General features: G+C 70.5%; 49 protein-coding genes, 1 tRNA gene and 3 pseudogenes (1 of these 53 only partly in view). 19 read left to right on the top strand and 34 right to left on the bottom strand.

All coding sequences use genetic code 11. The features are described from left to right. From QLQ12_RS39585 to QLQ12_RS39540, 10 genes are all read right to left on the bottom strand, one after another. Positions 1-3,165, bottom strand: partial view of a VWA domain-containing protein gene (locus QLQ12_RS39585; protein WP_282766122.1) — the 5' portion only. Its footprint begins 804 nt before the window's first position; 3,165 of the gene's 3,969 nt are visible here — the first part of the coding sequence; it begins with the start codon at positions 3,163-3,165; its stop codon lies beyond the left edge, outside the window. Between the two features lie 272 nt (positions 3,166-3,437). Beyond that, positions 3,438-4,634: a vWA domain-containing protein gene (locus QLQ12_RS39580; RefSeq protein ID WP_282766121.1), complete on the bottom strand. Its 1,197-nt coding sequence runs from the start codon at positions 4,632-4,634 to the stop codon at positions 3,438-3,440. Between the two features lie 256 nt (positions 4,635-4,890). Beyond that, a complete protein-coding gene (locus QLQ12_RS39575; RefSeq protein WP_282766120.1) occupies positions 4,891-6,069 on the bottom strand; it encodes an ATP-binding protein in 1,179 nt (392 codons plus the stop codon). Continuing rightward, a complete protein-coding gene (locus QLQ12_RS39570) occupies positions 6,066-7,577 on the bottom strand; it encodes an ankyrin repeat domain-containing protein (protein WP_282766119.1) in 1,512 nt (503 codons plus the stop codon). Before QLQ12_RS39570 ends, QLQ12_RS39575 begins: the two co-directional genes overlap by 4 nt. 67 nt (positions 7,578-7,644) lie before the next feature. Further along, positions 7,645-7,716: transfer RNA gene (locus QLQ12_RS39565), tRNA-OTHER, on the bottom strand. 50 nt (positions 7,717-7,766) lie between these two features. Then, the gene (locus QLQ12_RS39560) at positions 7,767-9,362 is read right to left on the bottom strand and encodes an ankyrin repeat domain-containing protein (RefSeq protein WP_282766118.1); all 1,596 of its coding nucleotides are present in this window, start codon (positions 9,360-9,362) and stop codon (positions 7,767-7,769) included. Continuing rightward, positions 9,359-10,465: a leucine-rich repeat domain-containing protein gene (locus QLQ12_RS39555; RefSeq protein ID WP_282766116.1), complete on the bottom strand. Its 1,107-nt coding sequence runs from the start codon at positions 10,463-10,465 to the stop codon at positions 9,359-9,361. Before QLQ12_RS39555 ends, QLQ12_RS39560 begins: the two co-directional genes overlap by 4 nt. Before the next feature lie 63 nt (positions 10,466-10,528). After that, positions 10,529-12,142 (bottom strand): acyl-CoA dehydrogenase family protein, encoded by a 1,614-nt coding sequence (locus QLQ12_RS39550; protein ID WP_282766115.1) that lies wholly within the window; start codon positions 12,140-12,142, stop codon positions 10,529-10,531. Further along, positions 12,139-13,569, bottom strand: a complete 1,431-nt coding sequence (locus QLQ12_RS39545) for a patatin-like phospholipase family protein (protein ID WP_282766114.1) — start codon at positions 13,567-13,569, stop codon at positions 12,139-12,141. The genes QLQ12_RS39550 and QLQ12_RS39545 overlap by 4 nt, the downstream gene beginning before the upstream one ends. Then, on the bottom strand, positions 13,566-14,246 hold the full coding sequence (locus QLQ12_RS39540) for a TetR/AcrR family transcriptional regulator (protein WP_282766113.1): 681 nt from the start codon (positions 14,244-14,246) through the stop codon (positions 13,566-13,568). The genes QLQ12_RS39545 and QLQ12_RS39540 overlap by 4 nt, the downstream gene beginning before the upstream one ends. Positions 14,247-14,386: 140 nt before the next feature. Here QLQ12_RS39540 and QLQ12_RS39535 point away from each other — a divergent pair, with 140 nt between their 5' ends. Then, on the top strand, positions 14,387-14,686 hold the full coding sequence (locus tag QLQ12_RS39535; RefSeq protein ID WP_282766112.1) for a hypothetical protein: 300 nt from the start codon (positions 14,387-14,389) through the stop codon (positions 14,684-14,686). Positions 14,687-14,760: 74 nt separating this feature from the next. Here the strand turns inward: QLQ12_RS39535 and QLQ12_RS39530 are convergent, their stop codons facing one another. The 3 genes from QLQ12_RS39530 to QLQ12_RS39520 form a co-directional block, all read right to left on the bottom strand. Further along, on the bottom strand, positions 14,761-16,134 hold the full coding sequence (locus QLQ12_RS39530; RefSeq protein ID WP_282766111.1) for a permease prefix domain 1-containing protein: 1,374 nt from the start codon (positions 16,132-16,134) through the stop codon (positions 14,761-14,763). Next, on the bottom strand, positions 16,131-16,502 hold the full coding sequence (locus QLQ12_RS39525; RefSeq protein ID WP_282766110.1) for a PadR family transcriptional regulator: 372 nt from the start codon (positions 16,500-16,502) through the stop codon (positions 16,131-16,133). The genes QLQ12_RS39530 and QLQ12_RS39525 overlap by 4 nt, the downstream gene beginning before the upstream one ends. A 151-nt stretch (positions 16,503-16,653) precedes the next feature. After that, positions 16,654-17,796 (bottom strand): PucR family transcriptional regulator, encoded by a 1,143-nt coding sequence (locus QLQ12_RS39520; protein WP_282766109.1) that lies wholly within the window; start codon positions 17,794-17,796, stop codon positions 16,654-16,656. A 143-nt stretch (positions 17,797-17,939) separates the two neighbouring features. On the opposite strand from QLQ12_RS39520, the gene QLQ12_RS39515 reads away from it, so the two are divergent. The 3 genes from QLQ12_RS39515 (at position 17,940) to QLQ12_RS39505 (ending at position 23,307) form a co-directional block, all read left to right on the top strand. Further along, positions 17,940-20,162, top strand: coding sequence for an aminotransferase class III-fold pyridoxal phosphate-dependent enzyme (locus QLQ12_RS39515; protein WP_282766108.1), 2,223 nt, complete (start codon positions 17,940-17,942; stop codon positions 20,160-20,162). 1 nt (position 20,163) lies between these two features. After that, positions 20,164-21,774, top strand: a complete 1,611-nt coding sequence (locus tag QLQ12_RS39510) for a xylulokinase (RefSeq protein WP_282766107.1) — start codon at positions 20,164-20,166, stop codon at positions 21,772-21,774. A gap of 285 nt (positions 21,775-22,059) precedes the next feature. Then, positions 22,060-23,307 carry a polyamine ABC transporter substrate-binding protein gene (locus QLQ12_RS39505; RefSeq protein WP_282766106.1) on the top strand — a complete coding sequence of 416 codons (1,248 nt, stop codon included), beginning with the start codon at positions 22,060-22,062 and terminating at the stop codon, positions 23,305-23,307. Positions 23,308-23,337: 30 nt separating this feature from the next. Here QLQ12_RS39505 and QLQ12_RS39500 read toward each other — a convergent pair whose 3' ends face one another. Beyond that, complete coding sequence (locus tag QLQ12_RS39500; protein ID WP_282766105.1) at positions 23,338-23,871, bottom strand: DUF6817 domain-containing protein; 534 nt, start codon at positions 23,869-23,871, stop codon at positions 23,338-23,340. A 162-nt stretch (positions 23,872-24,033) separates the two neighbouring features. Here QLQ12_RS39500 and QLQ12_RS39495 point away from each other — a divergent pair, with 162 nt between their 5' ends. The 3 genes from QLQ12_RS39495 to QLQ12_RS39485 all read left to right on the top strand — a co-directional run bounded on the left by QLQ12_RS39495 (position 24,034) and on the right by QLQ12_RS39485 (position 26,109). After that, positions 24,034-24,609, top strand: a complete 576-nt coding sequence (locus QLQ12_RS39495; protein ID WP_282766104.1) for a sigma-70 family RNA polymerase sigma factor — start codon at positions 24,034-24,036, stop codon at positions 24,607-24,609. Next, the gene (locus QLQ12_RS39490) at positions 24,606-25,388 is read left to right on the top strand and encodes a hypothetical protein (protein WP_282766103.1); all 783 of its coding nucleotides are present in this window, start codon (positions 24,606-24,608) and stop codon (positions 25,386-25,388) included. The genes QLQ12_RS39495 and QLQ12_RS39490 overlap by 4 nt, the downstream gene beginning before the upstream one ends. Before the next feature lie 85 nt (positions 25,389-25,473). Then, a complete protein-coding gene (locus QLQ12_RS39485; protein ID WP_282766102.1) occupies positions 25,474-26,109 on the top strand; it encodes a dihydrofolate reductase family protein in 636 nt (211 codons plus the stop codon). Positions 26,110-26,188: 79 nt separating this feature from the next. On the opposite strand, the gene QLQ12_RS39480 is transcribed toward QLQ12_RS39485, so the two are convergent. Next, complete coding sequence (locus QLQ12_RS39480; RefSeq protein WP_282766101.1) at positions 26,189-26,566, bottom strand: VOC family protein; 378 nt, start codon at positions 26,564-26,566, stop codon at positions 26,189-26,191. Between the two features lie 205 nt (positions 26,567-26,771). Here QLQ12_RS39480 and QLQ12_RS39475 point away from each other — a divergent pair, with 205 nt between their 5' ends. Further along, positions 26,772-27,245, top strand: a complete 474-nt coding sequence (locus QLQ12_RS39475) for a carboxymuconolactone decarboxylase family protein (RefSeq protein WP_282766100.1) — start codon at positions 26,772-26,774, stop codon at positions 27,243-27,245. Beyond that, entirely contained in the window at positions 27,242-28,177 is a 936-nt protein-coding gene (gene sigJ / locus QLQ12_RS39470) for an RNA polymerase sigma factor SigJ (protein ID WP_282766099.1), read from the top strand. The genes QLQ12_RS39475 and sigJ overlap by 4 nt, the downstream gene beginning before the upstream one ends. 178 nt (positions 28,178-28,355) lie before the next feature. Here the strand turns inward: sigJ and QLQ12_RS39465 are convergent, their stop codons facing one another. Continuing rightward, entirely contained in the window at positions 28,356-29,066 is a 711-nt protein-coding gene (locus tag QLQ12_RS39465; protein WP_282766098.1) for a DUF4184 family protein, read from the bottom strand. A gap of 73 nt (positions 29,067-29,139) precedes the next feature. Between QLQ12_RS39465 and QLQ12_RS39460 the strand changes: the two genes are divergently transcribed. Further along, positions 29,140-29,862, top strand: a complete 723-nt coding sequence (locus QLQ12_RS39460) for a dienelactone hydrolase family protein (protein ID WP_282766097.1) — start codon at positions 29,140-29,142, stop codon at positions 29,860-29,862. Between the two features lie 75 nt (positions 29,863-29,937). Here QLQ12_RS39460 and QLQ12_RS39455 read toward each other — a convergent pair whose 3' ends face one another. Further along, positions 29,938-30,300, bottom strand: coding sequence for a VOC family protein (locus QLQ12_RS39455; protein ID WP_282766096.1), 363 nt, complete (start codon positions 30,298-30,300; stop codon positions 29,938-29,940). A 100-nt stretch (positions 30,301-30,400) separates the two neighbouring features. Between QLQ12_RS39455 and QLQ12_RS39450 the strand changes: the two genes are divergently transcribed. Next, positions 30,401-31,372, top strand: a complete 972-nt coding sequence (locus QLQ12_RS39450) for a helix-turn-helix transcriptional regulator (RefSeq protein WP_282766095.1) — start codon at positions 30,401-30,403, stop codon at positions 31,370-31,372. On the opposite strand, the gene QLQ12_RS39445 is transcribed toward QLQ12_RS39450, so the two are convergent. Then, entirely contained in the window at positions 31,363-34,320 is a 2,958-nt protein-coding gene (locus tag QLQ12_RS39445) for an NACHT domain-containing protein (RefSeq protein ID WP_282766094.1), read from the bottom strand. The genes QLQ12_RS39450 and QLQ12_RS39445 overlap by 10 nt on opposite strands. Before the next feature lie 160 nt (positions 34,321-34,480). Beyond that, a complete protein-coding gene (locus QLQ12_RS39440; RefSeq protein ID WP_282766171.1) occupies positions 34,481-36,253 on the bottom strand; it encodes a cellulase family glycosylhydrolase in 1,773 nt (590 codons plus the stop codon). A 925-nt stretch (positions 36,254-37,178) separates the two neighbouring features. On the opposite strand from QLQ12_RS39440, the gene QLQ12_RS39435 reads away from it, so the two are divergent. Then, positions 37,179-38,276 (top strand): hypothetical protein, encoded by a 1,098-nt coding sequence (locus QLQ12_RS39435; RefSeq protein WP_282766092.1) that lies wholly within the window; start codon positions 37,179-37,181, stop codon positions 38,274-38,276. 113 nt (positions 38,277-38,389) lie between these two features. Beyond that, positions 38,390-39,019: a hypothetical protein gene (locus tag QLQ12_RS39430; RefSeq protein ID WP_282766091.1), complete on the top strand. Its 630-nt coding sequence runs from the start codon at positions 38,390-38,392 to the stop codon at positions 39,017-39,019. Positions 39,020-39,563: 544 nt separating this feature from the next. Here the strand turns inward: QLQ12_RS39430 and QLQ12_RS39425 are convergent. The 3 genes from QLQ12_RS39425 to QLQ12_RS39415 all read right to left on the bottom strand — a co-directional run bounded on the left by QLQ12_RS39425 (position 39,564) and on the right by QLQ12_RS39415 (position 45,180). Beyond that, entirely contained in the window at positions 39,564-39,755 is a 192-nt protein-coding gene (locus tag QLQ12_RS39425; RefSeq protein ID WP_282766089.1) for a hypothetical protein, read from the bottom strand. Positions 39,756-40,162: 407 nt separating this feature from the next. Then, positions 40,163-42,127: a cellulase family glycosylhydrolase gene (locus QLQ12_RS39420; RefSeq protein WP_407651686.1), complete on the bottom strand. Its 1,965-nt coding sequence runs from the start codon at positions 42,125-42,127 to the stop codon at positions 40,163-40,165. Between the two features lie 1,268 nt (positions 42,128-43,395). Beyond that, complete coding sequence (locus tag QLQ12_RS39415) at positions 43,396-45,180, bottom strand: recombinase family protein (RefSeq protein WP_282766169.1); 1,785 nt, start codon at positions 45,178-45,180, stop codon at positions 43,396-43,398. A 496-nt stretch (positions 45,181-45,676) separates the two neighbouring features. Here QLQ12_RS39415 and QLQ12_RS39410 point away from each other — a divergent pair, with 496 nt between their 5' ends. Beyond that, the gene (locus tag QLQ12_RS39410; protein ID WP_282766088.1) at positions 45,677-46,330 is read left to right on the top strand and encodes a class I SAM-dependent methyltransferase; all 654 of its coding nucleotides are present in this window, start codon (positions 45,677-45,679) and stop codon (positions 46,328-46,330) included. Here QLQ12_RS39410 and QLQ12_RS39405 read toward each other — a convergent pair. From QLQ12_RS39405 to QLQ12_RS39370, 8 genes and pseudogenes are all read right to left on the bottom strand, one after another. Then, positions 46,321-46,899 (bottom strand): hypothetical protein, encoded by a 579-nt coding sequence (locus tag QLQ12_RS39405; RefSeq protein WP_282766086.1) that lies wholly within the window; start codon positions 46,897-46,899, stop codon positions 46,321-46,323. The genes QLQ12_RS39410 and QLQ12_RS39405 overlap by 10 nt on opposite strands. Beyond that, positions 46,896-47,147 (bottom strand): hypothetical protein, encoded by a 252-nt coding sequence (locus QLQ12_RS39400; protein WP_282766085.1) that lies wholly within the window; start codon positions 47,145-47,147, stop codon positions 46,896-46,898. Before QLQ12_RS39400 ends, QLQ12_RS39405 begins: the two co-directional genes overlap by 4 nt. Positions 47,148-47,367: 220 nt before the next feature. After that, positions 47,368-48,273, bottom strand: a complete 906-nt coding sequence (locus QLQ12_RS39395) for an aminoglycoside phosphotransferase family protein (RefSeq protein ID WP_282766084.1) — start codon at positions 48,271-48,273, stop codon at positions 47,368-47,370. 127 nt (positions 48,274-48,400) lie between these two features. Beyond that, positions 48,401-48,736, bottom strand: coding sequence for a recombinase family protein (locus tag QLQ12_RS39390; protein ID WP_282766083.1), 336 nt, complete (start codon positions 48,734-48,736; stop codon positions 48,401-48,403). Between the two features lie 18 nt (positions 48,737-48,754). After that, the gene (locus QLQ12_RS39385; protein ID WP_282766082.1) at positions 48,755-48,967 is read right to left on the bottom strand and encodes a recombinase family protein; all 213 of its coding nucleotides are present in this window, start codon (positions 48,965-48,967) and stop codon (positions 48,755-48,757) included. Between the two features lie 730 nt (positions 48,968-49,697). Then, positions 49,698-50,015: pseudogene (locus tag QLQ12_RS39380) on the bottom strand (ATP-binding protein); the annotation flags it as partial. Positions 50,016-50,241: 226 nt separating this feature from the next. Further along, a complete protein-coding gene (locus tag QLQ12_RS39375) occupies positions 50,242-50,739 on the bottom strand; it encodes a transposase (RefSeq protein ID WP_282766081.1) in 498 nt (165 codons plus the stop codon). Further along, entirely contained in the window at positions 50,675-51,058 is a 384-nt protein-coding gene (locus QLQ12_RS39370; RefSeq protein WP_282766173.1) for a helix-turn-helix domain-containing protein, read from the bottom strand. The genes QLQ12_RS39375 and QLQ12_RS39370 overlap by 65 nt, the downstream gene beginning before the upstream one ends. A 355-nt stretch (positions 51,059-51,413) precedes the next feature. Here QLQ12_RS39370 and QLQ12_RS39365 point away from each other — a divergent pair, with 355 nt between their 5' ends. Further along, the gene (locus QLQ12_RS39365) at positions 51,414-52,595 is read left to right on the top strand and encodes a monooxygenase (RefSeq protein WP_282766080.1); all 1,182 of its coding nucleotides are present in this window, start codon (positions 51,414-51,416) and stop codon (positions 52,593-52,595) included. 219 nt (positions 52,596-52,814) lie between these two features. Here QLQ12_RS39365 and QLQ12_RS39360 read toward each other — a convergent pair whose 3' ends face one another. Further along, positions 52,815-53,045 carry a response regulator gene (locus tag QLQ12_RS39360; RefSeq protein ID WP_282766078.1) on the bottom strand — a complete coding sequence of 77 codons (231 nt, stop codon included), beginning with the start codon at positions 53,043-53,045 and terminating at the stop codon, positions 52,815-52,817. Between the two features lie 97 nt (positions 53,046-53,142). Further along, positions 53,143-53,526, bottom strand: a pseudogene (locus QLQ12_RS46940) (ATP-binding protein); the annotation flags it as partial. Here QLQ12_RS46940 and QLQ12_RS39355 point away from each other — a divergent pair. Further along, positions 53,504-53,761: a hypothetical protein gene (locus QLQ12_RS39355; protein WP_282766076.1), complete on the top strand. Its 258-nt coding sequence runs from the start codon at positions 53,504-53,506 to the stop codon at positions 53,759-53,761. The pseudogene QLQ12_RS46940 and the gene QLQ12_RS39355 sit on opposite strands and share 23 nt — an antisense overlap. A gap of 89 nt (positions 53,762-53,850) precedes the next feature. After that, positions 53,851-54,249, top strand: a complete 399-nt coding sequence (locus QLQ12_RS39350) for a hypothetical protein (protein WP_282766075.1) — start codon at positions 53,851-53,853, stop codon at positions 54,247-54,249. A 237-nt stretch (positions 54,250-54,486) separates the two neighbouring features. Here QLQ12_RS39350 and QLQ12_RS39345 read toward each other — a convergent pair whose 3' ends face one another. Both QLQ12_RS39345 and QLQ12_RS39340 read right to left on the bottom strand, forming a co-directional pair. After that, positions 54,487-55,062 carry a hypothetical protein gene (locus QLQ12_RS39345; protein ID WP_282766074.1) on the bottom strand — a complete coding sequence of 192 codons (576 nt, stop codon included), beginning with the start codon at positions 55,060-55,062 and terminating at the stop codon, positions 54,487-54,489. A 230-nt stretch (positions 55,063-55,292) separates the two neighbouring features. Then, on the bottom strand, positions 55,293-55,481 hold the full coding sequence (locus QLQ12_RS39340) for a hypothetical protein (protein ID WP_282766072.1): 189 nt from the start codon (positions 55,479-55,481) through the stop codon (positions 55,293-55,295). A gap of 382 nt (positions 55,482-55,863) precedes the next feature. On the opposite strand from QLQ12_RS39340, the gene QLQ12_RS39335 reads away from it, so the two are divergent. Continuing rightward, positions 55,864-56,319, top strand: a complete 456-nt coding sequence (locus QLQ12_RS39335) for a hypothetical protein (protein WP_282766070.1) — start codon at positions 55,864-55,866, stop codon at positions 56,317-56,319. 166 nt (positions 56,320-56,485) lie between these two features. Beyond that, a pseudogene (locus QLQ12_RS39330) lies at positions 56,486-57,213 on the top strand (hypothetical protein); the annotation flags it as partial.

The following is a 57,213-nucleotide window of genomic DNA, read 5'->3' as shown; positions in this document are numbered from 1 at the left end:
AAAACGGGGCCGATGCGGGCACCACATCCCCCGGTCGGCGTCCCGCACGACCGCCGCGTTCGTGATCATCACCGTGACTCCGTGCGGTGCATCGGCCTCACACAGGGCCGTGGACGGCTCCTGCGTCACGGTCGCGCCGGCCAGCACCTCGCGTACCCGGTGACGGGTATCGGGCGCCGCGAGGTCGGCTGCAGTGGGCGACCGCCCGAGGACGGCGCCGGTGATGCCGTGCAGGGCGGCCAGGCCGGCCACCGACCCGGTGGGATCCGGCACGGCCACGGTCAACGGTCCGAGACGCCCGCCGGTGTCGGCCTGCCACCGGCCGGGTTCGACGAGATGATCGACGATCTGCGGCCACCCGGCCGAACCGAGATGCGGCAGCGCGGTCTCCGGCACGGCCAGGACCAGGGAATCGTGGGTGAGACGGGGCAACCCGTCGACCGCGGACGGGTCGGCGAGAGCCGCGGGCTCACGGCGGCGCAGCAGGTCCACCGCGACCGACGAGGCGGGGATCCACACCTGGGCCTGGCGTGGATCCGGCGCTGCCAGCGGATCGCGGGCGCCGGCGACGAGCCGGACCTGGTTGCAGACGGCGCTGCGCGAGCTGTTGTAGACGGCGACCAGCCGGGCGAGCGCGTCCGCCTTCTCCGGCGAGGCGACCACGGTGATCGAGACACGGCAACTCGCCTCGGCCAGCTTCGCGCCGACCGTCCTGACCGCGTCGGGGACCACGGTCAGGCCGGTGACCGCCAGCAGGACCACCCCGGCTACCGCTGTCACGGTGGTGGTGCGGCGGCGTACCACCGAAGGATGTGATCTCGGGGTGGGTGAGGCGGCGGGCGGGTCGCCGGACAGGTGGAACCGCAGGCGTTCGTGGCGGAACTGGTATGCCGGGCCGTCCCGGCGCAGGATCTGCCGGTGATGGGCGCCCTCCAGGAAGTGGGTCAACCGCCAGGGCAGCCGGCCGCGGGCGGCCAGCCACAGCCGGGCGGCCGTGTAGGCCGTCCACGGGGCGCCGGACCCGAACGCGGCCAGCACCATCACCGGGACCGCCGCCAGTCCGGCGGCCAGGGCTGCCGCCGCGGCCGTGCTGCCGCCGCCGAGGCCGGTCACGCCGCCGCCGAAGAGGCCGACCGCGGCCGCGGTGACCACGCCCACCGCGAAGCCCGCCCCGAGCGTGGTGACCAGCAGCGTCTCGCGTTCGACACGCAGCGACGAACGGAACGTCGCGGCGGTGGCCTCGTCCGGTTCGGACCCGTCGGGGACGCTCAGCCATCGTCCGGCACCGATCGGGACACCGATCACGAGCGCGCCGCCGACAGCGGTGGCCACGGCGACGGCCAGCGCGAACGGCAGCACCTCCAGCAGGCCCCGCTCCGGTCGCCACCGCTCGATGCCGGCCAGGACGGCGATCACCACGGCCACGGCGATCGCGAACGGCGACGCGGTCAGACAGCCCTCGGCGATCCGCCGCGGTAGCGAGCCGGCGCGGCGGCCGAACCGGTGCGGGACGATCCGGCGGCCCGCGGCCAAGCCGTTGCTGATGATGCCGAACACGGTGCCGCCGACGACGCCGAGCAGCACGAGCGGCCCGAGCAGGCCGAACGGATCGGCGCCGGGCGGGCCGCTCAAGCCGGCCCATCCCCCGGCGTCGCCACCCCCCGTGCCGCCGTCCGCGTTGGTGCCGTCCGTGATGCCGCCGCCGGTCAGCAGGACGATGGTTGCTCCCGCGGCGAAGATCATGCCGCTGGCGAGGCCGTCCCGCAGGGCCGCCGTGATGACCGCGAAGGCGCCGGACGGCTCGTCGCCGCGCGAGGTGCGGGCGGCACGCAGCCCGGCGAGGACGCCGAAAGCCAGGCCGGTCACGGTCGCATAGGCGGTCGCGGCGCCGATCCGGTAACCGGTCAGCGCGGCGACGCCTGCCCCGGCCGCCGCGCCGAGGGCCGCGACGACGCCGCCGACGACCGCGATGATCACGACAGGGTGGACCATGGCGGCGATCGTCCACCAGCGCAGATGGGTGCCGCGGGCGAGCAGGCCCAGCCAGCGGCGAGGCGTCGGGCTCGGGTACGCGGCCCGCGCGAACTCCTCCAGCAGGTGCCGGTCGACCGCGTCCCCCGCCATGTCGAGCAGTCGCCGCGGCTCGGTCGCCGGTGACCGGTAGACCGAACGGGCCAGCGAGATCATCAGTGGGGTGGCGAGGGTGCCGGCCAACTCGCCCCCGGGATCCTCGCGCAGCCGGTCGGCGACCGGCTGCCAGCGCGTGCTGCCGCGGACGTCGCTGTCGGCGAGAAAGGCGAGGGCGTCGTCCGGCGGGACCGGCTCGATACGGACGACAGCGGCATTCGACAGCGGGCCCTCCCCGGCGACCGCCTTCTCGTACTCGTCGACACGACAGGTGACGACCAGCCCGGGCAGGATGGCGGCGACCCGGTTCAGCTCGTCGAACGCCGCGGCGAGGGCGGGTCCGGGCAGTTCGTCGAGGCCGTCGAGCACGGGCAGGACACGTCCGGCCGCCACCAGAGCGCCCGCCATGCCTGGGTATCCGTCGTCGATCCGGCGCGTGATCCAGTCGTCGAGTGGAACCCGAGTGTCCCAGGCCGGCAGTGCCAGCAGCACCGGCACCGGATCGCCCGGCTCGGCCAGGTCGATCGCGGCGATCGTGAACAGCGTGGCCAGACTGGACTTGCCGGAGCCCGGCGGGCCCAGCACCACCAGCTGGCCGGGGCGGGTGCGGCGGACCAGCGCGACCAGGTGCCGGGCGGCCGGGGCGCCGCCGTCGAGGCGGCCCGGTCGCGGCGGTGCGACGCCCGCGGCGGCCGGGCGGGACGGAGTCCAGCGCAGGCGCAACGCCCGCGGGTGGTGCAGGCGGCGGACGCCGATCTCGTCGAGCCACTGCCGGCGGACCTGGGCGGCCAGGCGGCGGGCCGTCTCGTCCTCGCCATCGGCGCCGGCCGCCCGCGCCGTCTGCGGTGACGTCCGGAAGCTCAGGAACGCGACCGTCACGGCGACGATCAGGCTTCCCACGCTGGCCAGCTCGTCGGCGGTGGAGAGCGCGCCCTGATGCCGGACGAGGACGTAGCCGAGACACGCGGCCGCCGCCACGCCGGTGACGGCGAGCACGAGACGGCGTCCCGGCAGCGTCGAGGTCGGCCGGGAACGCACCGGGAAACGGTAGCGGTCGGCCGGGCGGGGTGGATATCGCTCGAAAGCGGGTCCTGCGTTCCCCGCCGGGTGACGCGCTAAGTGACGCGCTGGGAGACCTGGCGCCCGCAGAGCCGGTGGACCCGGCGGTGTGGGTTCCGGCAGAACCGGTAGCGGAGCGCAGCCCGGCGGTCGCGCTGTGGCCTCGACCCGCGGCGGCCTCGCGCGGGAGGCACGGGACGGCGCCGGGTGCGGTTGTCGTGGGCGGAACCTCGTACCGGCGCGGGGTTTGATCAGTCGGGCTGGTCCAGGGGGATGCGGATGGTCTCGATCCAGGCGGGTGGGGAGACGGTGCCGGAACCGACCAGGCCGGCGACGACGCGGACGCCACCGGGCCGCGTCTGCGGCCACGGGGTGTAGCCGTCGGTGAGGACGATGATGATGTGTGGCCGTTCCGGGCCGCGGAGGGCATGGTCGATGCCCACCCGCATGTCGGTGCCGCCGCCACCGGAGAGCACGATGTCACCGACCGTGGCGGTGCGACGGACCGCGTGCACGTCGGCGTCACAGGCCAGGACGGTGACGCGGTTGCGGCCGATGCCGACGACCCGGAGCACACCGGCGACCTCGCCGAGGACGGCGCGCAACTCGTCGTCGCCCATCGAGCCGGACGTGTCGACGACGACCGCGACCCGGGGCATCGGGCGGCGCAGGCTGGGGAAGACCACGCGCGGTACGGCGGCGCCGCGCCGCGACGGGCGCTGATAGGTGTAGTCGACCGCGCCGGAAGCCCAGGAGGCTGCTTCCCGGACCGCCCCGGCGAGTGCCCGCCGCCAGTCGACGACAGGCTCCAGGATCTCGTCGGCCCAGCGCCGCCAGCCGTCCGGCAACCGGCCCCGGGCCTTGGCGTGGGCGCGCAGCTCCTGAGCGGTCTGGCGGCGGATCGCGGCGGCCTCGACCGGGCTGACCCGGGCGGCGTCGGAGTTCTCCCACGGCATCGCCCGGCCGTGCGCGCCCGACCCGCACTCCGGGTGATGCGGGGTGGGCGGGATGGCGGGCAGGTACTGCTCGAACATCTGGCCGTCGGGCAGGCCGAACATCGCCGGTCTCAGCGCGTCGGACGGCAGCGCCGACAGGTCGTCGTTGATCTCGCAATCCTGGGCGATGTTGACGCGGTGGTGGTCGTGCCGCAGCTCGGGCGCGACCAGAGCGGCCCGGCCGTGGTGGTCGCGCAGCAGGTGGGCGGCCTCGTGCACCCAGACGGCGGCCAGCTCATGGACCGGCGTCGCGTCGACGAACGCGGGATTCACGTAGCAGCGCCAGTGCCGGTCCACGCCCATGGTCGGCACGCCGTGGGTGGGCACGACGGTGAGGCTGTAGAGAGCCGATGCCAGGTAGGGCTGGGCGCCGGCCGCCTTCAGGCGCGCGGCCAGCAGTTTCGTGCGGTCCAGGACCCGGGCGGCGTCCTCCGGCGCGTGACCGGTTCCCACCTCGCCGCTGGTTCCCGGTGGCAGTGGCTCAGCGGCGGCACCGCCGGCGGGCTCACCCGGCGGCTCACCGGTGACGCCGTCGGCGGGCGCAGGCCGCGACTCGCCGGCAGGCGCAGGCCGCGGGTCACCGCCGGGCGCAGGCCGCGGGTCACCGCCGGGCGCAGGCCGCGGCTCACCGCCGGGCGCAGGCCGCGGCTCACCGGCGGGGCCGCCCTGCACGGGGACGGCCGGGCGGGCGGTGGCGCCGGGGGCGAGGTCAGGAGCCACCGGTCAGCAATCCGGACGCGGTGAGCACGCCCAGGAAGGCGTCGATCGAGGCCGGCACCGGCCAGTCCGGGTCGCGCATGCGGGCCAGGTCGAACGCGGCCCGGGCGGCCACGTCGGGCACCCCGGCGTCGACCGCCTTGGCGAGGACCGTCCAGCCGGCCTCCCACCGCTCGCGGGTCACCGACGCCTCGATCGCGGCGACCACCGCGGTGAGGAAGGCGAGCTGGCGGTCACCGCGCTCGGGCAGCGTGAACGCGGCCGGGTTGGCCAGCACCCGCTCGGGATCGGGCAGGTCGAGCTCGTCGAGGTAGGTGGTGAGTTCCAGCCCGGCGCCGTCACCGACCGCGCCGATCACCGCCGTGGCCAGGGCCTCGCGGCTGGTCCCGGAGCAGAAGTGGAAGACCAGCAGGCGCAGCACCATGTCCCAGGTGCGGGGCGAGGGCCACGCGCCGCCGCGGGCCTCGGCGTCGGCCGGCAGGTGGTGGGTCAGGCCGGGCCGGGCGGTGAGGAAGCCGGCGATCACACCGCGGGCCCGGGCCAGGGCGCCGGCGGCCCGCTCGGGCACCACAGCGGGGACGCCGATCTGCGGCCAGACGCCGGCGAGCCCCCGGGCGACGACCCGGGGATCGTGTGTCCAGTGCAAATGGACGAACCGGTTGGCCAGCGGCGGGCTCAGGTGCCAGCCGTCGGCGGCACTGGCCGGCGGGTTCGCGGCGGCGACGATGCGCACCTCGGGCGGGAGGGTGAGGCTGCCGACCCGCCGCTCCAGCACGACCCGCAGCAGGGCGGCCTGCACGGCGGGCGGAGCCGACGACAACTCGTCGAAGAAGAGCAGGCCACGGCCACGGCGAGCGAGCCGGACCGCCCAGTCGGGTGGCGCCATCGGCACACCCTGCACGGCCGGGTCGTCGCCGACGATCGGCAGGCCGGCGAAGTCGGACGGCTCGTGGACGCTCGCGATCACCGTCTCCAGCGGCACCTCAAGACCGTCGGCGAGCTGGGCGAGGGTCGCCGACTTGCCGATGCCCGGTTCGCCCCAGAGCAGCACCGGCAGGTTCGCGGCGACACAGAGCGCGAGCGCGGCGGCACGATGGTCGGTGACCGGTTCGGTGCGGGTCGCCCCGATCCGGCGCAGCAGCGCGTCGGCGGCGTCGAGTCCGGAGGTCATGCCTTCTCCCTGACATAGGCGATGGCGGCGGCCCACTCGGGCGCCAGGTCGTCGCGACTCTCCATGACGCCGCACTGGTCGAGCACGGACATGCGGTTCCGGTTGACGATGTGCGGGCTGGCGCCCGCGTCGACCAGGGCGGTGACCATGGGAGTGGGCCAGCGCCGGGACACCGCGAGGAACAGCGGGGTGTTGCCGTCCCGGTCGCGGGCGTTGACGAGGAGACCCTCGGCCAGCAGGCGGGGCAGCACGCTCACGTCGAACCGGCCCAGCTCGTGCAGCAGGGTGCGCCCGGCGCCGTCTCGAACGTGTGGGTCGAGACCCGCGTCGAGCAGGGCGAGCAGCACGCGGGTGCCGCCGTGGCGCAGCCGCAGCCAGAGGTCGCGCCGGTGGGCGCGCAGCCGTTTCGGCAGAGAGCCGCCGTGACGCCAGTGCTCGGCGACGGCGAAACAGCCGGTCACGGCCCCACCGAGAGCCCGCAGAGACAGCTCACGCTGCCGCTCCTCCCGGCTGTGCTCGTGCAACTCGAGGCGGGCCGCGCGCACGCCGACCCAGTGCCAGACGCCACCGCAGCGGACCCGGACCAGGTCCTCCTCGTCGAAACCGGCGGTGACCGGCGAGCTCACGGGGCCGCCCGGATCGTCCGGGGTCAGGGCCTCGCGGACCAGCGGGTGCAGGCCCTCGGGGCTGATCAGGCCCAAGTGCAGGAGGTTGAGGTCGATCGGGGCGCACAACAGGCCGAGATGCAGGCAGGGCACCGCCCGGAACGGGTTCGGCTGCAGCCTGCCCAGGGACAGCTCGACCACGCGCACCCCGTCGCCGTCGACCTCCAGGCGCACGTCGCTGCGGCGGTAGGCGTCGGACCAGAGCGCCCAGGACGTGCGGCCGAACTGGGCGGCGACCCGGCGCACCTCGCGGCCGGCGAATGTCGGATCGACGCGCCGCAGCAGGTGGAAGTCGCCCGGCGACCTGACGCCGAATCGCCACTCCGACGTGGCCCAGGCCTCCGTCCAGTCGGCGGAGGGGGGCAGGCGGACCGCCCGCGCCACCTCGCGCAGCTCGCCGGCCCGGCGCGCGTCCCACAGGTGGGGCGGGAGGGGAAAGACCACGTCGCCCTCGACGTCACCGGCACGGACCGCGTCGAGGGTGAGCCGCTGGGCGTGCTCCGCCGACGGTGGCGTCCGCACGACGAGCACCACGGTGTCCGCGTGGACCGGGCCGTCCGGGGCCAGGACGAACGCGCGGTCGGGGTCGAGCATCGTCGTCCCGCCGAGCGCGCGCGGCAGGTGCCAGCGGAGCAGATCGGGGGCGAACCCGGCGAGCATCTCGGCGGCCGGGCCCGGCGAGGCGAAGGTGACGTCGACCGCCGCGGCCGCGCAGGCCGCCCGCCAGTCACCGCGCTCGCGGGCCTCGGTGCACTCCGCGATCATCCAGCCGGGGACGGCGTAGCGGCGCACTCGCTGCCACTCGCGCGGGGTGATGGCGTCCCAACCGCTCCACCCGCTCACCGGCGCACCCCGTGCCGCCGCGGCCCCCACGCGATCATGCCGCCTCCCCCGTGCTGATGCCGTGCGGCGAAGCCGGCCGGATTCGAACCGGCGTCCTCCTGGTTGATGCCAGGCGCGACGACCTCTGCGCTACGACCTCGCCGCGCCGGAGCATACGTGAGCCCACCGACATTTCCCGGTGGCGACCGGTCAGGCGCGCTTACGCAGGTACGCCACCGCGTCCTCGAAGTCGGGCTCCAGGTCGTCCCGGTACTTGATCAGGTCGTCGACGTGGTCGATCACCGTGTCGTGGTGCTGGTTGGGCAGGTAGGGGTCGGCGCCGGCGTCGACCAGGGCGATGATCAGGGCGCCGGGGCCCCGGTGCACGACCGTCACGTACAACGGGGTGCCGCCCTCCTTGTCCCGGGCGTCGACGTCGAGACCCTCGGCCAGCAGGCGGGGCAGCAGCCGCCGGTGGTCGAAGGACCGGAGCCGGTGCATCAGGGTGCCCCCGCCGCTGTCGCGCACCTGGGGGTCCATGCCGGCGTCGAGCAGGTCCAGAACCGTACGGGTACCGCCGTGGATCATGCGCTGCCACAGGTCCTCGCGGTGGGCGCGCAACCGCCGTGGCAGGCGGCCGGGAGCCCCGTACCAGGCATGCTCGACCGCGAAGCAGCCGGAAACCTCGCCGCCGAAGGCGCGCATCGCCCGCTCCCGTTGCTGTTCGGCCGGGGTGTGCGAGCGCAGGTCGAGCCGGCCGAGCCGGACGTCGATCTCGTGCCAGTCGCCGCGGCAGCGGACCCGGACCAGTTCTGTGCCGGTGGGCGGATACGGCTCGGCGACCACCGGCGGCACACCGGGGAAGAGCGCCTCCCGGACCAGGGGGTGCAGCGCGCCCGGCGCGAGGTGGCCCCGCCTGATCAGTTCCAGGTCGGCGTCGAACCGGGTCAGGTCGGCGTGCAGGCGGGGCACTTCCGGCGCGGGGTCCCGCGGGTGGCCCGAGCTCCAGCCGGCGCGGACCGCGTCACCGTCCACGGTGATCTTCAAGTACCGGTAGGGGCCGGCCCAGAGCAACCAGGTCGCATGCCGGAACCGGGCCGCGAGCCACCGGGCGTCGTGGGAAAGTCGCAGCGGATCGATCGCGGCCAGAACCCGGTTCCGATCGGCCTTGGACCACTCGTCGTCCTGCCCGGCGGCGATCTCGACGCCCGCCTCGCTGAAGGCCGCTGCCGCCGAGAACGCTCCGCGCACTCGCTCGGCTCGGGCGGGCAGGTCGTCACCCGCGCCCAGCGACTCCGCCGGCAGGCCGCCGGCCGCCGGGGTGAGCAGGGGAAGGCGTTCCGCCGAGCCACCGAGCGCGGCCCGCAGGCCGCCCGCGTGCCGGGCGTCCCAGAGGTACGCCGGAACGGCGACCGAACTCACGCGGCCCACGCGCGCCGCGGTGAGGGTGAGCCGCTGCGATCCGAGCACGGACACCGGCGCCCACACGGTGAGCAGAACGCCGTCCGCCGCGACCGGTTCATCCGGCACCAGGAGGTACCGCTCGTCGTTGGACAGGGTGGTGAACCCGCCGAGCGCCCGCGGGAGATGCCATCGCAGCAGGTCAGGAGCGAGATGCGCGGCGAGTTTCTCGGCCTCGGCCGCGACTTGCGGGGCGAAGGCGACGTCGATCCGCCCGGCCTCGCAGGCGGCCCGCCAGTCCCCGCGCTCCCGGGCCTCGGCGCACTCGGCGATCATCCGCGCCGGGACCGCGTAGCGGCGGATCCGCAGGCGGTCGGGCAACGACAGGCGATCGCCGATCGTCACCGGTACACGCTCACGATCGCGGTGATGTCCTCGTGGGGCGGGGTCGCCGACCGCGGGGCCAGCCGGCGCATCCGCCGCGGCACGCCGCCGTTGATGCCCAGGTGGCCGAGCCCGCCGCCGGCCGCGAGCAGCAGCCGGGCGCCGCGGCCGGTGATGCCGGTGAACCGCAGGTCGAGCCGTTTCAGGGCGCTGCCCGGCAAAGCTTGCGCGAACAGGGCGGCGCCGGTGTCGCCGACCACGTTGGGGAGCCCGCCGAGCGCGCGCTCGGACGGCGGCCTGGCCAGGTCGAGGGCGACCCAGGAGCGCAGGTTCGCCGTCAGCGGGGCGACGTCGGTGATGCCGTTGCCACCCAGGCCGAGCGTCATCGCGTACCCCGCGAGGTTGTCCGCCAGCGCGGCGGCGCCGTCGTCGCCGAGGTGGTTGACGGCGAGGAACAACTCGCGGACGCCGCCGTCGCGGACGAGCCTGGTCAGCACCGGTACGGCGTCGCGGCGCAGCCCGTTGCCGCCGAGGAAGAGGCGCTCCAGCACCGGTGGCCGGCCGGCCAGCGCGTCGGCCAGCGACTCCAGACCGGTGACGGTGAGCCCGGTATTGACCAGGTCGAGCGTCCGCAAGCTGGTGTTGTGCGGCAGCGCGGCCGCGAGTCGCGCCACTCCCGCGTCGCCGATCGGGTTGCGCTTGAGCCACAGCGCGCGGATGCCGTCGTCGGTGGCGAGCCGGTCGGCGATCGCCCCGGCCCCGTCCGCGTCGATGTGGTTGCAGCCCAGATAGACGGTGCTGATGCGGTGCCCGGCGGTGAGTGCCCCGGCGACCGCACGGGCGCCGTCGGTGCCGAGCCCGTTGGTGCCGAGCAGCAGGTGGGTGGCGTGCGGCGAGCCGGCCGCGACCTCGGTGACGCGGCCCGCGAGCGCCGGTCCGAGGCCCTGTTTGCACAGGTCGACGCGGCCGTCCGGGCGCAGCAGGCCGCGGGCGAACTCCTCCGGCCGGGTGACCGGGGCGGGCGCGGCGAGGCGGCCGAGGATGCCGTCGAAGTCGCCCGGGTCGGCCGGCCCGCGGTCGGGGTCGGTGATGGCCGGGCATCGCACGACGATCTCCTCAGCCACCGCTGTCTCCCCCCGCTCGTCAGGGCCGGAGCATACGGGACCCCTGGTGGGGGCACACCCGCGTCAGGCGCGGGCGGCGACGGTGGCGAGCGGCAGCCCCGGGTCGAGGGCGCCGTACTCCAGGCTCCGGTCCGGGCCGAGGCGGGCGGCGACGAAGGCGTCCGCGACCACGTTCGGTGCCTGGCGGATCAGGACGGCGCCCTGCAGGGCGAGGGCCAGGGCCTCGACCACGCGGCGGGCCGTTCCGGCCGCCGCCGACGGGTCCGCCGCGACGCCGGCGATCAGCTTGCGGGTGAGAGCGACATGAGCGTCGTACGCCGGATGCACCCCGAGCGCGGACGCGAGTTCGGTGTCGACGGCCCGCACGGAGTCGGGCTCGCGGGCCATGGCCCGCAGCACGTCGAGGGCGATCACGTTCCCGGAGCCTTCCCAGACCGCCATGACCGGTTGTTCCCGATAGCGGCGGGCCAGCGGGAACGACTCGGTGTACCCGTTGCCGCCGAGGCATTCGAGGGCCTCGTACGCGTGGTTCGGCCCGCGCTTGCAGACCCAGTATTTGCCGACCGCGGTGGCCAGCCGCCGGAAGGCCACCGACTCGTCGTCGTCATGGTCGTAGGCGGACGCGAGCCGCATCGCCGTCCAGGTGGCGGCCTCGGCCTCCAGTTGCAGGTCGGCGATCACCGCGGTCATCGCCGGCTGATCGATCAGCAGCGCGCCGAAGGCGCTGCGGTGCCGGGCGTGCCACGCGGCCTCGGAAACGGCCTGGCGCATGCCGGCGGCGCTGCCGAGCACGCAGTCGAGCCGGGTCTGCGCGACCATCTCGATGATCGTGCGGACACCGCGTCCCTGCTCACCGAGCAGCCATCCGGTCGTACCGTCGAGCTCGATCTCCGATGAGGCGTTGGACTTGTTGCCGAGTTTGTCCTTGAGCCGCTGGATCCGGAAGACGTTGCGGTCGCCGCCGGGCAGCACACGCGGCACGAGAAAGCAGGACAGGCCGCCGGGCGTCTGGGCGAGCACCAGGAACGCGTCGGACTGCGGGGCCGAGCAGAACCACTTGTGCCCGGTCAGACGCCACGTGCCGTCGCCGGCGTCGACGGCGCGGGTGCTGTTGGACCGTACATCCGATCCGCCCTGTTTCTCGGTCATGGCCATGCCGAAGATCGCCGACGCCTTGGCGTCGCGCAGCCGCGGGTCGTAGGCGCGCGAGTAGACCCTGGGGAGCCACTCGCCGGCCAGCGCGGGAGTGAACCGCAGCGACGGGACCACCGCGTGGGTCATGCTCACCGGGCAGGCGTGCCCCGGTTCGATCTGCGCGAACAGCATGAACGTCGCGGCCCGCGCCACGTGCGCGCCCGGCCGCGGCTCGGCCCAGCAGCTGGTGTGCGCGCCGTGCTCGATCGCCGCGCCCATGATCCGATGGTAGGCGGGGTGGAACTCCACCGCGTCGACCCGGTTGCCCCATCGGTCGTGGCTGCTGAAGACCGGCGGGTTCGTGTCGGCCAGCGCGGCGTCGCGCTGGAAGTCGGCTCGCCCGACCAGTGCGCCGACCTCGGTCAGGTGCGCGGTCGCCCACTTCGCGTCGTAACGCTCGACCGCCTCGGCGAGGGCCCGGTTGATCGCGTACTCGTTGAGATCGACCCGCGGCGGCGCCTGGTTGACGACGTCGTGGGTCATCGGAGTTCCCCGAGGAATACCCGCGCGACATCGCCGGCCGCCGCGCGCGCGGCCCGCAGGGCGGCCTGGTCGCGTTCCAGGCGCGCCGGCAGCGGGTCGTTGAGCCGCGGCGTCAGCGCGACCGTGCTCAGACCGTGCGACCAGCCGTCGCGGACCTGCTGCAGCGTCTCCCGGTACCGGTGCGGGCGGCCGCGGTAGGCGGCGGCGAGTTCCGGGTTGAGCCGGCGCAGGTACCGCTCGACCACGACGTCGGCCGCGCCGTAGGCGGGCTGTGTGCCGGCCGGCCGGGTGGCGAGCACGATGGCGTGGGTGGCGCCGCGGGCGGCCGCCGTGACGACCGGCACCGCCTCGACGATACCGCCGTCCAGCCAGCGGCGGTCCCGCCACACGACCGGGTCGCCGGCGAGCAGTGGCAGCAGACCGGACGCGTGCAGGCAGTGAATCAGGTCGTCGCGGTCGGTGAAGTCGGTGAGCGCCTCGGCCCGGCCGGTGTCGACGTCGGTGGCGACCATCGCCAGCCGGCCGGCCCAGTCGGTGCCGACCGCGGAGCCGATGTCGAGCAGGTGGTCGACGTGGCTGACGATCCGGGAGCCGTCGATCACCGGCTGGCCGCGGACGATGCGGCGGACGTCGATGAACTCGGGTGAGGCGAACACCTCGGCGTACGACTCGGCCATCGCCCCGGCGGCCCCGACGGCGAGGGCGGCGGCGTTCACCGCGCCGGCCGACGTGCCGACGATCATGTCGACGGACTCGAGGACGCCTTCCTGTTCCAGGACGGCGGCCATCGCGGCGGAGACGATGCCGCGCATGCCGCCACCCTCGATGACCAGGGCGACGGTGGCGCCGTCGTCGTTGTCGCGGGTCCGGCGGCGCTCGGCGAGGACCTGGTGGATGGTGGGGGTGCCGATCCGGCCCAGCCGCCTGGTGGCCTTCCTGGTGGCGGTGGCGGCCTTCTCCGCCTGCGCCACCGTCCCCTCCCGATGCGCCTCGGAGGTCTCCTCCGGCGCCACGATCGTTCCCTGGGCCACCGCCACCAGGGTCTCGGCGCCGTCTTCGGCGATGGCGACCAGTTCGCAGCGGCAGGCCGCCCGGCGCCCGGCGGCACGCATCACCATGCCGTGCGCCCGCAGTGTGCTGCCCCGGGCCGGGGCGAGGTAGTCGATGGTCAGCCCGGAGGTGACCACGTCCGGGCCGAGGGCCGCGCCGCCGGCGAACGCCAGCGCGGTGTCGGCGGCGTAGGCGAGGATCCCACCGTGCACGGCGCCGTGATGGTTGGTGATCTCCGGCCGGATGTCGAGTTCGATGACGGCGCTGCCGTCCCCCTCCTCGGTTCCAAACGACACCAGGCGGGTCCCGAACATCCGGGTGACCGACTGGTCGGCCAGAACTCGCTGTGCGGTGGCCAGGGCGGGCGACAGACTCACGGCATTCCTCCGGCCAGGGAATTCGACAGATGTCGTACGGGCTTGCGCTGCGCGGGCACGTCGGTCACGCCGAGCGCGCGGAAGCAGAACGACCGGATCCCGTCGGTCACGCCCGCCTGCTCGTCGGGCGACGGCTCCGGGCTGTCCGGCCGGATCCACCCGACCAGTGCCTCGGAGACCGCGCCCATGACGGCGGACGCGGCCAGCCGGGCGTCCTGCGAGACGAACTCCCGGCAGGCGAGTCCATCGCGGATGATCTGCTCGCCCAGGTCGGTGTAGGAGCGGCGGTAGACCAGCCGTTCCGCCTCGACCACCGGGCTGACCGGCTCGAACAGCAGCGCCCATGCCATCCGCCGGCTCTGCAGGGCCCGCCCGCTGAAGATCCGGATCAGCTCGGCGAGCCGGTCCGAGGCCTGCTGTCCGGCGTCGCACACGGCGTCGCGCACCAGGTCGATCTCATGGCCGGCCGCGCTGCGGAACACCTCCGCGAGCAGCCGGTCCCGGCTGTCGAAGTACGAATACACCGATCCGACGCTGGCCTGGCAGCGGGCCGCGATCGCCGCGACCGTCGCCGCCTTGAATCCGTCGGCGGCCACCAGCGCGCGGGCCGCGCGCAGGAACCCGTCCCGCTTGTCTTCCGCGTTTTTTCTGGTCAACGCGGTCTGCCGATAGGGCATGCGAGGCCCTCCAAGGTCTGAATCCGGATTCAACCGAAGGTAAGGAGTGAATCACGGTTCAAAACAAGCCCGCAAGCAGAGGTGTCGGGGATCGCTGCCCGGCCGGTTGATCCCCCGCCGAGCCGGGCATGAACTGAGGCATGACTCTGGCGAAGAAGCGCTCCCGCCTGATCACCGTCGACGGCGTCGTCTACCGCTGGCGGGTCCGCCGCCGCCCGGCCCAGCAGGGCCCGCTCTCGTTCGCGATCGAACGGGCCGACCGCCGCGGCACCGTCCTGATCGCCACCGCGGGGACCCGCCCCGCCGAGTGGGTCGGCACCGCGTCCCCACCGGCCGTGCCCTCGATCGTCGCCGGGCTGATCCGCCGCGCCCGCGACGAGGGCTGGCAGCCGGAGCAGCCCGGATCCGCCTTCCCGCTGACCGTCGGTCCCGAGGCCTGAGCCGCCGCGGTCACCACTGCCTGACGGATCACGGAAGGGATCGCGCCGGAAAGTGGTGACCGCGGGGTTCCGCGTCAGCGGTAGTTGAAGAGCGGGGGCAGAACCAGGACCACGGCCCACGTCCACACGGCGAACACCGGCAGGTAGGCGGTCTGCCAGCGCTCGACGGCCGCGAAGGTGCCCCGCTTGCGGACGAAACCCGTCAGCAGCCACGCCGACCAGGCGAGGTTGGCCAGCAGCACGATGTTCTCCCCGAGCGCCGCCACGTTGTTCGGAGTGGTGCCGTACTCGGCGATGCGGCCGGTCATCGTGAACAGCACCAGCGCGTCGATGACCAGGGCGCTGCCCACGAGGACGAGTTGCAGCACGTCGAACGTGCCGGGCGGCGCCTGCGGGTCACGGGCCGAGATCGAGTACAGCAGCAGGCCCAGCACCACCACGAGCAGCAGGTCGAACATCACCAGCGTGTCCCGGTTGACGTCGACGCCCCGGCCGTTCCAGCCGACGGTGACGAGGAAGGCCAGCAGCACCACGGCGAACAGCGGGGTGAACAGCCGGGTGAGCACGGGCGCGATGTTCTCGATGACGCCCTGCTTGGCCTCGACGAGCCACCCGGCGACGACCGTCGCGGCCACCAGACCACAGGGGGTCAGCGTGGTCCAGATGAACTCGCCGGCCTCCACGCCGATGGCGTCGAACGTTCCGCCCAGGAAGGCGATCAGCACTCCACCACCGAGGGCGATGAGCACGATGTAGACGAACCATTCACCGCTGAACCGGATGAAGTCCATGCGCCGCCGTGACGATCGCAGGTCGTCGCCGACGTAGGCGAGACCGACCACCATCCACAGGGCCAGGGGCAGGTGGGCGGAGGTGAGGCCGACCGACTGCGAGTCGTCGGCGACGGGGTAGATGTTGGCCCCCACGGCGCCGAGCGTGAACATCGCCACCAGGACCGCGCACAGCCCGGCCCCGGCTCGCCGCCGCCACGCCAGGAAGCCCGCCAGCCAGGGAAGCGCGAAGAGGGCGAAGTTGACGGAATAGAAGGTGCCGTCATCGTCGTAGTGCTTCCCGAACAACTCGGGAACCTTGATCGAGACGGCGGCGCCGGCCGCACAGACCAGCATGGCGATCAGGTCGCTGCGTGACCGGCTCTTCCGCACGCCGTCGCCGTCGTCGCCGGTGAACATCAGCTGCTTCCACAGCCGTTCGGAGTGCTCCCGGGCGAACTCGCGGGACAGGTCGTCCAGGCCGCCCATGCGCTTGACCGCGATGAGGAACGCCTCGTCGGAGCGCAGGCCCAGCGCGACGAGCTCGTCGACGGAGTCGCGGAGGTGGTCCTCGAGCTCGTCGGCGTCGGACGACACCAGCTCCGGGCGGCGGCGGACGTACTCGCGCCACCGCGTGAACTGGTCCTCCAGCTCGTCCTGACCGTTCGTCACCGTCACGCGTTGCCCTCCAAGCGAATAGTCAGCGGCCGGATGTCGCCGACGCTGGGCCAGACCTGTTTGAGCGCGTCGAGGACCGTCTCCCACTGACGGTGTTGCTCGGACAGCTCGGCCAGGCCCTGCTGGGTGATGCGGTAGTACTTGCGCCGGCGTTCGCCGGCGGCCGTCTGCCAGCTCGATTCGACATGGCCGAGGCGCTCGAGCCGGTGCAGCAGGGGATAGAGGAAGCCCTCCGTCCAGTCCAGCTCACCGCCCGACAGATCGCTGATGCGCCGCAGGATGGCATAGCCGTAACACTCGCCCTCGGCGAGAATGCCGAGCACGATGGGCGTGGCCGAGGCGGCCACGAGATCCTTGGTCACCCGCATGGGCGCCCTCCGTCCAATACCTAGAAGAACAATGCATAGTAGATCTAGGCAACCGGCGCCGCAACGGCCCCCGGAGGCTCTTCTGTCATGCCGCCCGGGCACGTCGGTGCGGCGCGGGCCGGCCGCCCGGCCCGCGTGCCGCTGAGCGCGGTCAGCTGCGGTAAGCGAGAACGAGCTGCAGCTCGAACCGGCGCTGCGGGTCCTCCAGGTCGTCGCCGAGCAGCTCCCGCAGCCGGTTGATGCGGTAGCTGACCGTCTGCGGATGCACGAACAGCTCGGCGGCCACGGCCGAACGTGATCCCCAATGCCGCAACCAGCTGCCGAGGGTGATCAGGAAGGCTTCGCGCTGGCTCTCACGCAGCCCCGCCAGGGGCGCGAGCCGGCGGGCGGTCAGGACGGCCAGCGCACCGGGCTCGCCGCGCAACGCCAGCGCCGCGAAGTGGTCGTCGACGAAGACCGGCTCGGGACCGCGGGTGACGAATTCGGCGGTGCGTTCCGCGAGCCGGACCGCCTGCGGCACCTCGGTCCAGGTCAGCACCGGCCCGACGACAGCGCCGCGGCCGTCCAGTGCCTCGGCGAGGACGGCACGCTCGGAGCGCGGCCCGGCACGCAGCAGCAGCACCGCGTCGCGCCCGCGTTCGGCGACGACCCCGTCCGCGCCGAACCGGAAGCGGGCGTCGCGCGCCTGGTCGGGTGGCAGCAGAACCGGCACGATCATGTCCAGGATCGGCCAGCCGATGCCGGTGGCGGTCTCCCGCACCACGTCCGGCGAGCTGCCGCCGCTGAGCAGCAGGTCGGCCACCTGACGGCGGCGCCGGTCGCCTTCGCCGGCCTGTTCCCGCAACTGGCGGGCGAGGCCGTCGGTGAAGGCGGTGGCGAGTTCGTCGATGAACGCGCTGGCGGCGTCGGACAGGTCGATGACCTCGGCGACGCTGACCGGGCGCTGCTCGGCGAGCGCCTGCGTGGCGGTGCGCAGCAGCAGCCGCGACGCGACCCGCAACAACGCGAGCAGGGTCTCCGGGCTGCGGTTCTCGCGGGCCTCGGCCGCGCCGAGCGCCACGAAGACCTCGCGGATGCGCGGCGGCAGGGCGGGTTCCCCGGTCCCGGCCAGATCGAGGAACCGGTCAAGAGCGACCCGCACGGCGGTACGCACGTCGCGCTCGAACTTCTCCCCCGCTCCCGCCCCTGGGCTTTCCCGGACAGCGGCCGCGATCTCCTGAACGGCCGCCGGGAGACGGGGCCGCATGGCGAGGGCGAGGTCGGCGGGCAGGTGCCGCCAGGGCGTCGTAGTCATCGGCTCTGATTTTGTCACGCGGTGATAAGTGAGCCACGGATTCTTGCTGGTTCGCCGATGATGCTTCGTCCCCGAGTCGGGACGACGATGGTTCAGGTAGGACCCCCACTCTCGTCGCTCGGCCACCGATCTGAGGACCGCCCGTGAAATACCGCCTCTCCCGCCAGCACGTCGTCGACATGTGCCAGACCATGCTCGAACGCGGCTATCTGAAGGCGACCGAGGGCAACGTCTCGGTCCGCATCCCGGGTCACCAGCTCTACGCCGTGACGCCCAGCAACTACGACTACGACAAGATGCGCGTCGAGGACATCTGCATCGTCGACTTCAACGGCAAGCACGTCCCCGACCCGGGCGGCGCCGGCGGTCTGATCCCGTCGATCGAGTGCGGCATGCACGCCAACGTCTATCGCGAGCGCCCCGACGTCAACGCGATCGTGCACACCCACCAGCCCTACGCCTCGGCGCTGGCGTTCCTGCGCAAGCCGATCCCGGCGCTCACCGACGAGCAGGTCCGCTTCCTCGGCAAAGAGGTCGCGATCATCGACTACGCCCCGTCCGGCACCGGCTTCCTCGCGAAGAACGTGCAGAAGAAGGTGGCGAGCGGCGACAACGCGTTCATCATCGCCAACCACGGCGTGGTGGCGCTCGGCACCGACCCCGGCCGGGCGGTGTTCAACATGGCGCTGCTGGAGAAGGTGTCGATCGCCTACCTGATGGCGCTGACCAGCGAGGCCGGCAAGGTCTACACCATTCCCGACACGATCCGTGAGATCGCGTTCAGCAAGCTCCGCAAGGACGAGAAACGGATCGCGGCGCAGATCACCGAGGCGGTCGAGCCGATCCGGGTGGCCGACGACGAGGAGCCGCCCACCAGCAGCGCCGTCGAGACGCCGGAGGAGTTCGCCACTTCCGCCGAGCTCGGCTATTCGATCAGCGAATATCTCGACGTGGACGACACCCTGCGCCGGCTCAAGGCCCTGGTCGCCCAGCCGCTGCGCGGGTTGCGCCATGACGCGCTGCTCGACGTGCTCAACTACTTCGACACCAAGTGCACGGCGTCCAAGGAGATCACCGAGCGGGCGAAGAAGCTCATCCCCGGCGGGGTCCAGCACAACCTGGCGTTCAACTACCCGTTCCCGCTGGCCGTCGACAAGGCCGAGGGCGCCTACCTCACCGACCGCGACGGCAACGTCTACATCGACTTCCTCCAGGCCGGTGGCCCGACGATCCTGGGCAGCAACTACGGCCCGGTCAACGAGCGCGTCGCCGAGGTGATCAAGGAGTCCGGCCCGGTGACGGGCCTCTTCCACGAGTACGAGCTGAAACTCGCCGAGATCATCAACCGTTACATGCCGCACATCGAGATGTACCGGTCACTGGGCTCGGGCACCGAGGCGGTCATGGCGGCGGTGCGCGCCGCCCGTGCCCACACCGGCAAGAAGATGGTGATCAAGGTCGGCGGCGCCTATCACGGCTGGTCCGACACCATGGTCTATGGGCTTCGCGTGCCCGGCAGCTACCGGATGAACGCCAAGGGCATCCCGTTCGGCGCGACCGGCCGCACCCGCGAGGCGTTCCCGCACGACCTGGGCGCGCTCAAGCGCAAGCTGATGGAGAACCGGCTGCGCGGCGGCACCGCCGCCGTGGTGGTCGAGCCGCTCGGCCCGGAGTCCGGCACCCGCCCGGTGCCGAAAGACTTCAACGCCAGCGTCCGCAAGCTGTGCGACGAGTTCGGCGCGCTGCTGATCTTCGACGAGGTGGTGACCGGTTTCCGCACCGGCCTGGGCGGCGCGGCCGGCTACTTCGGCGTCACCCCCGACCTGACGGTGTTCGGCAAGGCCGTCTCCGGCGGTTACCCGATGGCCGGTGGGGTCGGCGGCCGCGCCGACGTCATGGCGGTGTTCGGCTCCGGCCTCGACGGCAAGCACGGCGCGCACATCCAGGTCGGCGGCACCCTCTCGGCCAACCCGCTGTCCTGCGCGGCCGGCTATTTCGCCATCCAGGAGATGGCCCGCACCAACGCGCCGGTCATCGCCGGCAAGGCCGGTGACCGGCTCACCCGCGGCCTGCAGAAGCTGATCGACAAGTACGGCCTGCCCTACGTCGCCTACAACCAGGGCTCGATCGTCCACCTGGAGTCCAGCGGCGTGCTGATGCTCGACATGCGCAACCCGGTCAAGCTCTTCAAGGAGAACAAGGGCCGCAAGAAGCTGATGGAGCAGATGGGCGCCGCCTATGCCGCCCACGGCATCATCACCCTCGCCGGCTCGCGGATGTATACCTCGATGGCCGACACCGACGACGTCATCGACGACGCCCTCGCCCGGTTCGACCAGGTCTTCGCGCAGGTCGAGGGGGTCTGAGTTGGCCCCGGTCCCAGGGCAGGCCGTGCCGCCGCAGGTGCTCGCGATCGACCTCGGCACCTCGGGGATGAAGGCCGCGCTCGTCGCGGCCGACGGCACGGTGACCGGCTGGGCCGAGCGGCCGGTCCCGCTGGTCGTGCTGCCCGGCGGCGGCGCCGAACAGGATCCGGTGGCCTGGTGGGACGCCCTGGCGGAGGTCGTCGCCGACCTCGGCCGGGCCTTCCCCGATCACCTGCGCGCGGTGACGACGATCTGCTCGTCGACACAGGGCGAGGGCACCATCGCCGTCGACGCCGACGGCAGCCCGCTGACCAGGTGCATCAGCTGGCTGGACATGCGCGGGGCGCCTCATCTGCGCAGGCAGTTCGGCGGCTTCCCGGCGAAGGACGGCATCTCGATCCTGAAGATCGCCCGCTGGCTGCGCCTCACCGGCGGGATGCCGTCGGTGACCGGCAAGGACCCCGCGGCCCACATGCTGCTGATCCGGGACGACATGCCGGGCGTCTACAGAAAGACCAAAACCTTTCTGAACGTCCTCGACTGGATCAATCTGAAGCTCACCGGCCGCACGGTGGCGACCGTCGATTCGATCCTCACCTCGTGGGTCACCGACAACCGGAAGGCTCCCGCCATCCGGTACTCCCCCGCACTCGTCGCGGCCAGCGGGATCGACGCGGACAAGTTTCCGCCGATCGTCGCCTGTACCGAGGTGATCGGCACGCTGGCCCCCCACGCTGCCGATCACCTCGGTCTCCCCCGCTCGGTGCGGGTGGTGGCCGGCGCGATCGACAACACCGCCGCCGCGATCGGCGCCGGCACCATCGCCGACAACGAGCCCCACCTCTATCTGGGCACGTCGTCGTGGATCGCCGCGCACGTGCCGCGCAAGAAGACCGACATCACGACGGGCATCGCCTCGATCCCGTGCGCCATCCCCGACCGATACCTGATGACGGCCCTGCAAGCGACCGCCGGCGCCAACCTGACCTGGCTCCGCGACAAGATCGTGGAGTTCGACGACCCGCTCGTCAGCGCCGGCCACGTCAGCCGCGACGAGGGCACCATCTTCGACGCCTTCGACAAGATCATCCCGATGGTCCCGGCGGGGGCGAACGGCGTCCTCTACACGCCGTGGCTCTACGGCGAGCGTGCTCCTGTCGACGACCGCAGTCTGCGGGCCGCGTTCCTGAACATCTCCCTCGAGACCACCCGCTCCGACCTGCTGCGGGCCGTCTTCGAGGGTGTCGCCCTCAACACCCGCTGGCTGGCCCAGGCGGTCGACAAGTTCCTCGGCGAACCGGTCTCGTCGATGGTCATCACCGGCGGCGCCGCCCGCTCGGACTCCTGGTGCCAGATCTTCGCCGACGTCCTGGGTGTCGAGATCCGCCGCGACGCCAACCCGGTGACCGTCAACGCCCGGGGCGCCGGCTGGATCGGCGCGGTCGGCGCCGGCATGATCTCGTTCGCCGACATCCCGGCCATGACCCACAACGATCATGTCTTCACGCCGGGCCCCGACCACGCCCGCTACGTGGAGTCCTACGCCATCTACCAAGACCTGCACAAGCGCCTGGCCCCGGTCTACCGCCGCCTCAACCGGCCCGACTCCTGACCGGCCGCCGCCGGCCCTTCGACCGGCCTGGAGCGGTCGGCCGCCACCGATCGCTCCAGGCCGCACCACTCCGATGACCGACGCCCTCCGGCCGACCGGTTCTTCTCGATCGGCCGATCGGGCCGCCACGATCAACCTGGAGCCGCGGCCGCGCCTCACCCGGCCGGCGACAGCCACCCTTGTTACCGATCGGTAAGAAGCGCCGCACTCCCTACCGTGATGATCGGGATCCCGTCTGCCCCGCGGCCGCCACCGGCGCGGGGTGGTCTACCTGATCGGAGTCTGATGATCCACCGCACCGCGACTGATCCGACCCTGCGCCGTGGCATCACCCAGCGGCGGCTGGGCCGCCGGGACGCGCTGCGGATCGGCGGGCTGTCCGCGCTCGGCGCGGCGCTGGCCGCCTGCGGTGTCGAGGGCAGGGGCCGGGTGGAGGACACCGCGACCTCCGAGCTGGCGACCTTCTGGCAGGGCCGGACCCAGAACGGCAAGGTCGACTTCGCGAACTGGCCGCTCTACATGGACCCGTCGAAGCCGGAGCTGGCCGAGTTCACCAGGAAGACCGGGATCCAGGTGAACTACCAGGAGGTCATCCAGGAGATGGGGCCCTGGTTCGCCAAGGTGCAGCCGCAACTGTCGGCGAAGGAGCCGATCGGCTTCGACCTCATGGTGATCACCAACGGGATCCAGTTCGGCCAGTTCCGCGCGGCCGGATTCCTCGCCCCGCTCGACCACGCCAAGCTGCCGAACTTCACCACGAACGCGGCGAAGAAGTACACCGAGGAGTCGTTCGACCCGGCGAACGTGTTCAGCGTGCCGTGGGCGTCGGGCATCACCGGCATCGCCTACGACCCGGCGAAGGTGAAACGGCCGATCACCAAGCTGGCCGACCTGTGGGACCCGGAGTTCAAGGGCAAGGTCGGCATGATGTCCGATCCTTCCGAGCTGGCGAACTTCGGCCTGCTCGCCTCGGGCATCAAGCCCGCCGACTCGGGAGAGCAACAGTGGCGCAAGGCCGCCGCGAAACTGCAGCGGCAGAAGGACGCCGGCATCGTCCGCAACTACTACGAGCAGGACTACCTCGACGCCCTCGGCAAAGGCGAGATCTGGATCTCCCAGGCGTGGTCGGGCGACATCTTCCAGAAGAACCTCTCCGACGGCACGAACCTCAAGTTCGTGATCCCGGAGGAGGGCGGCACGATCTGGACGGACAACTTCGCCATCCCGGTCACCGCGGCGAACCCGGTCGACGCGCTCGCTCTGATCGACTTCTTCTACGAGGTCGACAACGCCGCCGCTCTGGCCGCTTACATCAACTACGTCTGCCCGGTTCCGGCCGCCCAGGACCGGATCCGCAAGAACGCCGCGACGCTGTCCGGCGACGACCGCGAAGCGATGGAGCGGGTCGCCGACAGCGCGCTCGTCTTCCCGAGCGACGCCGACTACGAACGCCTGCACTACTACGTCGGCTTCGACACCGCCGAGGAGCAGAAGGACTTCACCAGGATCTTCGAGCCGATCGTCCTGAGCTGACGCGAGCCGGCCGGCAGCGCCGCCCGGCCGTCACGAGTTCAGCAGCCGCACGGCCTCGGTGGCGACGGCCGGGGAGGTGATCGGCTCCCAGGCGGTGAACAGGCCGGTGAAATAGGCGCGGTGGGCGGCGAGCAGCGACGGATCCTGTTCGAGGACGTCCAGTTCGTTGACGATCGACAGATCCACGAACGGCGTCAGCTGCCAGTCGGTGAGCCGGACGACGGCCCCGGTGAAGCGATCGGTGATCTGGTGGGTGGCGGCCAGGGTAGGCCAGCTCCGGTCGCGGTCGCAGGCGCCGTACAGATAGACCAGCTCTTCGGCGCCCGCGCCGATCAGGCCGCGGAGGGTGTCGCGCTCCTGCCAGAACAGCAGGGCCAGGTCGAACCCGTCGGTGCCGTAGGCGGCGTGCGCCAGCGCGGCGACCTGGACGTCGCTGTCATGGCCGAGATCGGCCAGGCGCTGCTGGACGCGGCACAGATGGGCGTAGAGGGTGCCGCCCGGATGCTTCACGGTCTCGGTGCCGCGGTCCCGCAACCATGCCCGCACTTGCGCATCGACGCTCATGAACCGAATGTACGAGCAAGATCACCGATCCGCCGCCCCGGAGAGTGCCCGCGCCGCCACCATCCCTGCTCTCCGCTGGCCGGAAAGCCCGGCCCCTACCGTGGGCAGGACACATGGCGCCGGGCTTGAAACACTGGGGAGAGTGACGGACAGGTATCTGGTGTGAGGACATTGAAGCCTGATCCGGAGACCCGCTTCCGGGCGCTCTACGCCGGCGCCTACGCCGACGTGCTGCGCTTCGCGCAACGCCGCGTCCATCCGAGCCATGCCGAGGACGTCGTCGCCGACGCGTTCCTGGTGGCCTGGCGCCGCCTGGACAGCGCACCCGCAGACAGTGACGACGCCCGGGCGTGGCTCTTCGGGATCACCCGCAACTGCCTGCTCAACACCCGGCGCGGCATCGGCCGGCAGGACGCGCTCGCGGTGCGGCTCGCCGACGTCACCCCGGTCGCACCGGTCGCGGCCGCCGAGGACGAGGCCGTCGCCTGGCGTCTCGACCTGGCCGCCGCCTGGCGGGCGCTGACTCCGGCCGAACAGGAGACGATCGCGCTGACCGTCTTCGACGGCCTGAACTCGGGGCAGGCCGCACGCGTTCTGGGCGTCACCGCCACGTCGTACCGGCTGCGGCTGCTGCGTGCCCGCCGCGCTCTGCGACGCCACCTCGGCCCGGGCTCGCCCGCGGGCACCCTGACCGATCTCGGATTCGACCCCGCCACCCGGATGGAGGCCCGGCCGTGAACACCGACACCCACGTCGACGCGGCGCTGCGTTCCCTGGACGCCGCCGGACACATGACCCCTGAGCAGCACGATCGCGCCGCGGCCACGCTGGAGACTATCTTGTCCACGCCGCCGGCGACGGTGATCCGCCCACGGCGGCGGACGGCGATCATCGTCGCGACGGCGGCGGTGGCCGCGGCGGCCGGCGCCGTCACCGTTCTCCCGGACGGGCCGGCGGGCGGGCGGGCGTACGCGTCGTGGACGCCCGTTCCGGAGCCGCTCACCGAGTCGGAGATCGCCCTGATCGGCCCCGAGTGCCGGGACCGCATCGCCGGTGAGCATCTGGACCGCGACCGGGCACGGCTGGTGCTGGCCGAACGGCGGGGTGAGTACGCCATGCTGCTCTACCGGACCGAGAACCCGGACATGTCCGGGTCCTGCCTGGCGCACAACATTGCGGGAGACGACGACGTCGATGATGTGTCCAGCGGCGCGGCCGGCGGTTCGGGGCCGGCACAGACCGTCGCCGGGCGGGAATTCACGCAGGGGGCCATCCTCGACTTCGACGACGCGTCGGTCACCGACGGCGCGGTCGGACCGGAGGTCGCCGGGGTGACGGTCCGCGCGGGCGGCCTGACCGTGCGGGGCTCGGTCGCCAACGGACGGTACGTCGCCTGGTGGCCGGGCCCGGCGATGACCCGCGACCCGTCCGGCGAACCACGCCTGATCATCAGCTACGACCTCACGCTCCGCGACGGAACCGTCGTCGTCGACGCCCAGCCCACCCGCCCGCGCTGAGGAATCCTCCGGGGAGAGCGATGAGTTCGTGCCCGCGAGCCGGTCTGATCGGTGTCAGCACACCGGAACACCGGGAGGACCGATCATGGGCACGATCCACATCGACCTTTTCGCCACGCTCGACCTGGTGGCCCAGGCCCCGGGAGGACCCGAGGAGGACCCCGACGGCTTCGCGTTCGGAGGCTGGCAGGCCCCCCTGTTCGACGATGTGGTCGGCGAGCGGGTGCGGGCCGGCATGCGGGGCCTGGACGCGCTGCTGCTGGGCCGCCGGACCTACGACATCTTCGCCGGGTACTGGCCGCGTCAGGAACAGGGCCCGGACGGCGGGATCGCCACCCTGTTCAACAGCGTTCCGAAGTACGTCGCCTCGCGCGGCGAACCGGAGCTGACGTGGGCGGGTTCGGCGCTGCTCGAGGCCGACCTGGCCGGCGCGGTGCGGGAACTGCGGGACAGGCACGAGCACATCCACGTGATCGGAAGCCTCAACCTGGTGCGGACCCTTCTGCGCGAGCGCCTCTTCGACCGGCTCAACCTGTGGGTCTACCCCATCGTGCTGGGCGTCGGTAAGAAGGTCTTCGACGGTGGCGCGACGCCGGCCAACCTGAAGCTCCTGGAACCTGCGGTCACCTCCCCCACGGGCGCTGTGCTCCTGCGTTACGGCCTCATGCCGGGCACCCCGGCGGTCGGCGACATGGCGAGCGGCGACCGCGACGCCGCGTAGCCGCCGAGGCCCCCCGCCCGGCCGTCGCGCCACGACCCGGGCGGCGGCCGGTTCCGGCGTCACGCCGCCGCCGGCGTCGTCACGGTGCCGAGGGCGCTTGGCGGGACGCGATGATCACGCGATTGCCGTCGGGGTCGAGGACCGTGGCCATGCGCTCTCCCCACGGCTGGTCGACCGGCTCCTGGATCACCTCGGCGCCGCCGCCGCGTAACCGATCGAGCCCGGCGTCGCAGTCCTCGGCATAGACCCACAGCGTGATGCGCTCGTTGGCGAGGACGCCCGGCTCGTCCTGTTGACCGATGCCGAGTTGCGAGCGCCCGAGCCGCAGGGCGACGTAGGCCGGCTCGCCGTCCGCCGGGAACCGGTAGGTCACCTCGCCGCCCAGCAGGTCGCGGTAGAAGCCGAGGCACCGCGCCAGGTCCGGAGTCGTCAAGATCGGAAAAAGCTCGTCGAACACGCCCGACTCCACATCGCTTCGCAAACCCGTGCCATGCCGGCCTTCAGCTCCGCCACCAGACCATATTCGCCGTCGAGGCCCTCGGGTGGCCGTACCCCTCGCCGGTCGTTGGAAGATTTTCGATGATTTCCCGGGGGCGGTGTCACAGAATCGGCGCGTGTTCTGTCTGAGAGGGCGAGCAACGACAACGGAAAGGGAGTCGGCCATGGAAGCTCGTCTGGACCTTCTCAGCAACCCGGTCTCGGGGAAGATCGCGAAGCACTTCGCCGCTGCCGGCGCGGCGGTGAAGGACTCCGGCCTGCCCGCCTCGACACGGGAGCTGGTGCTGCTGCGGGCCAGCCAGATCAACGGCTGCGCGTTCTGCGTCGACATGCACACGAAGGAGGCGGCGCACGCGGGCGAGACCGCGCAGCGACTGCACCTGGTCGCGGCGTGGCGGGAGGCGACGGTGTTCAGCGACGCCGAACGGGCCGCGCTGGAGCTGACCGAGGAGGGCACGCGGATCGCGGACGGCGCCGGCGGCGTCTCCGACGACGTCTGGGCGAACGCGGCCAAGCACTACGACGAGAACCAGCTCGCCGGTCTGGTGGCGACGATCGCGATGATCAACGCGTTCAACCGGTTCAATGTGATCGTGCAGCAACCGGCCGGCTGGTACCAGGTGGGTCAGCACCTGTGACGACGTTATCCGACGAGACGGCGGCGGCCGGCTACCGGCCGCTGCTGTTCTCCATCGCGTACGGGATGACCGGTTCCGTCGGCGACGCCGAGGACATCGTGCAGGACGCCATGCTCGGTCTGGTCAAGGCACGTAAGGCCGGGACCGCGGTGGAGAACGTGAAGGCGTACCTGACGACGGCCGTGACCCGGCTCGGCATCAACCACCTGGGTTCGGCCCGGGTGCGGCGGGAGACCTACGTCGGCGCCTGGCTGCCCGAGCCGATCGTGGTGCCGGCCGGCGATCCCGGCCCGGCCGAGCACGCCGAACTCGCCGATTCGCTGTCGATGGCGTTCCTGGTGCTGTTGGAGGCGCTGTCGCCGGTCGAGCGGGCGGTGTTCATGCTGCGGGAGGTGTTCGGGTACGCCTATCCCGACGTGGCGCGGACCGTCGGCAAGTCGGAGGCGAACTGCCGGCAGATCTTCGCCCGGGCCCGGCAGCGCATCGCCGCGGACTCCCCCGCGCTCGACGGCCCGGCCGCCCGCCGAGCCGAGACCGCCGCGCTCGCCGACCGCTTCTTCGACGCCGCGGCCGGCGGCGACATCGACGCCCTGATGGCCATGCTCGCGCCCGACGTGGTGATGGTCGGCGACGGTGGCGGCAAGGCGGCGGCGCTCGCGACCCCACCGGTCGGGCGGCTCCAGGTGGCCAGGCTGTTCGCCGGGCTGTTCCGCCGCATGCAGCGGATGGGCGTCACCGTGCGGCAGGCGTGGGTGAACGGTCAGCCGGGCGCGGTGCTGCACGACCCCGAGCAGCGGGTGATCGGCGTGATGTCGCTGGAGGTCACCGACGGCGTCGTGCTCGCGGTCCGCTCGGTGGTCAACCCCGACAAGCTCGGCCATCTCGGCCCGGTCTCCGACCTCGGTCTCCGCCCGGCGCACGGTCAAAACTGAGACCCTCCGCCGGTACGGCTGACCGCACTCCAGTCCACAGTGCGGTCAGCCGTAGCCCAGCCATCCCAGCACGGCCGGACAACACGCCCCCGCTACGGCCCGGTCGCGGTCGCCACACCCCGGCCGTAGCGCAGACATCTCACGGCGGTGGGATAGGGCGGCGCGGCTACGGCTACGGCTACGGCTGGGGATGTGATGGGGACGGGGTCGTGGCTTCGTGCGGGCGGCCGGCGCTGCCCGCCGCCGCGGCGAGCAGCAGGGCCACGGCGAGCGCGGACAGCACCCGTACCCCCGTGGTGTGCGCCAGCCCCGCCGCCGGAAGGAACGGGATGACCGCGAGCGCGGGCAGAGCGGCCGCCACCACGACGGACCAGAACCGGAGGGGACGCCGTTCGCGGCGCGGCGGCTCGCCGTGCCAGCGGCGGATCAGGCGACGGCGCCCGATCGCCACCGCCAGCGCCGTCATGGCGACCGCTCCGACCGCGTGCGCCGGGTGTTCGATGACGGGCACCGCGTGTTCCAGCCCGTCGAGGAGCAGGTGGCTGGCGGCGCCGAGAAGGGCCGACGTCACGGTCACCCACCAGGAGTGACCGGAAGTGTGCAGCGCCCCGTAGTCGCGGAGAGCGAACGGCCCGCCGCCGGGCAGGTGCGCGGCGACGACCGGGGCGGCCCGGCGCATCAGGAAGCAGCCGAGCAGGGTGACCGGCAGGCACCAGAGCACCAGTCCGTGCACCTGGTGAGAGAGCGGCCAGACGGGGAGCCCGCTGCCGTCGAAGGCGTACGCCACATCGGGCGCCGCCGAGCCCAGAACCAGGGCGACCCCGTCGAACCAGCGGGGCCGCCAGAGTTTGAGGGGCAGGACCGCGGCGGGATGCGTCGGAAAGGTCATCGGCACCGCCCGCATGCTATCCAACCGTGCCTAGCGCGCCGTTTGCCCGATTCCCGCCGGTAAGGTGCTGATCATGAAGTTGCGTGAGGAAGAGGTCCGGGTCGGCGACATCCGGACACTGGTGCTGCGCCCGGTCGATGACCGAAAGTGGCCAGGCCTGCTGCTGTACACGGACATCTTTCAGCTGACCGAGTCGACGCTGCGGACGGCCCGGCGGCTGGCGAGCGCCGGGTTCGTGGTGGCGGTGCCGGAGATCTATCCGCACGGTCCGCTGGCCGGGGTCGCGCTGGAGTTCGACGACGCCGGGAAACAGCGTGGACTCGACGGGGCGGCGGCGACCACGACGGCCTCGTTCGACGCCGACCGGACCGCGGTGCTCGACTACCTGCACCAGCGCGACGACGTGTCGAGACTGTTCGTGACGGGCTTCTGCATCGGCGGGCATCTGGCGTTCCGGGCGGCGTTCGATCCGCGTGTGGCGGCCACCGTGTGTTTCTATCCGACGGGGCTGCACAACGGCGCTCTCGGTGCCGACGCGGACGCGGGGTCGATCCGGCGGGCGGCGGAGATCCAGGGGCGGCTGCTGATCGTTTTCGGTAGTCGGGATCCGCACGTGCCCGCCGACGCGCGACTGTTCATCCTGAACGAGCTCTACGCCGCCGGCCTGACCGACCTGGAGGCGCACGTCTACACCGGCGGGGAGCACGCGTTCATGCGGGACGTGGGCCCGCGGCACGATCCGGCGCTGACGGATCGGGCGCTCGCCGAAGCGGTCGCCTTCTTCCACGAATCCTGACTGTCCCTACGGCCGGGCGGGCCGGCCTTGTGGCCCTGCCGGCGGCGCCGTGGACGGCGCCGCCGGCCACTCGCGTCAGATCGACGCGGAGATGCAGAACGGGTGGCCGGCGGGGTCGAGCAGCACCCGCCAGCGGTCCGGCTGCGGCTGGAAGTCGGGCTTGGTGGCGCCGATGGCGAGCACCGCGGCCTCGCCGGCCTCCAGGTCGTCGACGCTGAGCTCGAGGTGTGACTGCTTCGGCACGCCGGCGTCGGGCCAGGTCGGCGGCACATACTTCTCGACCTTGACGAAGCCGATGCCGTTGCCGGGGCCGCCCAGATAGACGAACTCGTCGCTGGTGTAGCTGACCTCCATGCCGAGCAGTTCGGTGTAGAAGCCGGCCAGGGCGACCGGGTCATCGCAGTCGAGCGAGAAGCCTACGTACCGGGCGAGGGCCATGGTGGTGTTCCTTTTCTCGTCGTTCTTCGCTTCGTTCGGGGTCGACTCTGCCAGGCATGACTGACACCTTCTGTCGGTCTTGTGTGGCAGTCTTCCGGGCATGCGTGCGAGCCGTCTGTTGTCCGTGGTCCTGCTGCTTCAGGACCGTGGGCGGCTGACCGCGCAGCAGCTCGCCGAGTCACTCGGCGTCTCGGTGCGGACCGTCTACCGCGACATCGAAGCACTGGCGGCGGCGGGCGTGCCGGTCTACGCCGAACTGGGGGCGGGCGGCGGATATCAGCTGGTCGACGGGTACCGGACCAGGCTGACCGGGCTCACCCCGCAGGAGGCCGGGACGATCTTCCTGGCCGGGATGCCGGAGGCCGCGGCCGAACTCGGGCTGGGTGCGGTCCTGACCACGGCCGAGTTGAAGCTGCGGGCGGCGCTGCCGGCCCGGTTGAGCCGGCACGTCGACGAGATCCGCGACCGGTTCCACCTCGATCCGGCGGGATGGTTCCGGGAGACCGAGTCGCATCCGCATCTGGCGGCCCTCGCCGGGGCGGTGTGGAACCGGCGGCGGGCCCGCATGCGTTACCTGCGGTGGCGGCAGCCGCGCGAGGTGGAGCGGGAGATCTCGCCGCTCGGCATCGTGCTCAAGGCCGGAGTCTGGTATTTCGTGGCGCAGGTCGAGGCCGACATCCGGACCTATCGGGTGGCCACGATCCTGGATCTGACGGTGCTGGACGAGACCTTCGAGCGACCGGAGGGCTTCGATCTGGCGGCGAGCTGGGCGCGGTGGGCGGCCGACTTCGAACGACGCCTGCACCGCGACGAGGCCACGGTGCGGCTCTCGCCCGCCGGGATCGAGCGGATCCCGTACCTGATGACGCGGGCTATGGCCCGCAACGTCCGCGACGGTCTCGGCGAACCCGGCCCGGACGGCTGGACCACGGTGACCCTGCCGGTCGAGTCGGTGAAACACGCCCACGCCGACTTCCTGCGCCTCGGCGCCGACGTCGAGGTCCTCGAACCAGCCGAACTACGCGAGATGATGCGGTCCAGCGTGGCCGCGATGGCCCGCTTCTACTCCTGATCGGTGCGTTGCAGCTCGGCCAGCACCTCGGCGGCCTTTTCGTCGCCGTCCTCGGCCCGCGGACGCAGGATCGCGATCGCCTCGTCGATCTCACCCTGTCTGGCCAGCAACTCCGCCAGCAGGAGGGCCACCCCGGAGTCCCGCACGTCGGTCAAGGCGTGCAGCAACGCGATCGCCGTGCCGGTCTCTCCCCGGTCGGCGAGGACGCGGGCCGCCCCCCGGGCGGCCGCGCCGTCACCCGCGATCGCCAGGGGCATCAACTCGGTCACGTCGCCGGCCAGGACAAGCAGGTCCGCCCGCCGAGCCGACGCGGAAGCGACCCCCTTCGCCGCGAGCGTGCGCAGCCCGTCCAGGTTCTTCCGCTCGAAAAGGTGTCGGGACAGACGGTCGCCGGCATAAGGGTCGCCGGTCGTCGCCGCGGTCCAGAGTTCACTGATCCGGTCCTGGCGCACGTAAAGGTCGGCCAACTGTGCCGAGGCGAGTCCGTCGCCGCCGTGTGCCAGGCCGCGCAGGATCGCGACCGCGCCGTCGATGTCGCCGGCCTCCCGCCGGAGATCGGCCAGGCGGCGTCCCACGGCCCAGTCCCCGTCCATGCCTTCCAGGAGGGCTATCGCGTCGTCCCGGCGACCGGCGGCGACATGGAGATCGGCCAGGTGCAGAGCCGCGGACGGATCGCCGTCGGCCACCGCTGCCAGCAGGCCGTCGGCGTCCCCGTGCTCGGCCATCAGGGCGAGCACACGCGCGTGGGCGGCAGGGTCGCCGGCCGCGGCCCGCTCGCGCAACTCGCCGAGATCTCCCCGGGCCACGAGCCGGTCGGCCAGTGCCCGGGAGGCGGAGACGTCCCCACGGTCGGCCCGGTCGCGGAGCTGGTCGAGCCGGCCGAGCTCGACCAGCAGACCGGCGAGGCGGTCGGCCGACCGGACGTCCGCGCGACCGGCCCGGGCCAGGACCTCGACAGCCAGGGCGGTCTCGCCCCGCTCGACGAGGTCCTCCGCCAGCGTCCGGACAGCCGGGATATTGCCCGCCCCGGCCCGGATCTCCAGGTCGTCCCGGCGGACCGAGCCGGCGAGGCGGTCCTGGAGCAGGACGTGCCGGAACTGGTAGACGGCGCCCGGCCGGCGGAGCACCCCTCGCCGATGGGCGTCGGCCAGAAAGGACGTCAAGCGCCACGGCAGCCGGCCCCGCACGGCGAGCCGCACGTGGGTCAGGCGGTATCGCACCCGGGACCAGCCGCCACCGCAGAGCGCCGCGGTCGAACCGTAGAGCGCGGCGGCGGTGCCGCCGACCAGCGCGGGCGGGCTGCCCACCGCCGTCGCGACGGCCGCGAACACGGCGCCGGAGACGATCGTGTGCGCGATGGGCCGGGGATGCACGGTGTCCTTTCGCCACGCGAACCAGGCTGCGAGCAGCGCCCCGCAGATCAACCCGCCGATCAGGGCCGCCGTCCAGCGCGTCGTGATGAAGCCGGTCAGGACGCCGCTCAGGAAACCGGTCCGGAACGGGTGAGGGTGGCCGTCGCCGACCGGGCTGAACTCGGTCGGCGGATGGTCCGCCGGCCACAGGCGTCGCAGCCGGCCCGAAGCCGCGACCGCCACGATGAGGGCGGCCGTGACCGCGGCCCAGTGCACGACCAGGCCGGCGACGGCAGCGAGCGTCCCGGCGAGCAGGGCGGCGATGAGCGCGGCGACGATCACGACACTGCGCCGGGCGCGGTCCGGCCGGGCCGTCAGCATCCCCGGGTCGAACTGCCACCACCGCAGGTCCCGGGTACCCGCCGTGTACAGGTGATAGGCCAGGCAACTCAGCCAGCGTCGTTGCTTCGCGCCGGGATAGGCGGCGGTGAGGAAGGCGTCCATCAACCGCCCGGCGATCACCGGCCGGCTCTGGAGGGTCAGCAGTTCCGCGGGGCTCGTCCCGGGGGACTGATATGCGGTCCGGGCCAGGGACACCATCAACGGCGTCGACAGGGTACGGACCAGCGGATCCGCCCGGTCGGCGCGGCGCAGGCGGGCGAAGACCGGCTCCCAGCGGTCGCGGGCCGACTCCGGATAGGACAGGTACGCGACGGCGGCGTCCGCGGTGACCGGCGCCAGTTCGACGACCGCCGCGGTCGTCAGGATGTGCCCGGCCTTCTCGTACTCCCGGACGCGGCAGGTCACCACCAGCGGCCGTCCGGCCGACGCGTACTCGTCGAGTGCCCGCAGCGCCGAGCCGATCGCCGGGGTGGGCAACTCGTCCAGTCCGTCCAGCAGCGGCAGCACCCGGTTCTGCTCGACCAGGCGTCGGGCCACCGCGAGCGGATCACCGTGCCGGGCGAGGGCGGCCCGCTGGTCCTCGGCGAGCCGGCGGGCCAGGAAGTCCTCGATCGGGTCGGCCGGATGCCAGCCGTTGACCGAGATCAGCACCGGCAGCGGCTCGCCGTCGGCCCGAGTGCGGATCAGGCCGAGGGTGAGCAGCAGGGCGAATACGCTCTTGCCCGCGCCGGGCTCGCCGAGCACGACCAACTGGCGGCGTGGCAGTCCGCGGAACGCGGCGACGATCTCGGTGTTGAGGGTGTCGGTCGCGCCGCTGAGGGGGAAGTCCTGCCAGCCACCGGCCGACGGGTCGCCGAGCACGGCCGGCCGGCCGGCGGCGAGCCGGCCGGTGGACGACCAGTGGACCAGGACGGGCGCGGGCCGGGTCACCTCCCGGCGGACCGCCTCCCGGGCCCAGACCCTCTCGATCGGGGCGAGCAGGTCGGTGACCACGTCGTCGGGTTTCGTGGCGACGGTGGCCCGGCGGCGGGCCACCTCGATCCACAGTGACCCGCCGACCAGCAGGGCGACGGCCGTCCACACCGCCCACGGCCACCACGTCCAGGAGTCGGGCGGGTCGATCGCGTTGGTGGCCATGTTGCCGGTGAGCGCGACGGCGACGCCGGCCAGGAATGTCGTGGTCGGCGACGGCACGCGGCTTGCCCGACGGAATGCGATGACCCAAATTAACTCCCCGCCCGGTCCCGCGTTCGGTGTCGTACCCGGCTGTCAGATTTCTGCCATGCCGACCGGCAGCGATCGCCGCGGTCGTGCGGTGACCGGCGGCCACCGGTCACCGCACGAGTTCCACCGGTCAGGAGAGGGTGCAGGTGATCGGAGACGGCGTGGTGGCGGCGCCGTTGCCGACCAAGCCGAACGTCGTGGACGCGCCCGGGGCGAGGGCGCCGTTGTGCGCGGCGTTGCGGACGGTCACCGCCGGAGCGGCCTGCACACCGTTCCAGAGCGAGCCGACAGTGGTACCGGCCGGATAGGTCCAGTTCACCGTCCATGCCGTACCCGCGGTGGCGCCGGTGTTCTTGACCGTCACCTCGGCCTGGAATCCGCCGGCCCAGGGGGTGAGGGTGCGGTAGGTGGCGGTGCATCCCTGGTCGCCGCCTCCCCCACCGGCGGTGGTCGTCACGCTGCGGCCGGCCGAGGGGGCGGAGACGTTGCCGGCCGCGTCGCGGGCGCGGACGCTGAAGGTGTACGCCGTGGACGCCGCCAGCCCGGTGGCGGTGTAGGTGGTCGCCGACACGGTGGCCACGACGGTCCCGTTGCGGAGCACGTCATACCCGGTGACGCCCACATTGTCGGTGGACGCCGTCCAGGTCAGGGTGGCGCTGTTGGCGGTGACGCCGCTCGCGGCGGGCTGGCCGGGAACGGTCGGCGCCTTGGTGTCGCCGTCGCCGCCGCCGGAGTCGTACCGCTGGCCGAGGCTGATGCCGGTGGTGCTGCCGACACCGCCGAGCGGCACCTGGTGGTCGAGCCCGACGAAACGGCCGTCGTGCTGCCACAGCGCCGGCTTGAGCAGGGCGTACTTCTGCTCGTCCCAGGTCTTCCAGTCGTCGAGCAGCAGCCCGCCGGTGTCGCCGGAGTTGGGATTGAGGACCCAGAACGTCTGGTGCAGCTTGTTCTCGACGATCAGGTCGCGCAGCGCGGTCATCCAGCGGTCCTGGCGCTCGTCCTGGCCCAGCCGGCCACCCCACTCGCCGATCAGCAGCGGCGCGGTGCCGTTCTCGTGCAGGTAGAACCAATTGGGGCGCCACACGTCGTCGGTGAGGCTGGCCTTGTCGAACGGTTTGTCGAACCACGGCTGGTTGAAGACGAGCGGGCCGTAGTCGTGCGGCGAGTAGACGAGCTGGTCCTGGTGGGCGCCCAGGTTGATGGGCTGGTCCCTGGCGCCGCGCAGATTGCCGCCCCACCAGTTGTAGTAGTAGTTCGGCGACAGGTCGGGGTCGGTGTTCGGGGAGTTCCAGGTCTCGCCCTCGCGCGGGTGGACCTCGTTGCCCTCGACCAGGATCAGCACCTCGGGGTTGATGGCCAGGATCCGTCGGGCGGCGGTCTCGGCGGTGTGCTTCCAGTTGTCGACGTCGGTGGAGTTGTCCCACTTGGCGCGCGGGCTCTGGTTGGGTGTCCCGTGCGGCTCGTTCTTCAGGTCGAAGGCGACGACCGTGTCATTGGTCTTCCAGCGCGCCGCCGCCCATTCCCAGCCCTGGTAGAACAGCTCCGGGGTGATCGCGCCCTTGTACCAGACCGGCGGGATGTGGCCGGCGTTGTCCGCCTCGGCGGAGTGCACGTCGAGCAGCACCTTGATGCCGTACCGCTCGCACAGTTCCAGCCAGAACTCGAAGATCTCCAGGCTGTCCATGCCTTCGAGTTCCGGGTTGGCGTAGGTGTTCACGTTCGGCGCGGTGGCTTGCCCGTTCTTCCACTCCAGCAGCAGTTGGGTGGAGATCGGCACGCGGACGAGGTTGATGCCGCGGTCCGCCATCGACTTGGTGATCTGGGTGATGTTGGCCGACCACAGGCCGTGGAAGACGCGTTCCGAGGCGTTGAAACCGAACCAGTTGGTGCCCGTCAGGCGCACCAAACCATGCCGTCTATCGACCTCAAGCTAAGCAGATGCCCGCACACCCAGGCACAGCGGAGCCTAGTCCTGCATGAGGTCCGCCCTTGTCGCCTCGGTGAACGATTACGCATGGCTCACCACCCGCCGCTCGGCATCCTAGGAACCTAACCTGACTGGTCGTGTTGCCGAGTATCCAGATCGTCGTTGCGGTGTGCACCTGATGCGACACGGCTCCAGCGGCCTCAGGACGTTTAGGCCGTAGCCGGTGATGAAGGGGTACCGCCCGCTGGGGCCAGAACATCGCCCCTGTCGACGCGATCAGAACCCTCTCGACGTGCCCGAAGTCAACGACACGGTGGCGACGAGTGCACCTGCGGCTGGAAGCCCTAAAGGGCCGACCACCACAGAGACGAGGGTGGCCCGCCCGGATCCATCGCAACGCGGCCCCGTCGAGCCGGAGCGCATGACGGCCCGGCCCGCCTGAACAACGCCATTGACACTATCGCAGCGCCCGCCTACGCGATTGCCGGGCGCTGCAGGATCCGCCCACTCAGCCACTTTCGTGCCGCAGCACACCGACCCTTCAAGATCGCTCGCCTCATTCAGATCCTGGGCGCCGAGGCACACGCCGGGCTCGACGGGCGACCTAGGTTCGCGGATTTCAGGCTCCCTAGCTGCACTTTTAACATCGATGCCACTCGATTGCAAAATGCGGGCTTGAAGCGGTCATAGCCTATGTGTTGTATTGCTCGGGTCGCGTCGTCAGAAACTTCACCAACGAAGGGACGAATGGATGCACGGGGAGCGACGCTTAGCGAGCATGTTTTTCTCAGCAGTACTAGCGGCCACCATCGGATTAATGGCGAGTCCGGCCTCGGCATCTCCGGGGCCTTCGGACGACAGACCGAGACTGAGCGCACCCGGGCACTCGGATCTGCCGCCCGTGAAACGACCTGCACAACCATCACTCTTCGCCAGTCAGGGGAAGACCTGCTCACCCGCCACCAACAAGTCGTACTCCTGCATCGAGGTGGCGCCTCGCCCCGCCGGCGACATGAGCGCCACGGATATATCAGCAGCCGCTGTCGACTTTCCGGAATACTGCCTGTTGAGTGACGACGGAGTTTCGGTAGCAACCTCGCGGCAAGGCGCATGCCGCATTGTTGGCGTAACGTTCACGACTTACCGGATCCAAAATGGCGCCACGGTGACAACCGGCGTCCTGTATCAGGACGCCTTTCTTCTCACCTACAGCAACCAGAATTCAGACTTCTTCGCATATCAGGTCGGCCTTGCCAGCGTCGGAAGCAGCTGGGGTGACGCGACCAGGGCGACGATGACCGGTACGACGCGGGCGGACGGGCTCTGCGTCACCGCGGGTTCGTCGTTCCCGGTCCAGGCGGTCTACCCGCCGCGCACCATGCGCATCGGCGAGTCGGGCTACACCACGACCGCCACCGCACCGGGAGCATCAGGCATCTGCACCACGTGGTGGGATGTGACCTACACCGTTGCGGGCTACACCCCCGCCAGCATCTCGCTCGGCATGAACGACATCCGCTGCGACAACGCCGTCGGTGGCTACCTGCAGAATCCCGTTCGGGTGGGATGTGTCGTCCCGTGGTACCCGGCCCCGGTCTACTACGACTCCAGCCGCAACCCCACCCTTGCCGACCACGTCCGCCAAGCGCAGGCATCCGGCCTGCCCGGCGGCACGGTCACCGCACCCCTGTACCGCAGCACTGACGCGGCGGTGGAACGCACCAACCGCCGACTCGCCTGCGGAAACCCTCCCAGCATCCCCGGCAAGAACTGCGACGAGTATCCCCTCGCCACCACCTACAACGGATTGTCCGCCGGCGGCAGCCTCCGGTCGTTCCCCGGATGCAACATCAGCGCCCCCTCCGGATCCGGACCCCTCGGAGCGAGCGCATGCATGATCGCCGAAGGTGACAACCACGCTCAGGGCGGCATCATGTCGGGCTTCTACTATTGGGAGCGAGTGCTGGACTGGGATCCTTTCGTAGTCACAGTCCTTTAGAGACGAGTTCGCAGGGCATTTGACGACCTGGCGGCGCGACGCTGCAAGGGCGGCACCGTGACTACGGTGCCGCCCCGTCCGGCTGTACCCGCCACCGCGCAGAAGGGGTTTCGATGGAAAAGACGGCGACCCTGGAGGTTCATGACCGTCTCTTCGCTCTCGCCGACCAGTCCGACATGCGATTCGAGACGGCAGACTGGTCCACCGGGCTGATCGCGCCGATGAACGCCGGTGCCGCGATCCACGCTGGTGTGTACCGCGGGCGCGTCACCGTCACCGCCGTGGCCTCGCGGGAGGAGCCACCGCTCGCTGGCGCCGACCAGTGGGACGACATCGCCGAAGTCAGCGTGAACGCCACCGCCGGAGCACTGCAGGTACATCAACTACAGTACGGCGTGACGGATGCACCGCCTACGCTGCCTGACTTGAGCCTGGACGGGCCAGGCTGGTACCGAGTCCGGGTGTACGCGCACGGCCGCGACGTTCACCACGACGCCTTCGAGGACGACTCCGGAGAGCGATACCGGATCGAATCGTGGCGGCACGCGCCTCTCCCTCCCCTAATCGTCCGGGCGACGTCCCGATGCGGCTACAGCCTCCGCGTTTCCGCACTGACACAGCCTCGGACAACCGCAGATGCGGAGCCGCCCGTCACACAGATCGCGCGCCGGGCGCAACTGCAGACCCGGGCAGCGCTGGAAGACCTTTCGTCACGCCTGCGGCCTGGCTCCGGGAACCAGTAAGTCGCCGCGGCCCCGCTGGCCCAGCGTCGTGCACGGCAATGGGCGGCGAGCGCGATGCTCGCTGCCCGTCCCGCCGTGGACCCAACTGGGCGCAGACGTCAGGCAGCAGGCCTCGCAGCGTGGACGCGATCGCCTCCAACGTCGCCGGAGACCTTCGCTGACGCGTGACCAACGGCGGGTCAACCCGTCGACCTGGCCGGCGAACATCTTGCAGCAGCGTTCTGAGTAGTCGCAGGAGAAGCGCCGCACCGTCAACAAGATCCGATAGAGGTTCCGGCCTGGGGGCGTTTGCGCCGTGCCGGGGTCTTTCGGCAGGGCGGGCGCTACCCGGTCAGCCGACCGGTCGCCTCAGTCAAGGTGCCCGTGGAGATCCGGCAGTAGCCCGGTAGAGCCGGGTCGGCGCCTGTGCCGAGGCAGCGACCACACTCACGACGTATCCGGTGCCAGTCGGGCGCCGGGCGCGTAGTCATGCTGCTGTGCGGTCCGGTAAGGGTCCGCCGATACCTGCGCTGGGGCCGGGCGGATGGCTGCGTTCGGGGTGTGGCTAGTCCCAGAGGGCGCCCTGGGTGACGCGGCGGTGCCAGCGGTCGAGTTTGGCGGTCTGGTCCGCGCGGTTGATTTCGATGAAGCTGTCGCGGCGGGCGACCCACCAGGTGTTGTCGTAGCGGACGAACATGCGGTGCCGGTCGAAGCGGGCCAGCGCGACGGCCTGCCCGTTGGCTTCGTGGGCGCGCATGACGGTGTCGTCGATAGTGCGGGGCGCTCGGGCCGGTGCTGCGTGGCCGGATCGGCAAGAAGGCGGTCGCAGCGTGGGCCGAGTTGGGTGACGAGGTCGCGGTCAAACGCGACATCATCCGCATCGTGGCCGACATCAAGATACTCCCGGTGGGAAAGGCAGCTGAGCCGAAGAATCGTAGCGGCGTCCTTCGACCCACTCGTCGGTTTGTTCGGCGAGTACGGCGCCGATGAGGCGGATGATCGCGGCGGAGGTCAGCGTGCGGGTCAGTTGCGCCGGCCACGAACCCGCCTTGATCCATCGTTCCGACGGCAGGTTGAGCCGCTCGAGCTGCTGAGGACGACCGGGTCGGCGGCCGGCGGGGAGAATCCGCCGCCGGCACACCAGACCTTTCCGGTACGGGTGGGTCAGGACGCGGAGCAGTTCACGGTCGGTGTCGCCGCCGCGCCGGAACCGATCAGGCCGAACGAGGTGCTGGCCCCGGCGGCCAGGGCGCCGTTGTGGGCCACGTTGCGCACGGTCACAGCCGGGGTGCCGAGCACGCCGTTCCACACCGAACCGACGGTGGTTCCGCTCGGATAGGTCCAGTTGACCGACCATCCGGAGCTGGCGGTGGTTCCGGTGTTGCGTACCGTGACCTCGGCCTGGAATCCGCCGGTCCAGGAGCTGATCGTCTTGTAGGTGGCCGAGCAGCCCCGGTCCTCGTCGCCTCCGCCACCTGCGGTGGTGGTGACGGCGCGGCCAGCGGACGCCGCCGAGACGTTGCCGGCGGCATCGCGGGCGCGCACGCTGAAGGTGTACGCCGTGGACGGTGTCAACCCGGTGGCGGCGTAGGTCGTCCCGGAGACCGTGGCCACCACGCTCGCCGCGCCGGAACCAGTGGCTCGCAGCACGTCGTAGCCGGTGACGCCGGTGTTGTCGGTCGACGCCGTCCAGGTGAGCGTGGTGCCGGTGGCGGTCACGTTGCTCGCGGTGGGCTGGCCGGGCGCGGTCGGTGCGGTGGTGTCGCCGCCTTCGCCGCCGTCGCCGTATCGCTGGCCGAGGCTGATGCCGGTGGTGCTGCCCGCGCCGCCGAGCGGCACCTGGTGGTCGAGGCCGACGAACTTGCCGCCGTGCTGCCAGAGGGCCGGCTTGAGGAGCGCGTACTTCTGCTCGTCCCAGGTCTTCCAGTCGTCGAGCAGCAGGCCGCCGGTGTCGCCGGAGTTGGGGTTGAGTACCCAGAACGTCTGGTGCAGGCGGTGCTCGACGATGAGGTCGCGCAGGGCGGTCATCCACTTGTCTTGGCGGGGGTCCTGCCCGAGTCGGCCGCCCCATTCACCGATCAGCAGCGGTGCGGTGCCGTTCTCGTGCAGGTAGAGCCAGTTGGGCCGCCACACGTCGTTGGTCAGCGTCGTCTTGTCGAACGGCTTGTCGAACCACGGCTGGTTGAACACCAGCGGGCCGTAGTCGTGCGGCGAGTAGACGAGTTGGTCCTGATTGGCGCCCAGGTTGATCGGGTGGTCGCGAACGCCGCGCATGTTGCCGCCCCACCAGTTGTAGTAGTAGTTCGGCGACAGGTCGGGGTCGGTGTTCGGCGAGGACCAGGTCTCACCCTCCCGGGGGTAGATCTCCTGGCCCTCGACCAGGACCAGGACGTTCGGGTTGATCGCCAGGATCCGCTTGGCTGCGGTCTCGGCCGTGTGCTTCCAGTTGTCGATGTCGGTGGTGCCGTCCCACTTGGCGCGGGTGGTGTCGTTCGGCGTACCGTGCGGCTCGTTCTTGATGTCCATCGCCACGATCGTGTCGTTGGCCTTGTAACGGTTCGTCACCCACTCCCAGCCTTGGTAGAACAGCTCAGGGGTGATCGCGCCCTTGTACCAGACCGGGTGGATGTGCCCTGAGTTGTCGGCCTCGGCGCTGTGCACGTCGAGCATGACCTTGATGCCGTACTGCTCGCAGAGCTGCAGCCAGAAGTCGAAGATCTGCAGGCTGTTCTTGCCGGCCAGCTCCGGGTTGGCGTACGTGTTGACGTTGACCGTGCCGAAGGTCCCGGCCTTCCACTCCAGCAGAAGCTGAGTGGAGATCGGTACGCGCACGATGTTGATGCCGCGGTTCGCCATCGATCTGGTGATCTCGGTGATGTTGCCTGACCACAAGCCGTGGAAGACCCGCTCCGAGGCGTTGAAGCCAAACCAATTTGTTCCAGTGAGCCAGACTGGATTACCAGCTTCGTCGACGATCTGGTTGCCCTGCACGTGGAGCCAGTCGGACGCTGGCACGGCCGCTGCCGCCCCGGGCGCGGCCACGGCTGGCGCGGTGACGCCGCCGGTCAGCGCCAGGGCAAGCCCGGCAACTGCGGCGGCCAGGCGTCTCCTTGCTTGCCTGTCGAACACGCTCGAACTCCTTCATGGGGGATCGGGGACGAGAATGCGGGAGCGCTCCCACGACATCCTGTAATCTCCCGGACATAAAACACAACCCTCAGCCATCAATGAACGTCGAAGTTCCGAAAAGAGGCCTTCTCCCGGCCCTCTGAGTCCCTGCGTACCCGCCCGCCGGCACGGACCATGGACTGCCGGCGGCGACCACCGACCCGGCAATGACCGGGCAGGTGTTCCTACTGCCGCACAGTGGCGCGCCAGTGACTCTGGCGCCGTGGCTGGTCGCCGACCGGTCCCCGGACTCCGACGGGTACCACCTGTTTCAGGTCGCCGGATCGGAAGCCCACCCCAGCGCAGACTCGGCGCTGCGCCACGCCAACGCGACCGACCCCGGAGGCCCTCCCCTACCGCCACATACGGCAACCTGGAGGGCGCTCGCCCCATTGGGAGCGCTTCCAATTTAACGCTTGTCGATTGATGGGTCTGCGCGTAGCGCGCGCTATGGGGAAGGCGGCTGAATCAGGTCGGCGAGAAGGGTCTCGATGAGGCTCTCCTCGTATGCGGCGACCCCGTTGGCTCCCATGACCTGTTGCAGCGTCGGGCACTAGGGTGTGGGTGGCAGGGCGTCGGCGCGCAGGTGGATGCGGTCGTCGGCGGGTGTGTCGGCCAGGTCGGCCAGGTAGTCCTCGGTGTTCATCCGCCAGGGCAGGGCGGTGGTCACTCCGCTGAGCAGGGCGTTGACGTGCTAGAGGCCGGCCTGGTCGAAGTCGGCGCGCACCAGAATCTGCCAGCCGGTGTCCGCGAGGCGGCGGATGGCGCACCCGGATCAGGGCGGTCAGTGTTTCAAGATTGATCTGGACGGTCTGCCCGGCACGCGGTATGCGGCCGTTGAGGAAGCCCATCGCGGCGGCGCGGTCGGCGGCTGCGGCCGGTGCGGTGACTCGGGCGGTGCCGCTGGTCAGCTCGGGGTCGCCGCGCCGGTCGGCGATGTCGGCGAGCTGACGCCACACTCAGTCGACGTGAAGGCCTCGGACGGTTCCGTGACTCCGAGATCACTCGATCGGACTGGGCGGCCGTCCCGGCATCCGACGTTCCGCCGATGGGCGGCGGTCTATGCCGTTCAAGCGAGGGAACCGCGTTCCCGTCAGCTCGTCACGGATCACACTGGTGGCTACCGACGAAACGTCGGTAACGGTGATCCCCTCGACGCACAATTTCATGGATGCGGTTGTCCTTGATGGTCAACACTCGCAGCACACCGGTGCGGCCCGAATCGGGCGCTACAGTCCACCTCGATCGGGCTGCAGTAGACTCTGCCTTCCCAGAATTGCCACTTCAGGCATGTCGAAGCCAAGGACATGTCCGCACCACCGCCGAACGCCAATAGTTACATCACGCGTGCGATCACCAGCAGTTTTACGCGGAAGGTATAGACGGTTCGGACACGTTAACCCCCACCAAGGTCGTTCACGTTTCGGATGGCCTTGGTGGGGGTTAAATGCTGTCTGCCGCTGATGCGGGATCACCACGCCCGGCAGCGAGAGCTGAACAGCGACCGGCCGGCCGGGGCACCTCTCCCCCGCCGCGGCACCGACCTCCACCAGCGGCTGCCCGAGGTCGGCACCTTGCACCGCGGCGCTCGGCTCGGGTTTCGCCGGGCTGGCACCGGTGTCGAGGGTGATGCTGACCGGCGTGCACATCACCGTGATCTTCTCCTGCCGTAACCGCCCGGCGAACTCGGCAGGTCCGAGCGTTTCAGGCTCGAGGCGGGCGAAGTTGGCGTACTGGATGACGGCCTGCGCGAAGGCGTGGTCTTCGCGCACGTACAGCGTCTTCGCGCGATCGGGCTGCGCGTCGCTGCCACTGGTATAGCCGTGCCGGCAGCGATAGCCGGCCCGGCCGTGCACCCACTGCCCCTCCATCCGGCGCCCGCACAACCCACAGATCAACAGCCCGGTCAGCCGGTAGCGGTGCTGACTGCCGTCGTCCGGGACCTCAAGGGCACTCACCTGCTGAGCTCGTAGGAAATCCGGTTCGCTGACCAACGGCGGATGCACCACCGCTGTGGAGATCACCCACTGGTCCCGGCGGTTCCACCGATGCGACGGCTTACGCCCCGGTGGCCTGCTGTTCTTGTCCCCCGGCCGGGTCTCGTGGTGATCGATGCCCTGCCGGTTCCACACCTGCCGGCCGGTATACCGCGGATTCTCCAGGATCGCCGCGACCGTCCGGACCGTCCACGCGGCGCCGCTGCGATGCGGATTCCGGGCCCGATCATGGGCCGAGGGCGACGCAACACCGTTGGCGTTCAACGTCCGGGCGATCCCCGCCACACTGCAGCCGGCCAGACGCTGCGCGAACATCCACCGCACCGTCGGCGCCGTCTCCGGATCCGGATCCAGACGGTGCAGTCTTCTCCCCCACCGGGCGTGCGCCGCGTTCGGATGCGGACCCGCGTCAACGAGGCGGTAGCCGTACGGCGGCCGCCCACCCAGATGCCGACCTTGATCGCGGGCCTGGGCCAGCATCGCCGCCGTCGTGCGGAACCGCGACCGCAGAATCTCGCGGTGCGACTGATGCCCCAACATCAGCACCAACGCCTGGTGCACCGGATCGTCCGGGTCGATGGGCCCGCCGGCCTCCGGCAGCCACACCTGAATGCCGTGCGCGGCGAAGAACGGCATCAGCTCCTCGAATTGCCCGGCGGAGAAGGCCCGTTCGAACTCTCCGATCACGATCGCGTCGAACCGCCGGTGCGGGTCGGCGATCGCCGCGAGCAGGGCTGCGGCCTGCGGCCGCTGTTCCCAGGGCAGGCTCCGTGAGCAACCGACGTCGAAGAAGCTCGCGACGATCACACCATGGCCGGCGATCAGCCGGGCCGCGCTGTCGTGCTGCCAGGCCCGGGACGACAGGTCGTCCTGATATTCCACGGTCGACATCCGCCCGTAGAACGCGAACCGCAACGAGCCAGTCGGCGGCGGTCCGGTCCGTCCACGCACCCGCGCTGCAGGCGGGCTCACCAACCAGGCGGACAACAGGTCGAGGGCTTCGGCAGGCGGCGTCATCACGATCACCCCATCCGGTCCGGATATCTGTGAGATCCGCCTGGGCCGGCCCCGATGACGCCTCATCGACCAGGATCACCTACCGGAGTGACACTGGTCGTCCCCTCCGAGCCGAATGGCAGCCTCTGTGAACGGGGCGGTGGGCAGCCCGCCGCCAATCAGGATGACCCGTCCGTGTCCGGTCGACTCCCCCCTGCGACCGGGTTAGCAGCCCATCGCGGCTCCCTCTGGCGGCGATGGCGTCGTCAACTCCGCGTTCTCCGGCAGCAACGGTGCGGCGTCGCAGTGGTGGATCCGCCGGCGTTCCCGTCCGGCTCGACCATGGCCGCTGCTCTACATCGCGGTTGTCTCATGCATACACTCCGGCTGGGTAAGGCAACCTGCCGATCGATGGTGGTGAGGCATTCGGCGGCGACATGCGTGTCGAGCGCATCGAGATAGGTCGCCGCGGCGAGAGGTGGCAGTTCCTCAACGATGCTCGACTACCCTGCCGGTCATGAGCGCGGACAACTGGTTGGCCGACACCCGAACCTCCTACGACACGGTCGCCGTCAACTATGCCAACCAAATCCGCGACGCCCTTTCTGAGCTCCAGTACCTACGCGCGGCTCTCACGTTGTTCGCCGACAGTGTCCGCGCTGCGGGCGGCGGCCCAGTAGCGGACATCGGCTGCGGGCCCGGACAGATCACCGCCCATCTGCACGAACTCGGTCTCGACGCCTTCGGTGTCGACCTATCCCCGGGGATGATCGCCGTCGCACAGCGCGACCACCCGCACCTCCGATTCGCGGTGGGCTCGATGACGAACCTGAGCCTCCAGGCCGCCTCACTGGCCGGTCTGCTCGCATGGCAGTCGTTGATTCACATACCCGACGAGGAGGTACCGACCGTCTTCGAGCACTTTCATCGAGTCCTGCGCCCAGGTGGATTGTTGCAACTTCTGTTTCACACGGGCGACAGTTCGCGACTGAAGACCGAAGGCTACGGCGGCCACCCGATGAAGATTTACGTTCACCGTCGCCAGCCGGACAAGGTTGCCGCCTGGCTGCGTGACACCGGTTTCAAGGTCGAGGCCCAGTTCCTGCTCAGCAACCCAGACGGCGAAGTCTCACACGCGGTTCTCTTCGCACGTCGCAAGCCTCACGGGTAGTTCAGAGAAGGGATCGGGACCAGGTGATTGCGCCGGAACCAGCCGATCTGCCCCTCGACCCCGCCTTTCTCGTGGGCGCCCTGTAAACCGGGCTGGCAGTAGAACGCATCGACTGAGAAGTGCGATCGGAACGCCGTCCACCGGATCGTCTCGACCCGCTGCCGGGAGAACCCGAGGACCTGCGCGACTGCGGCCCGCAAGTTGTCGTAGCGGATCTTGCCGGCCGGAACACCTCCGAGGGTCGAGAAGGCGTGGACGTGGCCTTCCAGGAACGCCTCGGTCCCACCTGACGCGAAAATTCTGTGAACGGCCTTGCCGGAAAACGACAGCCTCAGCGCGAACAACATGCAGGTCACCGGCTCGCCGCGCAGGTTGATGGTGACCTCGCCGAAGTCGACCTCTGCTTCCTCGCCCGGGCGGTGGGTCTGCGGGAAGAACACGTTGACCGGACCTCGCCCAGCCTCGACCCGGATCTTCGGCTTGCGGTCGGCGACGTAGCGGCGCACCACCGAGTAGGAGACGCCCTGCATGCCGTGCTCGGCGATCAGCCGGTCGTAGATCCGTGTCACCGTGTGCCGCTGCTTGCGGGGTGCGTCCAGATCCGTGCGCAGATCTCGTCGATGATCGGTTTGAAGTCGTCCAGCTTCGACGCCCGCGGCGGCATCGCCTTGCGCGGCTGGGGCCACGCCGACTGCAATGCCGCGCGGACCGTGCGACGGCTCACCTGATATTTGCCGGCCATCGCTCGCACCGACATACCAGCGCGTGTGTCCCGGCGGATCGCCGCGAACAGATCAACCTTCGACATCGGCAGCATCGGTGAGCCCCGTCCAGACCAGCAGATGCTCCGACCGGCTCGGGTGGGGCCGAAACTGGCGAACATCGAATCCACCCGATCGAGGTGGGACCAGAAACTCGTGAACAAAGACCAGGCCAACCTCCTTCCGGTCACGCTCAGCAACCCGAGATCTGGCAGGCGGGCAACGCAACGATCGCTTGGCTGGCTACCCGGGAGAACTGGTCAGTTCAGGCCGACGTCAAAGGCCCTTCAGGACACGATCAAGTGCCGACCGGCCGAGAGGCCCCCAGTTCGACTTCCCGCCGGGCAGCCCGCGGTCCCCGTTCTGGCCCATTAGCATCAGGAACAGGCACTTCATGACGGCCAGCCCACGCGCCCGCCGGACCGTCGCCTCGTCCACCTGGGCGTATCTGTCAAAAAACCGCGAGGCGCCTCCCTCGGGCAACAGCAGCCAAGCAGCCCCGAGGTCCCACGCCGGATCGCCGGCGAAAAGCGCGCCGAAGTCGATAATCCCCGCCAGCGTGCCATCGGCGACGACGACGTTCGCGGGATGCAGGTCACCGTGCACCCATACCCGTGGTCCCGGCCACTCGGGGGCCGCCGCCGCGTCGTCCCACACGGCCCGGATGTCGTCCTCGGCAAAGCCGACGTCGCCAAGGTCCACGGCCCCCAAAAAGCGCTCGAACCCGTCCTTGGAGTTCTTGGGGTGGGTGCCGAAGTCCGAGGCGCCCGGCGCATCGGCGGGCGCCTCCACGTGCAGCGCCTTGAGGAACGCCGCCAACATGTCAGCCGCGTGGTCTCCGCGGTCGATCGTCGTGTGGTCCAGGGGCGTGCCTTCGACCCATGTCATGACCGTCCACATCTTGGGGAAGCGCTCGGACGGCGTACCGCTGCGCACCGGAGTCGGGATCGGAAGCGGCAGGCGTGAGGCCAGCAGTGGCAGCCAACGCCGCTCCTTGAACTGCAGATCGGGGCTTGTGTCCATCCGCTGCATCCGGACGGCCAAGTCGTCCCCGAGGCGCCACATCTGGTTCCCCCAACCGCCCGCCACCTCGCGGATGGGCAGATCGGCCAGATCCGGATGCTGCTCCCGCAGCAAGTCGCAGACCAGATCTTCGCTGACCTCAACCTCGGACTCAATCACGGCAAGTCACGGTACTTGAGCCTCACGACCTCACCGGCGCGGCGGGGCATCGCGGACAGCGACTGCCCCGCGCAACCCCTCGCCCACACGCCGTGCTCTACCTGATCAAAGACATCCTGCTCCAGCACTAGTAGTGCTTTGTCATGATCCGCGGCTCCCGCAGCGACTCGTCGACCCGGTACCGCTTGCCCTCGTAGACGTATCCCCATCGAGGCTTCCCATCCGTGGGAAGGCCGTCACGTCGACGCTTGTCCTGCGCTTCCTTCCAGCTGTCCGAGATCATGTCGGACTGAAGCTGCGCGATCGACAGCAGCTGGTCGCGCGTGAACCGGCCGATCGTCGTCTTCGGGTCCACATCCTCGGTCGCGGCGCGCACGATGCCGCCGACCTCCTCGACCGCCGCCAGGTGGATCTGCGACTCCTTGAGGTTGCGGCCCCAACGCGACCACTTCCAAAGAATCACGTAGGACCAGCGGCCCTCCTAGACCCCCTGAATGACTTCCTTCACCCGCCGCTTGGCGAAGTAGCGACCCGACTTGTCGATGTCCTGGATCTCCGCGACGATCCTGATGCCCTCGCGCTCCGCCAGCATGTCGATCGTATGGCGCTGCACCTCCGGCGAGATCAGGTCATCGCCGCGGCCGCCGACCTTGGAAACGCGGATGTAGGCGACCCCCGTACGTTCGTCTGCCATGCCCGGCTCCTCCCCCATGATCCAATGTAGCCAGGTTTGGCACGACTGACGCCGGTCAGCCAGACCGGATTGCCGGCGGCGTCGACGATCTTGTTGCCGGAGACGTGCAGCCAGTCGGTGGCCGGGGCCGCGGCGGCAGCGGAGGCGCCGGGTGCGGCGCTCACGGCCGCGGCGGTCCCGCCGGTCACCGCGAGCGCCAGCCCGAGGGCGGCGGCTACGGCCCGGCGTTTGCGTTTGGCGATCACTCGAACTCCAAGGGGAACGGGCAGGATGAGGAACGGGACGCTGGGAGCGCTCCCATCGATAGTATTTAATCTTTCGGAAACGAGAACAACCCTTTGGCGGGCGCCGTCTTTTCACTCACCGCGCCACGGCGCTTCGCGGACTTCCGGGGTACGCGAGGACGGCACCCGCCGCCGGCGGGTCGAACGAGAGTGCCGCCTTACGGATTTCGCACTGTCTGACGCCGGGCTGACCGGCGGGCCCCACGGCGCTAGGCCGACACCCAGACTGTGATCAACAACTTCACCGTCGCCGACGATAGCCACCTGGCTGGTTCACGAGCGCGATACATGGCTGCGGCCCCGCCGCCCCCAGCACCGCGAGTGAAGATATTGACGATGCAGGAGGCCACACCGTCTTCCTCGGGGTAAGCAGAGGACAGTGCTGTCAGCGCTTTCTGAAATTTGACCCTCTGTGGATTCGGGAAAGCTAACCCCCCGACCAGCAGTTACGAGCGTTTGGTGCGTGTTTCCCTGGTGAGGAGTTCTCGCCGGTGGCGGGTTCGGTAGGAGTCGCCGGTGAGGGTGAGGGCCTCGGCGTGGTGGACGAGCCGGTCGATCATCGCGGCGGCGACGATGTCGTCGGCGAAGGTCTCGCCCCAGCGGCCGAACGGCAGGTTCGAGGTGACCATGATCGAGGCTTGTTCATAGCGTGAGGCGGCTTTGATGGCCAGCCCGATGGCCAGGTGGGTCTTGCCGATCCCTGGCGGGCCCAGCAGGAGCACATTCTCGGCCTTGGCGATGAACGTGCCGGTGGCCAGACTGGCCGACTATGCCGCCGAACGGCGAGAGCGGATCATCGCTGGCTGCGCGACAGCGGAGATCTCGATCACGAGACGAAGCTCGCGTGGTCCATGATCGCCCGTTTCCGAACGATCACTGACCCACAGCTCGAGGTGGTCCCGCAGAGTGTCAACGCGGCCCGTAAACCCGCCATCAGGGCCGCGACAGCAGAACAACTCGACCAGGCACGCGCCCTGGGCGGCAGCCGCATCAACGCGGCGAAGACCTCGGATCTGACCGACTCCCGGACAACCTACTTCGCGAAACTGATCCTCGACGACGAAACCGCAGCCGACCAAGCCGCGCTCGTCCACCAGCTATGGCGGCATCCGGCCACCCAGGACGCCCTGCGCCGGATCCCCGCCGACGGCTGGCCGCCGGAATACGCCTAAGTCCGTGGTCGACGCCGCGGACGGCGAGGTTGCCGATGCCGCGTTTCAGGTGGGACCACAACATTTCGACGGGGTTGAGGTCGGGTGCGTAGGCAGGCAGCCGGACCACATGCGGCCAGTCCCGGGCGTCGATCATCTCCCGCATCGCGACGCTGACGTGGATGCTCAGGATGTCCCAGATCAGCACGATCGGCCCGTCGAGTTGTTGCTGGGCGGCGTCGATCAAGCCGATGTAGTCGCGTTCGGTGAAGCTACGCCGCTCGCGTTCGACGGCCCGGTGCGTGGACACCTGCGCCGACCAGCCCACCCGGTACATGATGGTCGTGGCAGCGCAGCGTGTACCGGATCCGGAACCCGCGGGCGATCAGGTCCGCCACCCGCGCCAGGGTCCAGCGCTGATCCTCGGTGAAGCCGTGCGCAGCCGGGCCTTCGTTTAACACCGTAGCCAGCTCACGCAACCGATCCTCATCCAGACGGCACCGGCTGCCCGGTGCGCTCTTCGAGGCGAGGGCCTGCACACCACCTTGCCGCCACCGCTGCCGCCTGCCGTACATCGCGGTCGCCGAAACCCGCAGCCGCCGGGCCACCTCCGCTGGCACACCTTCCTCGAGCCATTGCGCCGCTTGCCGCCGCACCTGGATTGTTCACAATAAATATTTCTTGAAATTGTTGCGCGCATAGGTGGCGCACAGCACTCGTAAGTGCGGCGACCTTGGAGCAGTATTCCCATCATTAGAAAACTATTCCCGTCTATGTATGTCAATCACGTCAACGGTTATCCTGAGCGAAGGGTGGATTTTCTACCTCGCGGAAGGTGCCTGTTGGCTGGCGTTTCCCGCCCGGCATTCGCGCCAGAATGCCACTCGGCATGTATGAACAACCGGCCGGTTCGGCTAGCAGGCCAGTCTCCGTCGCCCGCCGATCCGCGACCCGGCAAGTAATCTCCGGCTGCAGCCCGCAGCAGCCGGTTCCATTCAGGAGGGTAGGCGCATGCACACCACGACTCAATGGCGGCGGCGCGTCGGCGAAGGCTTTACGACATTGCTGGCGATCGTGCTAGCCGCGTCCTGCGCCACGACGCCGACCGGCGAGGAGGTCGGCGATCGAGGCACGGCGGCTGCTCATCCGGCGCCCCACTCGCCGCCCCCCGCACCGCCGCTGCGCGCGGGCGAGAGATTCGCCCAGATCCACATGCCGGAGTCGTACACACCGGCAGCTCCCGCGGGCGGCACGGACGAGTACCGGTGCTTCCTCATCGACCCGAAGCTGACGAGCGACGCGTTTCTCACCGGCAGCCAGTTCCTGCCGCAAAATCTCGACATCGTCCACCACGCCATCTTCTTCCGCATCGACGACACCGCCGTCACTGCGGCCCGTAAGAGAGATACCGCCACACCCGGACCCGGTTGGACCTGTTTCGGCGACGCCGACGTGGGCGACAAAGCAACCTGGGTCGCCAGTTGGGCACCCGGTGGCCAGGAGACCCTGTTGAGTCCGGAAGTCGGCTACCCCATGCCCGCCGGCAGCCAACTCATCATGCAAGTGCACTACAACCTGCTGACCGTCGACCAGAAGGGCAAGTTCAGCGACCAGTCCGGCATCCGACTGCGCCTGACCGAGACGGCCCTGACGCCGCTGCACACCACCCTGCTCCCCGCGCCGGTCGAGCTGCCCTGCACCGCCGCGGAGTCCGGCCCGCTGTGCGACCGTGACGCCGCCGTCACCGATGTCACCCGGCGCTTCGGCGACGGGTCCGCTGAGGCTGCGGCAGGGCTGCTCAAGCTCTGCAGCGGTGGCAAACCATCCCCCAGCAACGAGCAGCACTGCGACCACGTGGTGAAGCAGAGCGGCATGCGGGTCTACGGGCTAGGCGGGCACATGCACCTACTCGGCCGCTCGATCAAGGTCGAACTCAACCCCGGCACCCCGACGGCCCGAACTCTGCTCGACGTTCCCACGTACAACTTCGACGACCAGCGGCTGCGAGTGCAGGACAGCCCGGTAGCGATCAAGGCAGGCGACACCCTGCGAGTGACCTGCACCCATGACGCTGAGTTGCGCCGGCAACTGCCGCAACTGCGGTCTCTGCCGGCCCGCTATGTGATCTGGGGACAGGGCACCGCTGACGAGATGTGCCTGGCCATCCTCGTTGGCACGAAATCCTCAGCCTGAAGCGGCAGATGTACGGACATGCCGGCTTCGACCTCTTACGCCAACGCATCCTGCTCGCATCGGCCGATCAACGTGACCACCTTTTCTGCGCCAGAGCCGTCCTTCTTGACACTCCCACATCAGGCCCGGAACCGCGGATGTCAGCGCTGACGGGACGGTGCCGTTCGCGTTACGGACCCTCATTGCGGGGTGCCTTCCCGGGTCCTCGTTTGCGTAGGGTCACGTTGGCGGCGAGGAGCCGGTTCTGGTGTAGCTGACGGCAAGGCCGCCGGCGGGGTTGCGCCAGCCGAGGTGCTCGGCGACTTGAGCGATGGCAAGCCCTTTGCTGAGTTTGTCGAGAGCTTCCTTGCCGTGCCCAGCGGTCTCGGCCGCGTAGCCGGCTTTGGTGAGAATGGATTCGAGGCTCATGAGCATGGTGGCGGAGTCGTCGACGAGCATCACGGTGGTCATGGCGGGTCACTTCCCTGTTGGCTGGTCGGGCCGCTGTTCCCGGTGAGCAGTGGCAGCACCTGTGTTGCGAGGAAGACATCGGTCGACGCTGGCCGTTGACGTTGACCACAAGGATCGCGCGGTCGGTGCCGGGATCCGGGGACCACGGCATGTCCAGCGCCCGGGCCAGGTCGATCACGGGAACCACCTCGCCGCGCATCACCACGACGTCCTGGTGCAGTACCCGGCCCATGTCGGCAGTGGGGACCCGTACGGTCTCCACCGTGTCCATGCCGACTCCACGGCCGGAGAGTTCCGAAACCTGGTCGGCGGTGGAGAATCCGGGGCGGAAGACCAGGTCGACGGCCTCGGTGTCGGTGAGTGACTCCAACTCCTGCTCGGAGATCAGGCCCTTCACGTACGCCTTGTGTTTGACCCTGTCGGGATCGACGCCGCGACCGTCGTCGGTGACCTCGACGATGACCGCGTCGCCGTCCGCCACGACCGCCACGACCGCCAGGGTCAGTCTCGCCGCCGGTGGCTTGCCCGCCGGGGTGAAGCGCAACCGGCCGGGCTCGCCGATGCCGGTTTCATCGCGGAGCAGCTGGATCGCAAGGTGGATCCAGACAGAGCAGGCGTTCGCGCTGGCCCGGCACCGGCCCGAACTCGGGCTGCACGACTCCGAGGACTTCATCATGGCCCCGATCCCGGCGATGCCCAACGCTCGAATTATCTAAGATCGTATATATAGAGGATCGTGTTTATGCCTGCGCTGTCCGGTTACTGGGGGTCGCGCAACGTTCCCCACGGACATGGAGGTCCGCCGATGACAGTCCACCGGTTCCGGGCAATCGCCCTCACCGCCACCGTGCTGACGACGGGGGCGGTCGGGCTCGCCGCGTCACCCGCCCAGGCACAGGCTGTGCCCTGCGTGCAGAAGATCGCCGTGGTCAACAACGGCGGCTTCGTGATCAACTTCCAGCTGACCACCCGCGATGGACAACTGTCCGCCCCCACCGACAACTACCCGATCAACCAGTGGCGCCTCGTCGACCTGGCCTCTACCCCCTTCACCGAGGGCATCGACGTGCGCCCGCTGGTGCACGCCCAGGCCGGCGACGACGTGCCGGGCAACGTCTTCGTCTCGTACTGCTCGAACGGCCAGACCGCGACCTACACCGCCAGCGGGACGACCCTCGACTACTCGGTCACCCTCCTGACCTGAGCACACACCGGCCGGGACGCGCAGACGTCCCGGCCGGTCCTGCTCACCGCCTACCGGCTCTGACCCACTTTTGGTCGTGGTGGGCGCCGCCGCTGGTGCCCAACTCCTAGATGGCCTCCAGAAACCTGATCCGTGATCGAGACGGCAAGTATCCCGCTCTGTTCGACACCGTGCTCGCCGACACCGAGGATCAACGCGTCGTGCTCAGCGGTGTCCGGATACCCCGCAGGAGCGCGGTCATGGAACGCTGGATCCAAACCTGCCGCCACGAGATACTCGACCGCACCCTGATCTGGAACCAGGCGCACCTGCTCCACGCCCTCCGCGCGTGCGGACGACACCACTATCAGCACCGACCTCACCGGAGCGTCGCCACCGCGCGGCCACGGCGATCCGCCGGATCTCGTCCGCGGCCGCCGGGCCGTCCAGGCGCAGGCTGGACAGCAGGCGCGGCGAGGACGGTGACGCGGAAATCCCATGCGGCAGGGGGTATTTGCAGACCGATACCGAGGTCACGTCACGCAAGGTCGCGACGTCTCCCGGCGGGGTGGGGCGCAGGTCCGGTCCGGTGCTGATCCGGTGGCTGGCCGGGCAGCCGGCGTCGTCGACGCGCACCTGGTGAATGGTGGCGGCGATCCGGTCGCGCCACTGCTTCGGCGCCTGGATGATCACCTCGACGCTGTCCCGCCGCACTGTCGTACGGTCGCCCTCGTGGTCGGTGCCGTCTTCGAACAGAAGTAGGTTTGCCCCTTCCCACTGCGCCAACTGATCTACAACCGGGCTGGGATCCCGGCCCGCACCGAGTTCGCTCACGGACGGCGCGGTGGGGCAGGCGGCTCCCGGCACAGCGCTGAATTCCGCGCCACAGCAGTCGTCCTCCTGGCCGCCTCGGCCAGAGAGCGTTTGCTCGCAACGAACTGGCAAAGGGCGCGACAAAGCCTGTTGGTGCAGGTCCCGTGCCCGTAGCATGCCGACATCATGATCGGCATGGCGAACGGTAGAAGGCCTGGCGTGACGCACGACAACGAAAATGGGCCGGAAGATCAGCCGTCGACAGAGTTCACGTTGCTGCGTCCGTTGTTCGTGTTGACCTCGGAGACGGTCGGGTCCGCCGGCCGGCACCGGACCCCCGGCAAGCCGCGTCCCAGCGGCGACTGGGCCGGGCTGATCGAACCAACCGGCACCGCGCCGATCCGTACCATCCGGGCCTGCTCGGCGGCGGCCACCGGCATGGGTGCAGGTGGCCACGCCACAGATCGCGCACGGCGGAGGACGGCGGCGATCGCGGCGGTCGCGGCCACAGCCGTCGCGGTCGCCGTCGGCCTCGTCATTTTCGGTCCCGACCGTGACCGAAGCGCGCAGAATGCCGTCGATGACAGACCGGACGGCATCGTGGCCGGCGGCCTGGGCACCACGGCGTTCACCCCGCCGAGCGTGGAGCCGGAGCCGCCCGTCACGAACAGCCAGCCGGCCACGACGCCCGTCTCCTCGCGGCCGCCTTCCCCGCGACCGCGCGCGGTCTCACCGTCACCGGCAATCGATACGCTCCGGGCTTCCCCATTCGTGGCGGTGGCCGGCGAGAGCTGCCCACAGAGCGCCGATCGCGGATATCACGTGAGCGGCCAGGCCAGCGACTGGTACCACTCCTCCAGCGGTGGATGGACCGGGGACGGCTGCGGGGGACGCGTCGTGTCCGTGCCGATGAGCGGCTCGCTCACCAAGGACGACCGGGACAACGTCATCGTGTGGTGGTTCCGCACCGGACCTGTCCGTACCGGCAATTGCGTCCTGAGCGTCTATGTGCCGGACACCGGAAACCCGAAGGACGCCGCGGGCAAGCCGGCGCACTACCTGGTCCGTGCCGATGATGACATCGATGCGGGCGTCATCGCGGAGTTCGACGTCGACCAGTCGGCCAACCAGGGTCGCTGGGTCGACGCCGGTCGGTACGGCATCACCTCGGGCGAGATCTCGGTCCAGATGGTGACCCGGGGCATCGACTGGGGCAGCGGACGAGAGGACGACCACCTCGGCGTCTCCGCGCTGCGAGCGGACTGCCGGGCAGGCTGACGCCTGACGAGTTTCCCTCCCAAGGCCACGAGCAAAGAAGGAGCATCCGCTGTACGAGCACACCGCCGCCCCGACGATCCGCCAGCACGGATCGGCGCTCCTGGTCGTCGACGGCGACTCCGAGGCGGATCTCCCGGAGCTGCCACAGCTACCCGGCGAAACCCACGTGACCACGGTCGTGGTGCACACCGCCGAACTGCCTGAGATCCCGGTGTTGCGAGCATTGCTCAACCGCGAGTTGGCACCGGGATGCGCGGCGGTACGGCTCGTGCTGCCAGAGGCCGGCGCACCCGGACCAGACGGCTGGTGTGCGGCCCGGCATCTTGCCGAATCGCTGAATCTGCCCGTGATCGCCCCGGACGGTCCGGTGATCGTCCTACCCGACGCGCTGTTCGTGGCCGGCGGAGACTGGCGGACGTTCCGCCCCGGGGCGGCACCCCTCATCGAGGGACCACGACATCCCGCCCCGGCGTGGCAGCGCACGCTGGCCCGGCCACCGCGGGCGGAGTCGCCGCTGCGGGCGACGCCCATCCCGGCCGGACTCTGGCTGCACAGCACTGACGAGGCTGTCGCGCCCGACGATCCGGCCTTCGCCGTGCCGGTCGATCCCGCCTCGGTGTCCCTGGTCATCGGCCGTCCCGGCGGCCCTGGCCTCGACCCGCGGCGAGTGGTCGAGTACATCCGCCGGCTCGCGCCCACGATCGGCGACGAGCCCACCCTCATTCCGTACGGATCCGGCGGCCGCATCGTCGACGAACTCGCGATGCGGTTGGCGGGCGACGCGGTCGCCTCCGTCCGCGTCGACGCCGGCATGCCCGCGGTCCAGGCGGACGGGGAAGTGGTGCGCGTTGTGGTGGACGCCGCGGGTGGCCCGGCTTGGCGGCCCCCGGCGCA

The organism is Actinoplanes sandaracinus, assembly GCF_030009775.1.
In the GTDB taxonomy this organism is placed as follows: Bacteria; Actinomycetota; Actinomycetes; order Mycobacteriales; family Micromonosporaceae; genus Actinoplanes; species Actinoplanes sandaracinus.
Note: the sequence above shows the minus strand (reverse complement) of the source record. Positions and strands in the feature narration are given on the sequence as shown.

What these genes read in the sequence shown, in the direction of transcription:
- QLQ12_RS39575 (WP_282766120.1), bottom strand. Translation starts at nt 6,069, where the DNA reads ATGACCTCCGGACTCGACGCCGCCGACGCGCTGCTGCGCCGGATCGGG.
- QLQ12_RS39550 (WP_282766115.1), bottom strand. Translation starts at nt 12,142, where the DNA reads ATGACCCACGACGTCGTCAACCAGGCGCCGCCGCGGGTCGATCTCAAC.
- QLQ12_RS39540 (WP_282766113.1), bottom strand. Translation starts at nt 14,246, where the DNA reads ATGCCCTATCGGCAGACCGCGTTGACCAGAAAAAACGCGGAAGACAAG.
- QLQ12_RS39535 (WP_282766112.1), top strand. Translation starts at nt 14,387, where the DNA reads ATGACTCTGGCGAAGAAGCGCTCCCGCCTGATCACCGTCGACGGCGTC.
- QLQ12_RS39525 (WP_282766110.1), bottom strand. Translation starts at nt 16,502, where the DNA reads ATGCGGGTGACCAAGGATCTCGTGGCCGCCTCGGCCACGCCCATCGTG.
- QLQ12_RS39520 (WP_282766109.1), bottom strand. Translation starts at nt 17,796, where the DNA reads ATGACTACGACGCCCTGGCGGCACCTGCCCGCCGACCTCGCCCTCGCC.
- QLQ12_RS39505 (WP_282766106.1), top strand. Translation starts at nt 22,060, where the DNA reads ATGATCCACCGCACCGCGACTGATCCGACCCTGCGCCGTGGCATCACC.
- QLQ12_RS39500 (WP_282766105.1), bottom strand. Translation starts at nt 23,871, where the DNA reads ATGAGCGTCGATGCGCAAGTGCGGGCATGGTTGCGGGACCGCGGCACC.
- QLQ12_RS39485 (WP_282766102.1), top strand. Translation starts at nt 25,474, where the DNA reads ATGGGCACGATCCACATCGACCTTTTCGCCACGCTCGACCTGGTGGCC.
- QLQ12_RS39475 (WP_282766100.1), top strand. Translation starts at nt 26,772, where the DNA reads ATGGAAGCTCGTCTGGACCTTCTCAGCAACCCGGTCTCGGGGAAGATC.
- QLQ12_RS39465 (WP_282766098.1), bottom strand. Translation starts at nt 29,066, where the DNA reads ATGACCTTTCCGACGCATCCCGCCGCGGTCCTGCCCCTCAAACTCTGG.
- QLQ12_RS39460 (WP_282766097.1), top strand. Translation starts at nt 29,140, where the DNA reads ATGAAGTTGCGTGAGGAAGAGGTCCGGGTCGGCGACATCCGGACACTG.
- QLQ12_RS39455 (WP_282766096.1), bottom strand. Translation starts at nt 30,300, where the DNA reads ATGGCCCTCGCCCGGTACGTAGGCTTCTCGCTCGACTGCGATGACCCG.
- QLQ12_RS39450 (WP_282766095.1), top strand. Translation starts at nt 30,401, where the DNA reads ATGCGTGCGAGCCGTCTGTTGTCCGTGGTCCTGCTGCTTCAGGACCGT.
- QLQ12_RS39430 (WP_282766091.1), top strand. Translation starts at nt 38,390, where the DNA reads ATGGAAAAGACGGCGACCCTGGAGGTTCATGACCGTCTCTTCGCTCTC.
- QLQ12_RS39425 (WP_282766089.1), bottom strand. Translation starts at nt 39,755, where the DNA reads ATGCGCGCCCACGAAGCCAACGGGCAGGCCGTCGCGCTGGCCCGCTTC.
- QLQ12_RS39415 (WP_282766169.1), bottom strand. Translation starts at nt 45,180, where the DNA reads ATGACGCCGCCTGCCGAAGCCCTCGACCTGTTGTCCGCCTGGTTGGTG.
- QLQ12_RS39410 (WP_282766088.1), top strand. Translation starts at nt 45,677, where the DNA reads ATGAGCGCGGACAACTGGTTGGCCGACACCCGAACCTCCTACGACACG.
- QLQ12_RS39400 (WP_282766085.1), bottom strand. Translation starts at nt 47,147, where the DNA reads ATGCTGCCGATGTCGAAGGTTGATCTGTTCGCGGCGATCCGCCGGGAC.
- QLQ12_RS39385 (WP_282766082.1), bottom strand. Translation starts at nt 48,967, where the DNA reads ATGGCAGACGAACGTACGGGGGTCGCCTACATCCGCGTTTCCAAGGTC.
- QLQ12_RS39375 (WP_282766081.1), bottom strand. Translation starts at nt 50,739, where the DNA reads ATGTACCGGGTGGGCTGGTCGGCGCAGGTGTCCACGCACCGGGCCGTC.
- QLQ12_RS39365 (WP_282766080.1), top strand. Translation starts at nt 51,414, where the DNA reads ATGCACACCACGACTCAATGGCGGCGGCGCGTCGGCGAAGGCTTTACG.
- QLQ12_RS39360 (WP_282766078.1), bottom strand. Translation starts at nt 53,045, where the DNA reads ATGACCACCGTGATGCTCGTCGACGACTCCGCCACCATGCTCATGAGC.
- QLQ12_RS39355 (WP_282766076.1), top strand. Translation starts at nt 53,504, where the DNA reads ATGACCGCGTCGCCGTCCGCCACGACCGCCACGACCGCCAGGGTCAGT.
- QLQ12_RS39350 (WP_282766075.1), top strand. Translation starts at nt 53,851, where the DNA reads ATGACAGTCCACCGGTTCCGGGCAATCGCCCTCACCGCCACCGTGCTG.
- QLQ12_RS39340 (WP_282766072.1), bottom strand. Translation starts at nt 55,481, where the DNA reads ATGCCGGTGGCCGCCGCCGAGCAGGCCCGGATGGTACGGATCGGCGCG.